Origin of the sequence: Deinococcus arboris, from assembly GCF_009755355.1 — a bacterium.
GTDB classification, from domain to species: domain Bacteria; phylum Deinococcota; class Deinococci; order Deinococcales; family Deinococcaceae; genus Deinococcus; species Deinococcus betulae.
This window is the reverse complement of the sequence record NZ_WQLB01000024.1, coordinates 1-57671: the sequence shown is the minus strand read 5'-3', so window position 1 is coordinate 57671 and position 57671 is coordinate 1. Positions and strand designations below refer to the sequence as shown.

52 protein-coding genes (1 of these 52 running past the window's edge) are annotated in these 57671 nt (G+C 64.3%); 29 read left to right on the top strand and 23 right to left on the bottom strand.

Annotated elements, in window-relative coordinates; translation table 11 throughout:
• The 10 genes from GO986_RS15790 to GO986_RS15745 form a co-directional block, all read left to right on the top strand.
• Positions 1–1232: the 3' portion of a CbiX/SirB N-terminal domain-containing protein gene (locus GO986_RS15790; protein ID WP_157460266.1), read on the top strand. The gene continues 178 nt to the left of window position 1, outside the view; 1232 of the gene's 1410 nt are visible here — the last part of the coding sequence; the start codon falls outside the window, past its left edge; the stop codon is at positions 1230–1232.
• Positions 1233–1548: 316 nt separating this feature from the next.
• Positions 1549–2271: a phosphoribosylaminoimidazolesuccinocarboxamide synthase gene (gene purC / locus GO986_RS15785; RefSeq protein WP_157460265.1), complete on the top strand. Its 723-nt coding sequence runs from the start codon at positions 1549–1551 to the stop codon at positions 2269–2271.
• Positions 2272–2274: 3 nt separating this feature from the next.
• Positions 2275–2991, top strand: a complete 717-nt coding sequence (locus GO986_RS15780) for a class I SAM-dependent methyltransferase (protein ID WP_157460264.1) — start codon at positions 2275–2277, stop codon at positions 2989–2991.
• 23 nt (positions 2992–3014) lie between these two features.
• Complete coding sequence (gene purS, locus GO986_RS15775; protein WP_157460263.1) at positions 3015–3266, top strand: phosphoribosylformylglycinamidine synthase subunit PurS; 252 nt, start codon at positions 3015–3017, stop codon at positions 3264–3266.
• Positions 3263–3934 (top strand): phosphoribosylformylglycinamidine synthase subunit PurQ, encoded by a 672-nt coding sequence (purQ, locus tag GO986_RS15770; RefSeq protein WP_369409417.1) that lies wholly within the window; start codon positions 3263–3265, stop codon positions 3932–3934. Before purS ends, purQ begins: the two co-directional genes overlap by 4 nt.
• A gap of 3 nt (positions 3935–3937) precedes the next feature.
• On the top strand, positions 3938–4294 hold the full coding sequence (locus tag GO986_RS15765; protein WP_157460261.1) for a hypothetical protein: 357 nt from the start codon (positions 3938–3940) through the stop codon (positions 4292–4294).
• A gap of 14 nt (positions 4295–4308) precedes the next feature.
• Positions 4309–5004: an MOSC domain-containing protein gene (locus tag GO986_RS15760; RefSeq protein WP_198170724.1), complete on the top strand. Its 696-nt coding sequence runs from the start codon at positions 4309–4311 to the stop codon at positions 5002–5004.
• A gap of 17 nt (positions 5005–5021) precedes the next feature.
• Complete coding sequence (purL, locus tag GO986_RS15755; protein ID WP_157460259.1) at positions 5022–7253, top strand: phosphoribosylformylglycinamidine synthase subunit PurL; 2232 nt, start codon at positions 5022–5024, stop codon at positions 7251–7253.
• Positions 7250–8668 (top strand): amidophosphoribosyltransferase, encoded by a 1419-nt coding sequence (purF, locus tag GO986_RS15750; RefSeq protein WP_157460258.1) that lies wholly within the window; start codon positions 7250–7252, stop codon positions 8666–8668. Before purL ends, purF begins: the two co-directional genes overlap by 4 nt.
• Before the next feature lie 365 nt (positions 8669–9033).
• A complete protein-coding gene (locus GO986_RS15745; protein ID WP_157460257.1) occupies positions 9034–10470 on the top strand; it encodes a reverse transcriptase domain-containing protein in 1437 nt (478 codons plus the stop codon).
• Between the two features lie 253 nt (positions 10471–10723).
• Here GO986_RS15745 and dnaE read toward each other — a convergent pair whose 3' ends face one another.
• Together dnaE and GO986_RS15735 are read right to left on the bottom strand one after the other, a co-directional pair.
• Positions 10724–16063: a DNA polymerase III subunit alpha gene (gene dnaE / locus GO986_RS15740; protein ID WP_198170722.1), complete on the bottom strand. Its 5340-nt coding sequence runs from the start codon at positions 16061–16063 to the stop codon at positions 10724–10726.
• 206 nt (positions 16064–16269) lie between these two features.
• Entirely contained in the window at positions 16270–16443 is a 174-nt protein-coding gene (locus GO986_RS15735) for a hypothetical protein (RefSeq protein WP_157460256.1), read from the bottom strand.
• 100 nt (positions 16444–16543) lie between these two features.
• On the opposite strand from GO986_RS15735, the gene GO986_RS15730 reads away from it, so the two are divergent.
• The 5 genes from GO986_RS15730 to GO986_RS15710 all read left to right on the top strand — a co-directional run bounded on the left by GO986_RS15730 (position 16544) and on the right by GO986_RS15710 (position 21648).
• Positions 16544–17113: a PAS domain S-box protein gene (locus GO986_RS15730; RefSeq protein WP_157460255.1), complete on the top strand. Its 570-nt coding sequence runs from the start codon at positions 16544–16546 to the stop codon at positions 17111–17113.
• A 174-nt stretch (positions 17114–17287) separates the two neighbouring features.
• Positions 17288–19180 (top strand): molecular chaperone DnaK, encoded by a 1893-nt coding sequence (gene dnaK / locus GO986_RS15725; RefSeq protein WP_157460254.1) that lies wholly within the window; start codon positions 17288–17290, stop codon positions 19178–19180.
• Between the two features lie 115 nt (positions 19181–19295).
• On the top strand, positions 19296–19919 hold the full coding sequence (locus GO986_RS15720; RefSeq protein ID WP_157460278.1) for a nucleotide exchange factor GrpE: 624 nt from the start codon (positions 19296–19298) through the stop codon (positions 19917–19919).
• 13 nt (positions 19920–19932) lie between these two features.
• The gene (locus GO986_RS15715; protein WP_157460253.1) at positions 19933–20706 is read left to right on the top strand and encodes a VF530 family DNA-binding protein; all 774 of its coding nucleotides are present in this window, start codon (positions 19933–19935) and stop codon (positions 20704–20706) included.
• A gap of 27 nt (positions 20707–20733) precedes the next feature.
• Positions 20734–21648, top strand: coding sequence for a DnaJ C-terminal domain-containing protein (locus GO986_RS15710; RefSeq protein ID WP_157460252.1), 915 nt, complete (start codon positions 20734–20736; stop codon positions 21646–21648).
• 160 nt (positions 21649–21808) lie between these two features.
• Here GO986_RS15710 and GO986_RS15705 read toward each other — a convergent pair whose 3' ends face one another.
• The 4 genes from GO986_RS15705 to fba form a co-directional block, all read right to left on the bottom strand.
• Positions 21809–22225 carry a CBS domain-containing protein gene (locus GO986_RS15705; protein ID WP_157460251.1) on the bottom strand — a complete coding sequence of 139 codons (417 nt, stop codon included), beginning with the start codon at positions 22223–22225 and terminating at the stop codon, positions 21809–21811.
• 217 nt (positions 22226–22442) lie between these two features.
• Positions 22443–24977, bottom strand: a complete 2535-nt coding sequence (locus GO986_RS15700; protein WP_157460277.1) for a S8 family peptidase — start codon at positions 24975–24977, stop codon at positions 22443–22445.
• 180 nt (positions 24978–25157) lie between these two features.
• Positions 25158–25877: a hypothetical protein gene (locus tag GO986_RS15695; RefSeq protein ID WP_157460250.1), complete on the bottom strand. Its 720-nt coding sequence runs from the start codon at positions 25875–25877 to the stop codon at positions 25158–25160.
• A 188-nt stretch (positions 25878–26065) separates the two neighbouring features.
• The gene (gene fba / locus GO986_RS15690; RefSeq protein WP_157460249.1) at positions 26066–26983 is read right to left on the bottom strand and encodes a class II fructose-1,6-bisphosphate aldolase; all 918 of its coding nucleotides are present in this window, start codon (positions 26981–26983) and stop codon (positions 26066–26068) included.
• 100 nt (positions 26984–27083) lie between these two features.
• Here fba and GO986_RS15685 point away from each other — a divergent pair, with 100 nt between their 5' ends.
• The 5 genes from GO986_RS15685 to GO986_RS15665 all read left to right on the top strand — a co-directional run bounded on the left by GO986_RS15685 (position 27084) and on the right by GO986_RS15665 (position 30585).
• Positions 27084–28295, top strand: coding sequence for an aminotransferase-like domain-containing protein (locus GO986_RS15685; RefSeq protein WP_157460248.1), 1212 nt, complete (start codon positions 27084–27086; stop codon positions 28293–28295).
• Complete coding sequence (locus GO986_RS15680) at positions 28292–28573, top strand: nucleoside triphosphate pyrophosphohydrolase family protein (RefSeq protein WP_369409416.1); 282 nt, start codon at positions 28292–28294, stop codon at positions 28571–28573. The genes GO986_RS15685 and GO986_RS15680 overlap by 4 nt, the downstream gene beginning before the upstream one ends.
• Positions 28570–29409: a glutamate racemase gene (gene murI / locus GO986_RS15675; RefSeq protein ID WP_157460247.1), complete on the top strand. Its 840-nt coding sequence runs from the start codon at positions 28570–28572 to the stop codon at positions 29407–29409. Before GO986_RS15680 ends, murI begins: the two co-directional genes overlap by 4 nt.
• Positions 29406–30155 (top strand): ribonuclease PH, encoded by a 750-nt coding sequence (rph, locus tag GO986_RS15670; RefSeq protein ID WP_157460246.1) that lies wholly within the window; start codon positions 29406–29408, stop codon positions 30153–30155. The genes murI and rph overlap by 4 nt, the downstream gene beginning before the upstream one ends.
• A gap of 70 nt (positions 30156–30225) precedes the next feature.
• The gene (locus GO986_RS15665; protein ID WP_157460245.1) at positions 30226–30585 is read left to right on the top strand and encodes a DoxX family protein; all 360 of its coding nucleotides are present in this window, start codon (positions 30226–30228) and stop codon (positions 30583–30585) included.
• A gap of 67 nt (positions 30586–30652) precedes the next feature.
• Here the strand turns inward: GO986_RS15665 and GO986_RS15660 are convergent, their stop codons facing one another.
• The 8 genes from GO986_RS15660 to GO986_RS15625 all read right to left on the bottom strand — a co-directional run bounded on the left by GO986_RS15660 (position 30653) and on the right by GO986_RS15625 (position 37005).
• Complete coding sequence (locus GO986_RS15660; RefSeq protein WP_157460244.1) at positions 30653–31102, bottom strand: DUF4262 domain-containing protein; 450 nt, start codon at positions 31100–31102, stop codon at positions 30653–30655.
• Positions 31102–32037 carry a magnesium transporter CorA family protein gene (locus GO986_RS15655; RefSeq protein WP_157460243.1) on the bottom strand — a complete coding sequence of 312 codons (936 nt, stop codon included), beginning with the start codon at positions 32035–32037 and terminating at the stop codon, positions 31102–31104. Before GO986_RS15655 ends, GO986_RS15660 begins: the two co-directional genes overlap by 1 nt.
• A 242-nt stretch (positions 32038–32279) precedes the next feature.
• The gene (locus GO986_RS15650) at positions 32280–32516 is read right to left on the bottom strand and encodes a ferredoxin (RefSeq protein WP_157460242.1); all 237 of its coding nucleotides are present in this window, start codon (positions 32514–32516) and stop codon (positions 32280–32282) included.
• 108 nt (positions 32517–32624) lie between these two features.
• The gene (locus tag GO986_RS15645; protein WP_157460241.1) at positions 32625–33416 is read right to left on the bottom strand and encodes a nucleotidyltransferase family protein; all 792 of its coding nucleotides are present in this window, start codon (positions 33414–33416) and stop codon (positions 32625–32627) included.
• Between the two features lie 164 nt (positions 33417–33580).
• On the bottom strand, positions 33581–35038 hold the full coding sequence (locus tag GO986_RS15640) for a sensor histidine kinase (RefSeq protein ID WP_369409415.1): 1458 nt from the start codon (positions 35036–35038) through the stop codon (positions 33581–33583).
• A 9-nt stretch (positions 35039–35047) separates the two neighbouring features.
• Positions 35048–35710, bottom strand: coding sequence for a response regulator transcription factor (locus GO986_RS15635; RefSeq protein WP_157460240.1), 663 nt, complete (start codon positions 35708–35710; stop codon positions 35048–35050).
• A 172-nt stretch (positions 35711–35882) separates the two neighbouring features.
• On the bottom strand, positions 35883–36572 hold the full coding sequence (locus GO986_RS15630; protein ID WP_198170720.1) for a hypothetical protein: 690 nt from the start codon (positions 36570–36572) through the stop codon (positions 35883–35885).
• A 70-nt stretch (positions 36573–36642) separates the two neighbouring features.
• On the bottom strand, positions 36643–37005 hold the full coding sequence (locus GO986_RS15625; RefSeq protein WP_369409414.1) for a DUF1232 domain-containing protein: 363 nt from the start codon (positions 37003–37005) through the stop codon (positions 36643–36645).
• A 390-nt stretch (positions 37006–37395) separates the two neighbouring features.
• Here GO986_RS15625 and rplU point away from each other — a divergent pair, with 390 nt between their 5' ends.
• The 3 genes from rplU (at position 37396) to obgE (ending at position 39442) form a co-directional block, all read left to right on the top strand.
• Positions 37396–37698 carry a 50S ribosomal protein L21 gene (rplU, locus tag GO986_RS15620; protein ID WP_157460237.1) on the top strand — a complete coding sequence of 101 codons (303 nt, stop codon included), beginning with the start codon at positions 37396–37398 and terminating at the stop codon, positions 37696–37698.
• Positions 37699–37710: 12 nt separating this feature from the next.
• Positions 37711–37983, top strand: a complete 273-nt coding sequence (gene rpmA / locus GO986_RS15615; protein WP_157460236.1) for a 50S ribosomal protein L27 — start codon at positions 37711–37713, stop codon at positions 37981–37983.
• Positions 37984–38104: 121 nt separating this feature from the next.
• On the top strand, positions 38105–39442 hold the full coding sequence (obgE, locus tag GO986_RS15610) for a GTPase ObgE (protein WP_157460235.1): 1338 nt from the start codon (positions 38105–38107) through the stop codon (positions 39440–39442).
• Positions 39443–39500: 58 nt separating this feature from the next.
• Here the strand turns inward: obgE and GO986_RS15605 are convergent, their stop codons facing one another.
• The 4 genes from GO986_RS15605 to GO986_RS15590 are packed head-to-tail and all read right to left on the bottom strand — an operon-like array spanning position 39501 to position 43778.
• Entirely contained in the window at positions 39501–41846 is a 2346-nt protein-coding gene (locus tag GO986_RS15605; RefSeq protein WP_157460234.1) for a hypothetical protein, read from the bottom strand.
• A gap of 31 nt (positions 41847–41877) precedes the next feature.
• The gene (locus GO986_RS15600; protein WP_157460233.1) at positions 41878–42924 is read right to left on the bottom strand and encodes a PilW family protein; all 1047 of its coding nucleotides are present in this window, start codon (positions 42922–42924) and stop codon (positions 41878–41880) included.
• Positions 42863–43282, bottom strand: coding sequence for a type II secretion system protein (locus GO986_RS15595; RefSeq protein WP_157460232.1), 420 nt, complete (start codon positions 43280–43282; stop codon positions 42863–42865). Before GO986_RS15595 ends, GO986_RS15600 begins: the two co-directional genes overlap by 62 nt.
• Positions 43272–43778 carry a prepilin-type N-terminal cleavage/methylation domain-containing protein gene (locus tag GO986_RS15590; protein WP_157460231.1) on the bottom strand — a complete coding sequence of 169 codons (507 nt, stop codon included), beginning with the start codon at positions 43776–43778 and terminating at the stop codon, positions 43272–43274. Before GO986_RS15590 ends, GO986_RS15595 begins: the two co-directional genes overlap by 11 nt.
• 208 nt (positions 43779–43986) lie before the next feature.
• On the opposite strand from GO986_RS15590, the gene GO986_RS15585 reads away from it, so the two are divergent.
• On the top strand, positions 43987–45681 hold the full coding sequence (locus GO986_RS15585; protein WP_157460230.1) for a dynamin family protein: 1695 nt from the start codon (positions 43987–43989) through the stop codon (positions 45679–45681).
• A gap of 427 nt (positions 45682–46108) precedes the next feature.
• On the opposite strand, the gene GO986_RS15580 is transcribed toward GO986_RS15585, so the two are convergent.
• The 4 genes from GO986_RS15580 to GO986_RS15565 form a co-directional block, all read right to left on the bottom strand.
• Positions 46109–46837 carry an IclR family transcriptional regulator gene (locus tag GO986_RS15580; RefSeq protein ID WP_224575631.1) on the bottom strand — a complete coding sequence of 243 codons (729 nt, stop codon included), beginning with the start codon at positions 46835–46837 and terminating at the stop codon, positions 46109–46111.
• A 71-nt stretch (positions 46838–46908) separates the two neighbouring features.
• Positions 46909–47949, bottom strand: a complete 1041-nt coding sequence (locus GO986_RS15575) for a M42 family metallopeptidase (RefSeq protein WP_157460229.1) — start codon at positions 47947–47949, stop codon at positions 46909–46911.
• Positions 47946–48362 carry an isochorismatase family protein gene (locus GO986_RS15570; protein WP_157460228.1) on the bottom strand — a complete coding sequence of 139 codons (417 nt, stop codon included), beginning with the start codon at positions 48360–48362 and terminating at the stop codon, positions 47946–47948. The genes GO986_RS15575 and GO986_RS15570 overlap by 4 nt, the downstream gene beginning before the upstream one ends.
• A gap of 548 nt (positions 48363–48910) precedes the next feature.
• The gene (locus GO986_RS15565; RefSeq protein ID WP_157460227.1) at positions 48911–49699 is read right to left on the bottom strand and encodes an enoyl-ACP reductase FabI; all 789 of its coding nucleotides are present in this window, start codon (positions 49697–49699) and stop codon (positions 48911–48913) included.
• A gap of 120 nt (positions 49700–49819) precedes the next feature.
• Between GO986_RS15565 and pgeF the strand changes: the two genes are divergently transcribed.
• From pgeF to GO986_RS15545, 4 genes are all read left to right on the top strand, one after another.
• Positions 49820–50578: a peptidoglycan editing factor PgeF gene (pgeF, locus tag GO986_RS15560; protein ID WP_157460226.1), complete on the top strand. Its 759-nt coding sequence runs from the start codon at positions 49820–49822 to the stop codon at positions 50576–50578.
• Positions 50575–51099, top strand: a complete 525-nt coding sequence (locus GO986_RS15555; RefSeq protein ID WP_224575638.1) for a YqeG family HAD IIIA-type phosphatase — start codon at positions 50575–50577, stop codon at positions 51097–51099. The genes pgeF and GO986_RS15555 overlap by 4 nt, the downstream gene beginning before the upstream one ends.
• A 129-nt stretch (positions 51100–51228) precedes the next feature.
• Positions 51229–53907 (top strand): type II/IV secretion system protein, encoded by a 2679-nt coding sequence (locus tag GO986_RS15550; RefSeq protein ID WP_157460225.1) that lies wholly within the window; start codon positions 51229–51231, stop codon positions 53905–53907.
• Positions 53908–53946: 39 nt separating this feature from the next.
• On the top strand, positions 53947–55197 hold the full coding sequence (locus GO986_RS15545; protein WP_157460224.1) for a type IV pilus twitching motility protein PilT: 1251 nt from the start codon (positions 53947–53949) through the stop codon (positions 55195–55197).
• Between the two features lie 140 nt (positions 55198–55337).
• On the opposite strand, the gene GO986_RS15540 is transcribed toward GO986_RS15545, so the two are convergent.
• Positions 55338–56246: a helix-turn-helix transcriptional regulator gene (locus tag GO986_RS15540; protein WP_157460223.1), complete on the bottom strand. Its 909-nt coding sequence runs from the start codon at positions 56244–56246 to the stop codon at positions 55338–55340.
• Positions 56247–56319: 73 nt separating this feature from the next.
• Here GO986_RS15540 and GO986_RS15535 point away from each other — a divergent pair, with 73 nt between their 5' ends.
• Positions 56320–57603: an MFS transporter gene (locus GO986_RS15535; protein ID WP_157460222.1), complete on the top strand. Its 1284-nt coding sequence runs from the start codon at positions 56320–56322 to the stop codon at positions 57601–57603.
• Positions 57604–57671 lie beyond the last annotated feature (68 nt).

The following is a 57671-nucleotide window of genomic DNA, read 5'->3' as shown; positions in this document are numbered from 1 at the left end:
TCACGGTGATTCCCATGTTTATCTCTGAGGGGTACTTTACCGAGACCGTGATTCCGCGCGAGATGGGCCTGGGCCACCAGGGGCCGGTGCCTGAAGGAGGCGTGGCGCGCGTAATCGGCGGGCGCACCGTGCGCTACACGCTGCCTTACGGCGTTCACCCGGCCATGACCGACGTGATTCTGGCCCGCGCCCACGAGGCCCTGCCCGACGCCAGTCCGCAGGACACCGCTCTGATTGTGCTGGGCCACGGCACCACCCGCAACGAGAACAGTAGCCGCGTGATCTACCAGAACGCCGACCGCCTGAGGGACAGCGGCCACTTTGCCGAGGTACACGCCCTGTTTCTGGACGAGGACCCGAAGGTGGGCACCTGGCCGGAGGTGGTGAAGGCCCCGCGCGTCGTGGTCGTGCCCTTTTTCGCCTCGGAAGGCTGGCACACCCTGGAAACCATTCCCGAGGATATGGGCCTGACCGGCACCGTCACGGCCTTTCCCGACCACCCGCACGGCCCGCAGCAGGTGTTTTACGCCAAGCCGGTGGGTACCCACGCGGCGGTGGCCGACGTGGTGCTGCACCTGGCCGAAGAGGCGCGCGGCGCAGGTGGCCAGGGCGACCCCGAACGCGGGCACGAGGCGGCGTGGCAGACCTTTCTGGAGCGGGCGCGGGCGGGCCTGCGTGTGGGCGAGGTGCTGCTGACCCCCGAACTGGGCGTCTTCGAGCTGCGGCACATGCTCGACGAGGGGCTGCCCGGCGGCGAGCTGGTGACCCTGGTGACCCCCGAGGGGGTGCGGGACCGGACGCGCGTGACGGACGGCGGCGACCACCGCCCGGTGCATACCCTGCGCACCCTGCCGCGCGGCTGGCGCGCCGTGCTGAACGAAGCCGACCTGCGCCGCGCCGTGCATTACCTGTATCCGGCGGTCGTGGAAGAGACGTACGCCCATTCCTGCCACGCGCTGCGGCATACGCCCTGGGCCACCACCGCGCGGCGCCAGACCGGCATTTACGCCAAAGTGCAAAAGGCCACCCCTGCCCAGGTCGAACATGTGGCGCAGGAGGTCTGTAGCGGCTGCCTGCGCACCCGCCTGTGGGCCGGCGAGCGCCTGACCTTTACCTTCCTGGACAGGGTGCCGGGCGGCCTGCCCTGCGCCGAGGCCTGCACCTTTCTGGTGGCCGAGGTGCGTGAAGAAGTCAGCGGCAAGCGCGGCGCCGGGCACGGGCACAGTCACTAGGCGCCCTGCCTGAGACCAGACCGCGTCACTGGACCCTGTCACCAGGCCCCAAACGCCCTTTTCGTCCCAGTCCTCTGAACACCCTGGCCGCCCCGCGCAGCCGGGGTGTTACGCTGGGGTACGGCAGACCTTCCGGGGCCACTGCACACCATGTCCACCCGCGTCCCGAGAGACGCCCCGCGCCCGGCGCGGTAAGCCCGTCCGAGAGACGGCGATGGAGACAGCCCATGTTCAGCACCGCGACATCCAGGCGTCGCCCCGACCAAGTTACGGGGGACGCCTGTCCTACTTGGCCCGCCCAGGGCACGGAGACCGCATGACCACCAGAGGCGCACTGAAGTACGAGGGCAAGGCCAAGCGCGTGTACGCCACCGACACTGCCGAGGAGTATGTGGTGGAGTACAAGGATGACGCCACCGCCTTTAACGGCGTGAAAAAGGCCCAGATTGGCGGCAAGGGCGCGGTGAACAACGCCATCACGGCCCACCTGTTTCCGCAGCTGGAAGCGGCCGGGATTCCGACGCACTTTCTGGCGCAGCTCTCTGAGACCGAGCAGCGCGTGCGGGCCGTGACCATCATTCCGGTGGAGGTCATTGTGCGGAATGTGGCGGCCGGGTCGTTCAGCAAGCGCCTGGGCATTGAGGAAGGGACGGCCCTGGCGCGTCCCGTGGTGGAGTTCTGCTACAAGAGTGACGCTCTGGGCGACCCCCTCATCAATACGGACACCGCCGTGGCCCTGGGCTGGGCCACTCCCGGAGAACTGGACCGGATCCGTGAACTGGCGCTGAAGGTGCAGGCCTTCCTGGTGCCGTATTTTGCGGCGCGCGGCGTAAAGCTGATTGATTTCAAGCTGGAATTTGGCCGGACCGCCGACGGCACCGTCATCCTGGCCGACGAAATCAGCCCGGACACCTGCCGCTTCTGGGACGCCCAGACGGGCGAGAAGCTCGACAAAGACCGCTTCCGCCGCGACCTGGGCGGCGTGGAAGACGCCTACAACGAGATGCTGCGCCGCGTGATGGCACCCGCCGGCACCTGACCTATGACGCCTGGCCCCTCCCCCCTTGCCCACGCCTGGGCGTTTGACGAACTGAGCACCGCTGGCCCCGAACATCTGGACGCCGGTCAGGTGGCGGCCTACGACGCGCGCGCCCAGTTCGACCCGGCGCCCGACATTGACGTGCTCAGGGCCCCGGGCCTCTCCCGGCAGGACACGGTGCTGGACATGGGGGCGGGAACAGGCACCTTTGCGGTGGCCGCGGCGCCCCTGTGCCGGCAGGTGCTGCTGGTCGAGCCTTCACGCGCCATGCTGGACGCCGCCGCCGAAAAGCTCAGGGCCGCCGCCCTGGACAACGTCAGGCTGATCGAAGGCAGCTTCCTGAGTCTTCAGGTGGCGCCGCCCGTGGAGTTCATCTTCTGCCGCAACGCCCTGCACCATCTGCCGGATTTCTGGAAGGTGCAGGCCCTGCGGCGGCTGCGCGCGGCCCTGAAGCCCGGCGGCGTGCTGCGCCTGAAAGACATCGCCTTTTCCTTTGCACCTGCCCAGACCGAGGCCAGTCTCTCGCAGTGGCTGGAAGCTGCCGCGCACTACCCGCCCGGCAGCTACACCGCCGACATGCTGGCCACCCACATCCGGGAAGAATTCAGCACCTTTACCTGGCTGCTCGAACCCATGCTGGAACGCAGCGGCTTTTGCATTGAGCAGGCCGAGTACAGTTCGTCCGGCGTCTTTGCCGCCTACATCTGCCGCGCCGCCTGAACGCGCGATTTCTGGAGCCTTTTATGTCCACCTACAAAGCCAAAGTGTTCGTGACCCTCAAACCCAGCATCCTTGACCCCCAGGGCCGCACCGTAGAGCGCGCCCTGTCACACCTGGACCACGGCAACGTGGCCGGGGTGCGCGTGGGCAAGTACATCGAATTGACCCTGACCGGCACCCGCGAGGCGGCCGAAGCGCAGCTGAAAGACATCACGCAGAACGTGCTGAGTAACCCCGTCATGGAAGACGCCCGCTGGGAGCTGGAGGAGGCGTGAACACCGCCGTTATCCAGTTTCCCGGCTCTAACTGCGACGGCGACGCCCTGCACGCCGCGCAGCTGCTGCTGGACGAACGCAGCCAGTTTGTCTGGCACACCGAGGCGCAGCTGCCCCAGGGCACTGACCTCGTGTTTCTGCCCGGCGGCTTTTCTTACGGCGACCACCTGCGAAGCGGCGCCATTGCCGCGCGTAGCCCGATTATGGAAGCGGTGAAAGCCCACGCCGAGCGCGGCGGCTTTGTGCTGGGCGTGTGCAACGGCTTTCAGGTGCTGACCGAATCGGGCCTGCTCCCCGGCGCCCTGAGCCGCAACCGCGAGCTGCACTTTATGTGCAGGCCCGTGCATCTGCGCGTGGAAAACACGGGCACGGCGTTTACCGGTGCCTATGCCCAGGGTCAGGTCATCGAAATTCCGATTGCCCACGGCGAAGGCAACTACTACGCGGACCCAGACACCATTGCCGAGCTGGAAGGCGAAGGCCGCGTGGTGTTCCGCTACGTGGACAACCCCAACGGGTCGCTGAATGACATTGCTGGCATCGTGAACGCGCGCGGCAACGTGCTGGGCATGATGCCGCACCCCGAACGCGCCATTGAAGCCTTGCTGGGCAGCGAAGATGGCCGGGGCCTGTTCGAGAGCCTGACGGCCGCGCTGGCTGCGCGCTAACGCATGAGCCGCCTGCCGTGGGACACCCTACTGCTGTGGGGCAGCGCTGCTTTACTGCTGGCGCTGGTCCTGCTGCCTGTCTTCACGGCCTGGCGTGTTCCGGCCCTGCTGCCCTGGCCCAGAGCGGGACTGGCCGTCGGGGCTGCGCTGCTGGCAGCTGTAGTGCTCACCGTGCTGCTGACCTTTGCCCTCGGCCTGCTCGGCACTGTCGCCCCCACCTGGAACCCCTACCGCAGCGCCGCTTTTGAACCTGTGGACGCCGGCCTCTTCGAACTGTTCCTGAGCGCTTTTTTGGCGCTGGTGCTGACGGCCGGCGGTCTACTCTGGTGGCTGCGACTGCTGGTGCGGGGGACAGGATGAGTCTGGTTGGTCACGTGACCCAGCTCTTTCGTTACCCCATCAAGTCGGTGGGCGGGGAAGCCCTGACGCAGGTTCAGGTGGACGCGCGGGGCCTGACGGGCGACCGCTGGTGGGCCGTTGAGGACGAGGACGGAAAGTTCGGCTCAGGCAAAAGCACCCGCCGCTTCCGGCGGATGGACGGGCTGCTTGAGTTCCGCGCGGCGCTGGCGGATGGAGAGGCAGAACCCGCCCTGACCCTGCCGAGTGGCGAGACGCACCCAGCCACCTCGCCGCAGGCCACCGCTGCCCTGCGGGAAAGCACAGGCCGAATCGTCAAGGTCACACCCGAACGCGAGATTTCTCATTTTGACGAAGGGGCCATCCATCTGCTGACCACCTCGGCCCTGGCCTGGCTGGGTGAGGCGCATAGGGCCCCTGTGCCCGCCGAGCACTTTCGGCCCAACATCCTGCTCGACACCGGCTCTGCTCCTGAACACCTGGAAGAGAGCTGGCTGGGCCAGCACTTGGCCATCGGCGATGACCTCATCATCACTGTCGTTGCCCCCATGCCCCGCTGCGTGATGGTGAATCTGGCCCAGCCAGGCATTCCCGCTGACGACAGTGTTCTTAAAAGCATCTCGACCCTTCATCCCGACGTGTGTTTTGGCGTGCTGGCCCATGTGGCGCGGCCCGGCCACCTGCGCCTGGGTGATTCCGCCCGCATCCTCTGACCCCCCAAGGAGTTTTCATGACCCAAGCCGCCCCCTCTCTCCGTGACCGCGCCGGCACCTTTGGCCTGACCACAGACGAATTCGACCTGCTGGTGTCGCGCATTGGCCGCGAGCCGAACGCCCTGGAAGCCGCCATCGTGGGGGCCATGTGGTCCGAGCACTGCGGGTACAAGAACAGCCGCCCGCTGTTCCGCCACTTTCCCACGACAGGGCCGCAGGTTCTCCAGGGGCCCGGCGAGAACGCGGGCGTGGTGGACATTGGCGACGGCTGGGGCGTGGCCTTCAAGATGGAAAGCCACAACCACCCGTCGGCCGTGGAGCCGGTGCAGGGTGCGGCCACCGGCGTGGGCGGCATCCTGCGCGACATCTTTGCTATGGGCGCGCGGCCTTTTGCCGTGCTGGACAGCCTGCGTTTCGGCAACCCCGACAGCGCCCGCACCAGGTTTCTGGTCAATGGCGTAGTGGAAGGCATTGCCCACTACGGCAACGCCATTGGCGTGCCCACCGTGGGCGGCGAGGTGACCTTTCACCCCAGCTATCAGGAAAACCCACTGGTGAACGTGATGGCCCTGGGGCTGCTGCGCCACGAGGACCTAGCCAAGGGCACGATGGGCGAGGTTGGGAACACCATTGTCTACGTCGGCAGCAAAACCGGGCGTGACGGCCTGGGCGGCGCCGTATTTGCCTCGGCCGACCTGAGCAACGCCAGTCAGGCCGACCGCCCTGCCGTGCAGGTGGGCGACCCCTTCATGGAAAAGCTGCTGCTGGAAGCCACGCTGGAAGCCATTCAGGCCGGCGTGGTGGCGGGCGTGCAGGACATGGGCGCCGCCGGGCTGGTCTCTAGCACCTGCGAGATGGCCTACCGCGCGGAACTGGGCATCACTATGGACCTGGACCTCGTGCCCACCCGCGAAGAAGGCATGGTCCCTATGGAGCTGTGCCTGAGCGAAAGCCAGGAGCGCATGATTCTGGTGCCCGTCCCCGGCAAGGAACAGGCGCTGCTGGACCTGCTGGCCAAGTGGGAACTGGACGTGGTGACGATTGGACAGGTGGAGGCCCACAACAACTACCGCCTGACCTGGCGCGGCGAAGTGGTCTGCGACCTGCCCGTGGCCCTGCTGAACGAGGCCCCCAAGTACACCCGCGAGGGCGTGGAGTCCGAGGAGATCAAGGCCAAGCGCGAGCGCGACCTGAGCGGTGTGCCGGTGCCAGGCGACCTGGGCGCGGTGCTGGTGGACCTTCTGTCTCATCCCACCATTGCCAGCAAGCGGCCCATCTTTGAACGCTTTGACCATCAGGTGATGACCAACACTGTGGTTGTGCCGGGCGCCGCCGACGCCGCCGTCATGCGCGTGAAGGGCAGCGGCATGGGCGTGGCCGCCACCAGCGACTGCAACCCGCGTTTCGTGTACCTGGACCCCTATGCGGGCGCCGCCGCCGCCGTGGCCGAAGCCGCCCGCAACCTGGCCTGCGTGGGCGCCACGCCGCTGGCGATTACCGACAACCTCAACTTCGGCAACCCGCACCGCCCCGAGGTCTACTACCAGCTGGAACGCGCGGTCCACGGGATTGCCGACGCTTGCCGCGCCCTGAACACCCCCGTGACGGGCGGCAACGTGAGCCTGTACAACCAGTACACCGAGGGCGATGAGCGCGTGGCGATTCACCCCACCCCGACCATCGGCATGGTGGGTGTGCTGCCGGACGTGACCAAGCGCGCCACACTGAACTTGAAGGGTAAAGGTCAGACCCTGTACCTGATTGGCGACCACGCCGACAGCATCGGCGCCAGCCAGTACCTCGAAACCCTGCATGGGCTGGAGGCTGGGCAGGTGCCTGCCCTGGACCTGAACCGTGAACAGGCCGTGATTGACGCCGCCCTGCACCTCATCCGTGCGGGCCTGACCGACACGGCCCACGACTGCGCCGAGGGCGGCCTGGCCGTGGCCCTGGCCGAGATGGCGATTGCTGGCGGCGTGGGCCTGAAGGTGGACCTGGACGCCCCCACCCACACCCGCCCGGACGCCGTGCTGTACGGCGAGGCCCACAGCCGCATCCTGGTTGCCACGCGCGATGAAGCTGGGGTCGAGGCGGCGCTGGCGGAACGCGGCGTGCCCTTCAGCCGTCTGGGGACGACGGGTGGAACGAGCGTCACCATTGCCCTGCCGGCCCACCACATACACTTGAGCGTGAACCTTGACACGCTGCACCAGGCGTTCGATGCGCCGCTGAAAGGGATTCTGGGATGATTTTTGACCCCGTCACCGACAAACCCCAGGACGAATGCGGCGTGTTTGGCCTGTACTCGCCCGAACCCAACGACCTGGCCTGGCTGACCTACCTGGGGCTGTTCGCCCTGCAACACCGGGGCCAGGAGGCGGCGGGGATGTGCGTCTCAGACGGCGAGCGCTTTCATGTGGAAAAGGACCTGGGACTGGTTACTCAGGTGTTCGATGAGCGCCGCCTGGACAGTGTGCGCCTGGCCAACGCCCGCGTGAGCATTGGGCACGTGCGCTACAGCACCACCGGCAGCAACCTGCGCTTTAACGCCCAGCCGCTGACGACCCGCACCAACAAGGGCATTCTGGGCCTGGCCCACAACGGCAACTTCGTGAACGCCCGCGAAGTCCGCAACGCGATGCTGATGCAGGGCGCGCTGTTTCAGACCACCAACGACAGTGAAGTGATGCTGAACCTGATTGCGCGCGAGGCCGACTTGGATCTCATTGAGGCCACCGCCGCCGCCATGAAGGAACTGAAAGGCGGCTTTGCCTGCGTGCTGATGAGCCGCACGCAACTGCTGGGCTTCCGCGACCCCAATGGCGTGCGGCCCCTGGTCATCGGTCAGCGGGATGACGGCGCCTACGCGATAGCCAGCGAACCCTGCGCCCTGTACGCCGTGGGCGCCCGCCTGCTGCGCGACGTGCTGCCCGGCGAACTGGTCTGGGTGGATCGCAGCGGCCTGCATTCCCTGATGGTGCAGCCCCGCCAGCCCACCCCCTGCGCCTTCGAGTGGATTTACTTTGCCCGCAGCGACAGCCAGCTGGACGGCGTGGACAGCCACGAGAGCCGCATTCGCATGGGTCACCAGCTGGCCAAGGAGCACCCGGTGGACGCCGACATTGTGGTGCCGGTGCCCGACAGCGGGATTGGCGCGGCCATTGGCTACGCACGCGAAAGCGGGATTCCCTTTGACTACGGCCTGTACAAGAACCCGTATGCGGGCCGCACCTTTATTGCCCCCACCCAGGAGGCGCGCGAGCTGAAGGTGAAAATGAAGCTCTCGCCCACCAGCGCCGTGCGGGGCAAACGGGTGGTGTTGGTGGACGACTCCATCGTGCGCGGCACGACCAGCCGCCAAATCGTGAACCTGCTGCGGGAAGCGGGCGCAACAGAAGTGCATTTCCGGGTGAGCAGCCCGCCCATCAAACACCCGTGCTTTTACGGCATCGACACCGCTGCCCGCAAAGAACTGGTGGCGAGCACCCACAGCATTGAGGAAATCCGCGAGTTGATTGGGGCCGACACCCTGACCTTTATCAGCGAGCAGGGCATTCGGGAAGCGGTGAGTGGGCCGGGGTTGTGCCTAGCGTGCTTTAACGGGGAATATCCGGCGGGGACGCCTTTGCTGAATGATGTGGATAAGCTGGCTTTAGAAGTGTAATATTGTTAAAGTGCGATTACATAGTGGGTCGCCGCCGACAGGTCCCAGTAAGGGTAATAGTTCCAGCTCGATGGTATAATCGAAGCTGGGACGAGGAGGAGAGACCACAATGCCCGCGCACCGCCGCTTGCACAGGTTCTCCCACGCTCCGTAAGGAGCGCATGGTTTACTGTGATCTGTGAAGATCATAGGGAACGGCAACAATTTTGCACCCCTCTGGCATTTGCCGTTGTGCGTACGCAGAGGGGTGTTACATTTTGCTTAGACGCGAGTTTTATTTTTCAAAGTCAGAGGTCAAAAAGTCATATTTTCAATATAAGTTGAGTAGAAGAGATGGCTTCGACTCTACAATATTTACCATCCCCATGGGTGTAGATGGTATTGAATTTAGGGACTTCGAAAAACAGCTGGAAAAAAACTTGGATAACATCTCTCTAAGATTGCTTTCAGGTAGATATTTCTTTTCTCCTCTTCGGGAGATAGAGATTCCCAAAATTCCAAAGGGATACCGCACGCTATCCATCTCTACAATTAGAGATGCCATAGCTCAGAGGCAGATTTACAGTTCAGTTTACGAATTATTTGACAAGCAGCTTATGAATCAGAGTGGGGATGAAATCTGCTTCGCATACAGGAAAGGTTTTTCGGCACCTAGAGCCGCAATGCAAGTCAGGAAATATCTAAATTCTGGCTATGTTTGGGCAGTTGATGCAGATATCTCTAAATTTTTTGATGAAGTCGATCATGAAATATTAATTGATAAGCTAAGCGATATCATTGAACACGATGAATTGATTATCAATCTCTTTAAAAGATTTATAAAAAGCGACAAAACCCCGAGTAGCACATATTTAAGAAAAATATACAAAGGAATGAGGTCAAAATTTATATTTAAGATTACTAAGCCCAAGCGGGTACATAGGAGTATAGGTATTCCACAAGGCGGCATGCTTTCTGGACTTCTGGCTAATATTTATCTTGCCGATTTTGACAAATGGATTATTGGCACTTTAAGATTAGCTCACGACCTCGTATATATCAGGTATGCAGATGATTTCATAATTCTTGCCAAGTCCAAAGACTCGGCTGAGGCAATTAAGGCTGAGTGCGCAGAAGCGCTCCATCGGCTACGGCTTACTCTTAATGAGAAAAAAACATTCATTTTAGATTGCAATTCACAGGATATTGAATTTTTGGGGTATAAAATCTCATCTCGTCAGCTTTCGCCTAAATCAGACAATATAATTAAGTACATTAAGTCTCTTTCCAAGACTTTAGACGAAGTCAATTACGACTACTTAATTGGTAAAACTAAGTCGCGTTGTATAAGAAGGTTGGCCAATAGAGTCAACCATAAGATACTTGGCCTTCCTGAGAAGCGATGTGAGTTATGCAACGGCACTACTAATGGTAATCCCAAAAGTTGGGTGTCGTTTTTCTCGGCCACTACTAATCCCAGAGTTTTTCGCGTGATCGATAAGGAGATTCGCAGAATTATTTATCTAAAACTCAATAATAAGCTAGGAATCACTTGTTCAAGACGTGAATTGTATACGGCTGGCCTATTAAGCCTGGAAAGGGAATATTATAGAATCAAACATCTAAAGAAATGTGAATGTAGATTAAACATTTTCAAACCACTGGATTATAATACGCTAAGCCCTAAAAATATCTACAAGGACTGTCATATAAACTCTAAAATCAATCAAAGTGTCATGATTATTAATCATTATCTGATCCAGAAAAGCGCCACATACAACAAAGTTTTAATATTTCAATCATTTAACTTGAAATTAGCCTAGCTATTTTCTATATAATATATCGTTGTTTGCAATTTTTAATACCTGTCTAATATTTCCAAGACCTCAAAAATGGTTTGGGGTCTTTTTAGATCATATAATATATACATTATAAATTACAAAGCGGCCTCCGCCTATAGGAATAGCAGTGACGCCAATAAATAAGATGCCCGTCACAGCTTACGGCACATTTGTTTTCGTGCCATAATGTTAGCGAAGCAAATGAGTTTCGTGCGATACTGCAGAGCTGTCCGCTCTACGCCCGCATCCCCCCACCCTGCTGCCTGTTCATCCATGCTGGCGGCTTCGGCGCAAAGCGGCCCAGAATCGTCTGTTGGTCGTAGGCCAGGTACGCCTCGGCCCAGGGGAAGGTCTGGTTCAGCACGCGAATGGCCTCGCTGCTGCCCATGCCGTGGTCCAGCTGGTACAGCACAAACTGTTCCGGCGTTTCCAGCCGCAGGTAGGTGGGCATACTCCCCGCATACTCGTCCAGCACGCTCTGAAACTCGCCCACGGCATCGGGTGTAGCGCTTTCCAGGTCAATGGTCACGTACATAACTTTGGGCACGTCAGACAGCTGCTCCACACTGACGACTTCCTCGGCAATGGCGCGCAGGCCGCCGTCCTCGGATTCCAGTTCCACAATGATCAGGGCGGGCGTGTCATTCACCAGTTTGTCCTGAATCCGGTCATAGGCGCGGCTAAAGGCCACCAGTTCAGTCTGCCCGCTCTCGTCGGCCAGGATAAAGCGAGCCATCATGCCGCCTGACTTTGTGGGCTTCTTGACCACGCTCTCGATCATGCCCGCCAGCACCGCCTTAATGCGCTTGCCGGGGGCCACGCTCTGCGTCTGAAACCAGGTGTCCAGGTCCGAGACCCGGCAACTGGCGGCCTCGCGCAGGCCCTCGTGCTGCTCCAGCGGATGCCCGGAGATATACAGGCCCAGCGCTTCTTTCTCGATAGACAGGCGTTCAAGGTCGGTGAAGGTGGGAATGCCGGTGCGCAGAGCGCGCTCCTGCTTGACCTCGTCCATGCCAAACATCATGGACATGCCGCTCTGGGCGCGGGCATTGACCTCGGCGGCCCCGGCGGCGTCTTCGAGTGCGTCCTCGACACTTTGCAGGAGCTGGTTGCGCTCGCCAAACTGGTCAAAGGCGCCGCTTTTAATCAGGCTTTCCAGCGCCTTGCGGTTGCAGACTTTGTTGCCCAGGCGCGAGCAGAAGTCCGCCAGCGACTTATACCGCCCGACACGCTCGCGCTCCTCCAGAATCTTCAGCACGGCGGCCTCGCCCAGGCCCTTAATCGCGTACAGCCCGAACAGAATCTCCTCGCCCTGTACCGCAAAGTCGGCGGCCGAGCGGTTGATGTCCGGCGGCAGCACCTTTACGTCCATCTTGCGAGCGTCACTGACGTATTCCGCGACCTTATCGGAATCACGGCGTTCGACCGTTAAGAGGGCCGCCATGAATTGAACAGGGTAGTTTGCTTTGAGCCAGGCGGTTTGATAGGTGATGACGCCGTAGGCCGCCGAGTGGCTGTTGTGCACCACGAGATCGTTCGCCACAAAGTTGTGGGTGCCCGGCACTTCCAGATCGTAAGTCTGGGCCTCACCCGCTGGCTCAATACTGGTGATGGTGTCCCAGTGCAGATCATCCGAGCAGGCATCCAGCAGCGCCGCGTCCTCGAAAAACTCGCCCAGGGTCTGAATCGTCGTGCGGCGGAAGCCTTTTTTGTGGGCTTTGGGCGCGCCGTAGAATTCTTTGGTGCAGACACCGGAACGGGTTTCAATCTCGCGCCAGCCCAGGCCGCTGGCCTGCTTGGCGGTCTGTACGCGCGCCTTGATACTGGCCGGCACCGTGTCGATTGTTTCGCGGCCTTGGGGCACGCTGGCGTAATAAGACCGCAGTGCGGCCAATTGCTCATCGCGGTCCACCAGATGCGGCGCAATCACGTTCAGGAACTGGTCTATGCTGCGCCGCCCCACCAGATGCACGGTGTAGCCGGTGCGGCCTGCTGCATCCTCGCCACGAACATATGCGAAGTGCTTCTCGGTCACTTTGGCAACCATCCCCAGACGCAGCAGGACATGGGCCAGGTCATCGGCCAGCCGACGAGACGAAGTCGCAGCGTAAGGCGTGGTGTTCCCCGCTCCATACAGGAAGCCGTCGCCCGACCAATAGCGCCCCACCAACACGGCCAGCGAAGCGTTATTGAGGCGGAAAGCGGCCGCAGGCAGCGCTTTTTCGGTGGCCTTTATCCCTGTCAGCCTCAGCCCTTCCAGCCACAGGCGTACGCCGGACTTGCCACCTGCGCTGCCGCGTACGCCACTCCCCAGATACACGTCATGCACGTTTTGCCGCTCCGGGCGCACCTTCACGCTGGGCCGGGTGTTAGGGAATTCTCCGGCCAGAACCACCATGTCGGCCACCTGCGCCTCACTCTGCGAATACAGATAGGCGCCGCAGGGGTGGCAGGTGTTACCTTCAGCCAGCACCCAGCCCAGCAAGGCCGCTTCGTGATCCGGCCAAGCCTCGGTGCCCAGTTCGGGCAGGCGGGCAGGCACGGCAATGCGGTCGCCCGGCCCCAGGTCTTCCACGTTGCGCCAGCCGTCCAGCGTCAACAATGGGTGGTTGCCCGTGGCGGTCAGTTCACGGCCCAGGGCCGTCCTGACTTTGAACACCGGCTTCACGCCGTTGTCAAAGAATTGCCCGGTTGGGCGCAGTTCCATGCGGTACTCAGCGTTCACGCTGGGCAGTTCAACTCGCTGACCTTCGCGGTACAGATCCTCAATCCGGCGGAGCTCGCCGCCCGCCACCGGCACACGCGTATCGCCCGTCAAACATTTATTGAAGCCGTAATTTGCAAAGGCATCCAGCAAATCGAAGAGTTTATTGCCCTCTTCCTTTGGCACACTGTTCTTCTCGGCGCCGTCTACAAAGATTTGCCGCTGCCGTTTCATTTCCTCGGCGTCTTTCTTGCCCATCGCCCGGCGCAGCAAGTCGGCGCCGCCCAAGGAAAAGCCCGCAACCTCCGAAGCGATCTGCATGATCTGCTCCTGATACACGGGAATGCCGTAGGTTTCGGCCAGAATCTTTTCCAGATGTTGCGCACTGGCCGGAAAGCCGTCGCGCACGTAGTCCACGTCTTCGATACCGTGGTGGCGGCGGACATAGGTGGGAATGTTTTCCATCGGGCCGGGGCGGTACAGCGCGGACAGCGCGATGATGTCGGCCAGGCGGCGCGGCTTCAGGCGGCGGGAAGCGTCGGCAATCCCTGCCCCTTCCAGCTGAAACACGCCCTTGGTGTCGCCCCGGCTCATCAGTTCATAGGTCTTGGTGTCGTCGAAGGGAATGTCGTCGAAGGTGCCGTAGGTGGCCTCGAAGTCGGTGCCGGATTCCTTGAGGATGCGCTTGGCTTCATCCAAAAAGGACAGGGTGCGCAGGCCCAAGAAGTCCATCTTGATGAGGCCGATGTCTTCCACGGCCTTCATGTCGTACTGGCACACCATGCCCTCGCCGGAGGTGTCGCGCATGACCGGCACGAGGTCGGTGAGCTGCGTTTTGCCAATCACCACGCCCGCCGCGTGGACCGAGGCGTGGCGGGTCAGGCCTTCGAGTTTCAGCGCGAATTCGTAGGCTTCCAGCAGCTGCGCGTCTTCTGCCAGCAGCTGCTGAATGTCCGGCACGGCGTCGCGCGCCTGTTCCAGACTGTAGCTCTTGCCGAACTTGATCGGAATGAGCTTGCTGACCTTGTCCACCTTGGCGTATTCCAGGCCCATCACGCGCGCCACGTCTTTCAGACACGCCTTACTCGCCATCGTCCCGAAGGTGGCAATCTGCGCCACCTTGTCCTCACCGTATTTGTCCTGTACATAGGCAATCACTTCGTTGCGGCGGGCGTCGTTGAAGTCAATGTCGAAGTCGGGCATCGAGATGCGGTCAGGGTTCAGGAAGCGCTCGAACAGCAGCTCGAATTCGAGGGGATCGAGGTTGGTGATTCGCATGGCATAGGCCACGAGGCTGCCGGCCCCCGACCCACGACCCGGCCCCACAGAGATGTCCTGATCCTTGGCCCAGTTGATGTAATCCGCGACGATCAGGAAGTAGTCGGGGAACCCCATGTTGTTGATGACGCTCAGTTCGTATTCCGCGCGGCGCAGGATGACCAGGGCGTGCAGGTGATGGGCGCGGGTGGTTTCCTCGTCGGGCTCGGACGGGTCCAGTTCAATGCTGGTGTCGCTGTCTTTCTGACTAGCCTTGCGGCAATCCTCATGGGCGTAGGCGGGGAGTTGGCACGCTTCGGCCTGCGCCTCCATCCCCTCTAATGACGGGTATTTCGTATATTTCTCGCCCGCCGCCTGACCGCGCGTTTCCCAGAGACTGCCCATAAAAGCCAGCAGGGTGAACAGGGTTTCGAGGTCACAGGTCTGGGCGTCGCAGCCGTTCACCCGCTTCAGGACTGCTGGAGCATCCTCACCCAGCGCCTCCAGCGACCTCAGCGCGTAGTCGCGCAGTAGATTCTCTGTCGCGTGGCCGGGATAGCGCTTGACGGTCCCCCGGTAAGTCTGCACGCGCAGTTCCTCTTTCATGGTGCGGCCCTCGGGAATGGGCAGCTCGGGCATCTGGTACACACGCTTTTTACCCACTGGCAGGTCCACATTACACAGCTCGGCAATCATGGCGGTGTTGTCGAAGGGCTCCTCGCCCCAGTCGGCCACCGGCAGGGCGCGCTGCATTTCCTCTAGGTCCTTCACATAGAACTCGTCGCAGGGGAACTTGAAGCGGTTCTCGTCGGCCAGCGTGGCTTTCGTCTGAATCGCCAGCAGCGTTTCGTGGGCAGTGGCGTCCGTCTTTTTCACGTAGTGGCCGTCGTTGGTGGCGACCATGCCAATCCCCAGTTCCTGCGCCCAGGCCCTCAGAATCGGGTTGTTCTTCTTCTGCTCGGGCAACCCGTGGTCCTGAACTTCGATGAAGTAGTTCTCGCCGAACAACTCGCGGTACCACAGCAGGCGTTTTTTCGCGTCCTCTTCGCGGCCCTGCAGCAGCAGTTGCTGCACCTCGCTGCCCAGGCAGCCGGAAAAGGCGATGACGCCTTTGTAGTGCTCCTGTAGCAGTTCGTGGTCAATGCGCGGCTTGTAGTAATAGCCCTCGGTGTAGCCCCGGCTGCTCAGGCGGCAGAGGTTCTGGTAGCCCTCAAAGTCACGCGCCAGCAGGGTCAGGTGAAAGATGCCCTTCTCGCCGTCCTGGCCGCGCGTGCGGTCGCGGCGGGTGCCCTGCCCCGGCACCACGTAGGCCTCGTAGCCAATGATGGGCTTCACACCCATGCCGGTGGCGTAATTGTAGAAATGCACCGCGCCGTGCATGTTGCCGTGGTCGGTCATGGCCAGGGCGGGTGTGCAGCCGTCCGGCGTGACTTCCTTGGCCCATTTCAGTAGGTCCTTCAGTTTCGCTGCGCCGTCGAGCAGGCTGTACTGCGTGTGCTGGTGCAGGTGGGCAAAGCGTCTGGGCGCGCTTCCGCCGGGCGCCGTTGTGGGTTTACAGCACGAGCCGTCGGGCAGGTGGATATGGGGGGCAGCGGCGGCGTCGGGCGAGGTCACACGGTCAGGATAGGGCGGGGGGCCAAAGCGCACCGCGACGCGGCTCTCTTGACGGCCCTCGCTGGCCCATGTCTGTCCTGTTGAGCCACACCCTGATGAACTTGGCTGCTGGGGCGCGCCCCTTCACGTCCACTTCAGCGCGCCTGCTGATCTACCTTTGGCCTTTCGCGGAACAAAAACCCGCAAGGGGTCAGGAGGCCAGTGACCTAGAGCACCGCGCGCAGCCAAGCGGCGATACGTTCCAACTGGGCAGCAATCAGAGGGTCGCCGTTGTCGTTAAATCCGGCTACGAAAGAGAGGGCGCCGTAACTCAGCACCACACCGCCGAACGCCAGTGCCGAGAGCGCACTCAGGAGGCATCCAGCGGGTTTGACCTTCATGCCTATGACCCTAGCCAACCCCAGGTCGCGGAGCCGCCGCATCTGCCCAGCGTCAGGTTTTTGTAAGACCCCTGTAACCCCCGCCCCCGCACGCTAAGGCATGAGACCAGGCCAGCAGGAGCTGCGCTGGGCGTATCTGCTGTTCGCCCTGCTGGCCCTGGACAGTTTTCTGGTGGCGTGGCAGGTGCCGCGCCCCCTGGCCTTCTGGGTGCTGCTTCCTCTACTGGCGGTGCAGCTGATTGCCGCGTGGCTGGCGCCGCGCGTGGTCCGGATGGTGCGGGGCCACCGCCAGCTCCAGGAGTCTTACGCCGAGGAACTAGCGTTCGCCCGCCAACTGATGGAAAGCGTGGAGCACGGGCTCACTGTGACCGATGAGGACGGCCGCTTTGTGTATGTCAACCGCGCCTACGCCCGGCTGCTGGGCACTGTGCCGGACAAGGTGCTGGGCCGCACCCCGTTCGACTTCACTCTGCCCGAAGACCACGCCCAGCTGCTCGCGGCGCAGGCCGAGCGCCTGGGCGGCCAGAGCTCGTCGTACCGCACGCGGCTGCGCCACCACAGCGGCGCGGCGGTTGAGGTCGTGGTGACGGGGACGCCGCGCTGGCACGCCGGCCGCATCGTGGGCAACGTCGCGGCGGTGGTGCCCCTTCACGAGCTGGATCAGAACTAGTTAACGCCGTCAGGACGGGCTCTGCTTCCAGCAAGCCCCTTTATCTTCACCGCTTCTAAACTTGAGCCGACTACACTCAACTCTATTGACAGTCTTCAACTGTGGGCCTATGATGGATGGCAGTCAGAACTGCTGCCCACACGGCGGCAAATCCCTACCCTTACAGGAGTCAACATGCCCAAAGCCGTTGGAATTGACCTTGGTACCACCAACTCCGTTATCTCTGTCATGGAGGGCGGCCGCCCCGAAGTGATCGTGAATGCCGAAGGCGCCCGCACCACCCCCAGTGTCGTGGCCTACAAGGGCGACGAGCGCCTGGTAGGCCAGATTGCGCGCCGTCAGGCCGCGCTGAACCCCGCCGCGACCCTCTTTGAAGTCAAACGCTTTATCGGCCGCCGCTGGGACGAAGTGAAGGAAGAAGCCGCGCGCAGCCCCTTTACCGTGAAAGAAGGCCCCGGCGGGTCCGTGCGCATTGAAGTGAACGGTAAGGACCTCGCCCCCGAGCAGGTCAGCGCCGAGGTGCTAAACAAGCTGGTGCAGGACGCCAGCGCCAAGCTGGGCGAGAAGATCAAGGACGTGGTCGTCACCGTGCCCGCGTATTTCGACAACTCCCAGCGTGAAGCCACCAAGCAGGCCGGCGAGATTGCGGGACTCAACGTGCTGCGCGTCATCAACGAGCCCACCGCCGCCGCACTGGCCTACGGCCTGGAGCGCAAGGGCAACGAGACCGTGCTGGTCTTCGACCTGGGGGGCGGCACCTTCGACGTGACCATCCTTGAACTGGGCGACGGCGTCTTTGAAGTGAAGTCCACCTCCGGCGACACCCACCTGGGCGGCGCGGACTTTGACCAGCGCATCGTGGACTGGCTGGCGAGCGAGTTCCAGAAGGACAACTCCTTCGACCTGCGCAAGGACAAGCAGGCCCTGCAGCGCCTGATCGAAGCGTCCGAGAAAGCCAAGATTGACCTGTCAAGCGCCTCGGAAACGACCATCAGCCTGCCCTTTATCACCTTCGACCCCGAAACCCGCACCCCCATGCACCTGGAGCGCACCCTCAGCCGCGCCAAGTTCGAGGAACTGACCGCCGACCTGCTGCGCCGCGTGCGCAAGCCGGTGGAACAGGCCCTGGCCGACGCCAAGCTGGATGCGAGCAAGATTGACGAAGTGATTCTGGTGGGCGGCTCGACCCGTATTCCGGCTGTCAAGCGCATCGTGCAGGACATCATCGGCAAGACGCCCAACGAGAGCGTCAACCCCGACGAAGCCGTGGCGCTCGGTGCTGCGGTGCAGGCCGGCATCATTCAGGGCGACTCGGCGCTGGGCGACATCGTGCTGGTGGACGTGACGCCGCTGACGCTGGGCGTGGAAGTCAAGGGCGGCATGATTGCGCCGATGATTACCCGCAACACCACGGTGCCCGCCAAGAAGACGGAGATCTACACCACCGCCGAGAACAACCAGCCGGGCGTGGAGATCGTGGTGCTGCAGGGCGAGCGCCCCATGGCGAACGACAACAAGTCGCTGGGCCGCTTCAAGCTTGAGGGCATCCCGCCCATGCGCGCCGGCCAGCCGCAGATCGAAGTCACCTTCGACATTGATGCCAACGGCATTCTGCACGTGACCGCCAAGGAAAAGACCAGCGGCAAGGAAGCCAGCATCCGCATTGAGAACACCACGACGCTGGACAAGGGCGATGTCGAGCGCATGGTCAAGGAAGCCGAGCAGAACGCCGCCGCCGACAAGCAGCGCCGCGAGAAGGTCGAGAAGCGCAACAACCTCGACTCTATGCGCGTGCAGGCGCTGGGCCAGATTGAGGAAAACGAAGGTGCCTCGCAGGACGCCAAGGACAAACTCAAGGCCGCCGCCGACGAGGCCGAAGAAGCGGTGCGCGCCGACGACGACGCCAAGATTGACTCGGCCCAGAAGCGCCTGGAAGAAGAACTCCGTTCCTTCATGACGGCGGCGCAGGCCGGAGCACCGGGCCAGGACGCGGGTGCCCAGGGTCAGCCCCAGGCGAACAAGGCCGACGACGACGTGATTGACGCGGATTTCAAGCCCGCCGAATAAGCGCACCTCCTCCGCAAGACCACGACCACCCAGGGGAGAGGACGGCCAGCGCGCCGCCTCTCCCCTCCTGTTCTCCACTACTCTGGAACCAATGTTCCGCAAGCGAGGCCCCAAGATGACCGACGATCAGCGTAAACCGGACGACACCGAGACCAAGACGATAGACGCCGAAACCGAACTGGATGTGCCTGACACCGACACCGACAATCTGGACGAAGACCAGGACGCCGCCTTCCCAGGTCTAGACGGCCTGGACGAAGGCATGCTGGGCCAGGTGCAGGAAATGATGGCCAAGCTGGGCCGCGCCGATGAACTGGAAAAGGAAAACGCCGACCTGAAGGGCCGCCTGGCCCGCCTGGCCGCCGACTTCGAGAACTACCGCCGCCGCACCCAGGAAGACGTGCAGGCCGCGCAGGGTCAGGGCGTCAGTAAGGCCGCCGAAGCCCTGATGCCCGTGTATGACGACATGGACCGCGCCGTGACGATGGGGGCTGCCGATCCGGCCAAGCTGGTGCCCGGCATGCAGGCCGTGCAGGGCAAGATTCTGAACGTCTTCTCTAGCCTGGGCCTGGAAGTCACCGGCAAGGAAGGCGAGGCCTTTGACCCGCAGTGGCACGAAGCGCTGCAGGTGGTGCCCGGCGACGAGGACGACGTGATTGTGCAGGTCTACCAACTGGGCTTCCGCATGGGGGACCGCTTGGTGCGGCCAGCCCGCGTGGTTGTGAGTAAAAAGGGTTGAGGGGGACGCGTTGATGGGTGATGGAGCACAGCAGAGGCGTCAGCCATCAACAGCACGCGACCCGCTGCATGGGGTGACGCTGGAACGGCTGGTGACGCACCTGCACGACGAATACGGCTGGGAGGAACTGGCACGGCGCATTCCCGTTAAATGCTTTCAGACCAACCCCAGTGTCAGCAGCAGCCTCAAATTTCTGCGCAAGACACCCTGGGCGCGCGAGCAGGTGGAGCGGGAGTATCTCCGACTTGGGCAGAAGGAGAAAGTCAATCCATTTATTCGGATGCTCAAGCACCAGGAAGCCCAAGAGCTTGCAGCGTTTATCGCGTCCGGCGACCCCTACGGTACGCAGACAAAGGCTCACAAGGCCTTGGCGTGGTCGTTACGTCATCTCCAGCCGACACCAGAAAATTTACAGCTCTTCCTCTTGCCGCTTCTCCAATTCCTGCAGGATGCGAACTTCTGGCCGGACAGTGAGAGCATGCCCCTGCTGAACCTCGCCATTGACCGGGACGCGCCGCCCAGTTTCATCCGCGAGCTGCTGCGGCGCGGCGCTGACGCCAATGACAGCCGGTACTGGCTGCCGCTGCTGCATACAGTAGACACCGAGGGTCTGGCTTACCGCTCTGGCCGCCGGGCACCGCGTACCGATGTGCTAGACCTCTTACTGACCCACGGCGCCGACCCCCAGCAGACCGACCCACGGGGCCACACCGCCCTGGAGATGGCCCACGCTTACGGCCTGAAGGCGGTCGTCAACAAGCTGGCCCCCTCTCCTTCGTCCTCTTGACCTTTGTTCCTGCCGTAAGGAGGCGCCATGGCCTATAGGGATTATTACGATGTGCTGGGCGTGTCGCGCGGCGCATCCGACGCTGACATCAAGAGTGCGTACCGCAAGCTGGCCAAGCAGTACCACCCCGATAAAAACGCGGGCGACGAAAAAGCCGCCGAGAAATTTAAGGAAATCGGCGAGGCCTACGCGGTACTGTCGGACCCCGAGAAGCGCAAGGTGTTTGATCAGTTTGGGCATACTGGCCAGGTGCCGCCTGGATACGCAGGGCCCGGCGCTGGCGGCTTTCAGGGCGGCGACTTCGCCGGCTTTGACCCAGGCCAGTTCAGTGATTTTTTCCAAGGGCTATTTGGCCGGGCCGGGGCGCGCGGCGGTGCCCCCGGCGGTTTCCCAGGGGGCGCGCAGGTCAATCTGGAAGACCTGATGGGTGGTTTGGGCGGCGCAGGCCAGGGCCGGCGCTTTGTGCAGAACGTGGAAGGTGAATTGCAGGTCACGCTTGAAGAAGCCTTTAACGGCTCGGATGAAGTGATCAATGTGGACGGCAAGCGCCTCTCGCTGCGCGTTCCTGCGGGCACCCGCGACGGCGCGCGGCTCCGCCTGGCCGGTCAGGGTCCGGGCGGCGGCGACGTGCTGCTGACCATCCGCGTACTTGAAGACGCCCGCTTCGACCTGGACGGCGACCACCTGAGCACCAGCGTGGATGTGCCGGCCCCAGTCGCGGCGCTGGGCGGCGACGTGACGGTCCAAACTCTCTCGGGCAAGGGCAACCTGAGCGTGCCGCCGGGCAGCAGCGGCGGGCGGCGCATGCGCCTGCGCGGCCAGGGGTGGCCCCGGCGCGACGGCACCCGAGGCGACCTGTACGTGAAACTCAATGTCACGGTGCCAGCCGCACTCACGGACGACCAGAAAGAGCTGTACCGCCAGCTGCGTGAGCTGGGATAAGGCTTAGGCGAAAGAAGACCCACCCGCGCATTGGGGTGGGCTTCTTTTCGGTGGATTACCGAGATGTAGGCCTTCAGCAAGCGCCAAGCTGATGCTTCTCAGCACGCCGCCCGCTATCAATGTCGGGCGAGAGAGTCCATCAACCCGCAGCAGATGGCCTTTAAATCGTCGGCTGGCTGATGCCTTGCAGGGCCTTTTCATCGGCGCCGCCGCCCGTGCGGGTGGCCAGGTCGGCCAGGCTCACAATGCCGACCACCCTGCCTTCTTCGGTGACCGGCAGGCGGCGCACCTGGCGCTGGGCCATCTGCTCCGCTGCGGCCTGCACATCGGTCTGGCTGTCCAGGGTCAGAACGTTGCCGCTGGCGTAATCGCTGGCAGCGCTGCCCAGGTCGTGCCCATAGGCCACCGCGCGAATCACGATGTCACGGTCAGTCAGGATGCCGCGCAGCTGGTCGCCGTCCATAATCAGGACGTTGCCAATGTCCTGCTCCCGCATCAGCGAGGCCACCTCTTTTAAGGTGGCGCCAGCATCGGTGGTCGTCAGGTCGCTCGTCATAATGTCTTTGAGGGTGGTCATGCCCTGACGGTAGGGCGCAGTCACCAGCGCCCGCGTGGGAAGAGGCCTAAGAGCTGCCCTGGAAATCTACAGCCAGTCTTGAGTTAGGAGCTTCGCGCCAGGCTGCCGATGAGCCTTCACAGCTTCTTCTTGTGCCCAGATCCGCGCCTCTTTCCTGCCCTACAGCAAAAAGCACCTGGAACTGCGTGGCTCCAGGTGCCCTGAACACATCTAGGTCTTACTTCATCAGCCACTCGAAGGCGGTCTTGACGAGGATGTTCCGGCTGTTGGGGGTCAGCCCTTCCAGACCGAAGCCCATCGTAACAGTGCGGTAGTTGCCGCCGTCGTTGGCTACAATCGCGCCAGCATTCTCACCAGCATTCTGGGCGGTCACGCGCGGACGGTTCTGGGTCTGCGCCTGGGTGTTGCCACCCAGAATCTGCCCCAGTACGTTGTTGATGATGTTCACGGCAATCTGCTCGACCAGGCCACGCGGTTCCTGCACCTTCTGGGCGGCGCGGGTCTTGTTGGGGTCCACCCGGATGCTCTGGGCCGTGATGGTGCCGGCTGTGGCGTTGGCGGTGCCCCACGAGGCCACCACGCTGCTGCCGCCCTGGTCGGCGATCACGTCGGGGTAGTACTGGTTGCCCGCGCTGCCCTGAGCGTTGAGGGTAAAGGCCGTATTGCCAAAGGCGCCGCGCGTCACGAACTTCGCCTGGCCACTGCTGTCGGCCACAAAGCGGGTTTTCAGGGTGCCGGTGTAAAAGGCGCTGGTGCCAATGTCATAGCCGATGTCCTGGCCGGTGACGAGCAGGTTGCCGCCGCCCGCCACATACTGCCGCAGGGTGTTCTGGTCAGCCGCCGTGATGGTGTTCTGGTACTGCTCGCCCGTGGCCCACACCACGATATCGGCGCGCTGCATCTCGCTCAGGGGCACCGCGCCCTGGCTCTGGGTATTCCACACGAAGGCTCCGCCGCTGACCGCATTGGCCTTGACGGCGTCACGCAGCGCAGCCGTCACATCGGCGCCCTGGCCCATGTCGTCGTCAACCAGCAGCACGCGAGGCTTTTTGCCGGTGCTGGGGGCCGGCGTAGGGGCCGGCGCTGGGGTAGGCGCAGGCGCCGTACCGGGACGGTCCTTGATAAAGCAGCCCTTGCGTTGGTTGGGGGCAGGGTCGCGGCCCCAGTCGGCCACGGTGCAGTTAAAGCCGTCGGTGCCAACACCCGTCAGATACTTGCCGTCGGTGCCGAACGCCGCGTCTTTCTGGCCGCTGAAGTTGCACTTGCTGCCTTCAAGGGCACAGAGGCTGTAGCCGGCCGGGCCGGTGGGCTGGGCCGCTGGAGGAGTAGGAGTGGGTGTTGGGGTCGGGGTTGGCGTAGGGGCAGGTGGGGTCGGCGTGGGTGTGGGCGCCGGGGGCGTTGGCGTGGGTGCTGGGGCTGGGGTCCCGCCCGCCGTCACACCCAACTTGCCCAGGGCGCCGGGCACACTGATCTGACCGTAACCCACGTTGTTGTTCTTGCTGCCGGCATTGCTGGCACTGGTGTACAGCGCGTTCTTAATGGCGTCCACGCTACTCGTTGGCTTGGCCGAGAGCAGCAGGGCCACGGCCCCAGCGGCAATCGGACTGGCCTGCGACGATCCGCTCAGGGCGCCGTACTTGCCATCTGGGAAGGCACTGGTGATCTCCACACCGGGGGCCGCGATGTCCGGCTTCACGAACACGCCCTTGATGGTGCTGTTCCAGTTCACTGGGCCACGGCTGCTGAAGCTGGCCACGTTGCCGCTCTGGTCCACCGCACCCACGCCGATGGCGTCCGGGAGGTTGCCGGGGCTCCCGGTGCTGCCAGCAGTGGGGCCAAAGTTACCTATAGCAAACACCGGCACCACACCCGCCTGAATCATGTTCTGCACCGGCACAATAAATTCGTCGTAGGTACCGGGAATCCCCAGGCTCATGTTCACCACGTCGGCGCCGTCGTCGGTGTCGGCGTTATTGTCGGGGTCCAGCACATACTGCATCCCGGCAATCACCTGGGCAAAGGTGCCCTCGTTGTTGGGCAGAACCAGGGCGCTGATGACCGTGGCGCCCGGCGCCACGCCCACCGTGTCGCCCACCAGCAAGCCAGCGGTATGGGTGCCGTGGTTGGTGGTGTCGCGCGTGGCGGCACCCTGCACGCGGTCGCCCGCCGCGTTGAACTCGGCAAAGGCCCTGACCTTGCCGTTCAGCTGCGGGTGAGACGCGTCAATCCCGCTGTCCAGATGCCCAATCTTGATGCCCTGGCCCTTAAAGCCGGCGGCCCAGGCCTGCGGCGCCCCAATTTTGGCCAGGTGCCAGGCCTCGCCTGGGGCAGCAGCGGCGGCGCTCAGGGCCACGGCGCGCTGGGGCTTGGGAATTTCCACCTTGAAGTTCTCGAACACGTCCGAGACAAAGGGCAGCAGCGCCAGCGCACGCGCCTGCACCGGGGTCATGGGCAGGTAGATACTCTGGTCCAGCCACAGCTGCGTGGCCTTGCCCGAGTTCAGGGCCTGCCCCACGAAGCCCGCCACCGGCCCCAGCTGGGCCAGCTTGGTGTTCAGCTGCTGGCGCAGGTTCTTGAACTGGGCGCGGCCCCGCTCGTCGTTGGCAAACTGAAAGCGCACAATGACGCCCACCTGAGTCTGGTCACCCTTCTGGGCGCGTTGCAGCAGGGTCGGGGACAACCGGCCAGCGCTGGCCTCGGACAGGCCGCCCAGGGTCAGGGCCGCGCCGAGCAGGAACACATTCCGCTTCATCATGCCGCTCAGGGTAGGGGCCGGGGCGTGACGCGCCCTGAAGAGAACGTGAGGAGACCTTGACCTCCCGTCAGGCGGGCATCAGGGGCAGGGGACCCTGCGAAGCGCCAGAACAATGCTAAGGCGGAGGGCCGCCTCATCTGCGGCCCCGTCTCTAGAAAGTCCACTGCGCTCCCCAGCTCAGCGGGAGTAATCCACAATCAGTTCGCCCGTGTCCACCTTGTGGTTGATCATGCTGGTGCGCTCGTAACTCAGCAGAATGCGGCCACTGGCCAGCTGCAACAGGCTCAAGGTCCCTTTGACGGCCCGGCCCTGAATTCCGCTGCCGCCAAACACTTTCCACTGAAAGCCAGAGCGCACTTCCAGCCCCCGGCTGGCGTCGTTGTTCGGCGCCACATTGACCGGCTGGGCGCTGAAGCCCTCGGGGCAGCGCATCTCACCGGTTTTCAGGTCAATGGTTACGCCACGCAGCACGCCGTTCATGGCCGGGCCGTCCCCAAAGGTAACACGGTTGGCGTCTCTGGTCACGGCCAGGCGGAAGCTCTTGCCCGTGGACACCAGGGTTTCCTGAAACACCACATACCGCTGGAAGTCACTCAGGGAGACGTTCAGGCGGGCGTCGTACGTCGGCTTGACGCCGCGCGCCGCGCTGACCACAATCTGGCGCAGGACACTGGAATCACCGCCCACGCTGGCCACTTTCAGTTCCAGGTCAACGGTCGAGATACTGGGCCGGCGCGCCAGCAGGGTGACACTCTGCGCCGTCTGGGGCAGCAGGGTCAGCAGCCGGGCCTGCCAGCCGCTGGGCAGCGCCGGGGTCACGGGTGCCCCAGAGGTCTGTCCGGCGCACAGCAGGCCGAACAACAGGGCAGAAAGAACAGAGGGCCGGGCCAGCATCATGCATCCGCGAGCATAGAGCCGCCGCGTGAGAATCTCCCGCTGACAGACAGCCCGAAGATGAACCGTCCGTCAGGGAAGGATCAGGTATCGGGGGAGTGCCGGGGGTACAGGCGACGGCCCTACGCAGGACAGCAGCCCACCTTCGACGTGAAAGTGGGCCGCTCTGGATTGAGATGAAGCGGGTGGGCTTACGCCTGCCCGACGCTGCCCAGGACGCGCAGCTTGTGCTCGATGACCTGGCTCATCACGTCGCGGGCCGGGCCAAAGATCTTGCGGGGGTCAAACTCCTTGGGGTTGGCCAGGAGGGCTTCGCGGATGCCCACGGTGCTGGCCAGGCGCAGGTCGGTGTCCACATTCACCTTGGCAATGCCGTGCTGGGTTGCGCGCTGCAGGTCCTCGTCGGCAATCCCAGCCGCCTCGCCAATCTGGCCGCCGCCTGTGCGAAAGCGCTCCACGATTTCCGTCGGCACACCGCTGGAACCGTGCGCCACCAGCGGAATCCCGGTCAGCTCGGCAATCTTTTCGATGCGGGCGTGGTCAATGTAGGGCCGGCCCTTGCCCTTGTAGGCGCCGTGGCTGGTGCCGATGGCAATCGCCAGGTAGTCGGTGCCGGTCTGCTCGATAAACTGCACAGCCTCTTCGGGGTCCGTCAGGAAGGCGTCTTTCTCGTCCACGACGATGTGCTCTTCGATGCCGCCCAGGCGCCCCAGCTCGCTTTCTACGCTGATGCCCATGGCGTGCGCGGCTTCCACGACGCGGCGGGTTTCTTTGACATTCTCGTCAAAGGGGTGGTGCGAGGCGTCAATCATGACGCTGGTAAAGCCCATCTTGATGGCTTTCAGGGCCGACTCGTAGGACGAGCCGTGGTCCAGGTGCAGGGCCACAGGGACAGTCGCGCGCGTGGCCAGGTCAATGACGATGTTGGCCAGGTCCTGCCCGCCGTATTTGATGGCGCCCTCGCTCATCTGCACCATCACGGGGCTGCGCAGCCGCTCTGCGGTATGGATAATCGCCTGGGTGATTTCCATGTTGTTCGTGTTAAACGAGCCGACGCCGTACTTGCCAGCGCGGGCGGGAACCAGAATGTCATTGCCGGTCACGAGCATGTGAGTGCCTCCTTGTAAGCGACCTCACTTTACCTGCCCGGCGCGCCAGTGCGTCCACACGGTCAGGTCAACCCCTCAGGCGCGGCGTAGCATGGCAGCCATGAGCCTCTCCCCTGCTCCGGCGGTTGACCTCGGCGCGGCCCTGTCGCGCCGGGCACAGAGCATGAACGCCAGCGCCATCCGCGAAATCCTGAAGGTCACCCAGCGCCCCGAAGTCATCAGCTTTGCTGGTGGCCTGCCCGCCCCAGAACTGTTTCCAATCGAGGAGGTGCGGGCGGCGGCCAACACGGTGCTGGACCGCTATGGCCCGGCGGCGCTGCAATATTCCACCACCGAGGGGCACCCGCCGCTGCGCGAGTGGCTGGCGGCCCAGGCCGGGATTCCGGCGGCCAACGTGCAGATCATGACGGGCAGCCAGCAGGGGCTGGACCTGCTGGGCAAGGTGCTGATTGACGAGGGAGACACGGTGCTGGTAGAGGCCCCGACCTATCTGGGCGCCCTGCAATCGTTTCAGCCGTACCTGCCGCGGTACGTGCAGCTGCCCACCGACGACGGCGGCATTGACGTGGAGGCGCTGGAAGAGGTCCTCAAAACCACCCCGGCCAAGCTGCTGTACGCCGTGCCCAACTTTCAGAACCCCACCGGGCGCACCCTGAGCGCCGAGCGGCGGCGCCGACTGGTCGAATTGACCGCGCAGTACGGCGTGCTGGTGATTGAGGACGACCCTTACGGCCAGCTGCGCTTTACTGGCGAACCCGCTCCCAGCCTCTACAGCCTGGGCCTGGAATTCCACGGCGACCCGGACCGCAATCACGTGATCTATTCCAGCTCGTTTTCCAAAACGCTGGTGCCGGGGCTGCGCGACGCCTGGGTGCAGGCGGCCGCGCCCATCATGACCAAGCTGATTCAGGCCAAGCAGGGGGCAGACCTGCACACGCCGACCTTCAACCAGATGATCGTGGCCGAGCTGGTGCAGGAGGTCCTCCCCCGGCAAATCGAGCGGGTGCGGCAGGCTTACGGCGAGCGGGCGCGCTTCATGCTGGAGCGCGTTCAGGCTGACTTCCCACCCGAGGTCGCCTACACCATCCCGCAGGGCGGCATGTTCCTGTGGCTGACGCTGCCGCAGGGGGTGGACACGGCCGCCCTGTTGCCTGCCGCCGTCGAGCGGCGGGTGGCCTACGTCCCCGGCAGCCCCTTCTACGCCCTGGGCGGCGGCGAGAACACCCTGCGCCTGAGTTACACGAGCGCCACCCCCGCCCAGATAGAGACCGGGATTCACGCGCTGGGCGACTTGCTGCGCGGGGCCCTGTGACGCAGGCCACGCCGGGGGTGCTGGCCGAGGTCCGGCGCGAGCGTGAGCGCCAGGACGCCAAATGGGGCGAGCAGAACCTGGACCCCGCCGTGTGGCTGATGATTCTGGGCGAGGAGGTCGGGGAAGCCAACAACGCCGCGCTGGAACACCTGATGGGCAACGCGCGTGACCTGAGCCACTACCGCACCGAACTGCTTCAGGTGGCGGCCGTGGCTGTGTCGGCGGTCGAGAGTCTGGACCGGCAGCAGGCCCGGCTGGCGGCCTCTACCAACCAATGACTGCCTCTGCGCCCCTGGGCGTCTTCGACTCTGGCGTGGGCGGCCTGAGCATCCTGGCCGAACTGCGCCGCGCGCTGCCCGGCGAGGACCTTCTCTATCTGGCCGACACCGCCCACGTGCCTTACGGCGCCCGGCCCGACGACGAGATTCGCACGCTGACCGACCGCGCTGTGACCGCTCTGCACGCCCAGGGGGTCAAGGGCGTCGTGGTGGCGTGCAACACGGCGTCTGCTTTTAGCCTGGGGCACCTGCGCGCCCGCTTTGACCTGCCGGTGATCGGGCTGGTTCCCGCTGTAAAACCGGCTGTACAGGCCACGCACAGCGGCGTGGTGGGCGTGCTGGCCACCCCCGGCACGCTGCGCGGCACCCTGCTGGCCGAGGTCATCCGGGAGTGGGCCAAGCCCGCAGGGGTGCAGGTCATCAAGGCCGTCAGCACCGAACTCGTGCCGCTGGTCGAGGCGGGGCAGGCCGACAGCGAGCGCACGCGGGCCGTCCTGCGCGACATCCTGACCCCGCTGGCGCAGGCCGGAGCCGACCAGTTGGTGCTGGGCTGCACCCATTACCCTTTTCTGGCGGGCAGCATCCGCGCCGAGTTCGGGAACACCTTCACGCTGCTGGACAGCGGCCCGGCGGTGGCGCGCCACACCCGCCGCGTGCTAGAAGGCCGGGGCCTCCTGTCGGGCCAGACTGCGGGCGGCACCGAGCGCTACCTCGTGACCGGCGACCCCAGGACGGCGGCGCCGGTGCTGACCACCCTGCTGGCCCGCAGCATGCACAATGGGACCCAAGACCACCGGGCGGCCCTGACGCCCAGAATCGAGACCATTCAGACATGAGCGCCCCACACCCCCCCAAACTGCCCCCCCGCGAAGGCCGCGACCTTCTGACGCCCCGCCCTGTTACGGTCAAGCGCGGCGTGAACCCCCACGCCCCCGGCAGCGCCCACCTGAGCATGGGCCGCACCGAGATTCTGGCCACTGTGACCCTGGAAGACAAACCCGCGCCGCACATGCGGGGCAAGAAAGAGGGCTGGCTGACGGCCGAATATTCCATGCTGCCGCGCGCCACCACCGACCGCCAGGCCAGGGAGCGCAACTTGCAAAATGGCCGGCGACACGAGATTCAGCGCCTGCTGGGCCGCGCCCTGCGCGCCGGGATGGACCTGCGCTTTTTTCGCAACCAGACCATCTATGTGGACTGCGACGTGCTGGTCGCCGACGGCGGCACCCGCGTGGCCAGCATCCTGGCCGGCCACGCGGCGCTGCACGACTTCTGTGACCGCCTGATTCAAAAAGGCCAGCTGACCGACTGGCCCATTGTTCATAATGTGGGCGCCATCAGCGTGGGCCTGCTGGGCCAGGAGGTGCGCGTGGACCTCGACTACGCCGAGGACAAGGTGGCGCGCGCCGACCTGAACGTGGTCGCCACCGACACCGGCCTGATTATTGAGGTGCAGGGCGGTGCCGAGGAGGGTGCCCTCACCCACGAGGAATACGTGGGGCTGCTCCAGGCCGGCACCGACGCCGTGGGCGGCGTGCTGCGCGAGCTGAGCCGGCAACTCTCAGTGATTCAGGGCCTCTGAAGGTGGCCTGGGCCGGGGCTGCGCTACACTCCGGGGCAGTTCAAAGGCGGGGCCGTTTCAAGGAGGGCACATGAGCGTGACGAGATTCATCGGGCGGGCGCTGCTCGCAAGCATCTTTATCAAGAACGGCCTGGACCACCTGCAGAACCCCGAACCTATCGTGCGCGCCGCGCGCGGCGCCGAGGTCCCCGAACCCGAATTGGCCGTCAAGGCCAACAGCGGCGTCATGGTGGGCGCCGGCGCCCTGCTGGCCCTGGGCCTGGTTCCGCGCCTCAGCAGCACGGCCCTGGCCGCCAGCCTGATTCCCACCACCGTGATCGGCCACCCCTTCTGGGACAAAGAGGGCAAGGAGCGCGCGCAGCAGCAAACGCAGTTCCTGAAAAATCTGGCCCTGCTAGGAGCGCTGCTGATGGTGACCGCGCAGGACTGAAGAGCTGGATCGGCGTCGCCCAACTCAAGTGCTTAATGTCAGCAGGAGGCCACCCGGGCCTCCTGTTTTACCGGTCCAGCAGCGGCTGAATGTCAGGGTCAACCGGGGTTTCCAGGCCCGGAAACTGCCCAGCGCGGTTGGGCCAGATGAGCTGAAGGGCGGCCACACGCCTCTGCCCAGAGAACCGTTGGGCCTGGCCCAGATACTCGTCCTGATACAGGTCTCTGATGGTCCCGAACAGCACCTCAGCGCCTTCCAGAATGGCGTCAGAACGTGTGCCGACCTGAAACCTCTGCCCATCACGCACCAGTTTGCCGGCGACATTCAGGACAGCGTGCATCGTAGGCAGCGGGAGACCGAAGATCAGCAGTTCAGGATGACCATAGGTCGCCGTCAGACCGATGGTGTACGCGAACCCTGGGCCCTCGGCATCTGCAGGCACCATCACGACATGCCAACCAAACTGCTCTACGTTGGCCAGCACCTTCTGGAGGGAGGGATGAAGAGGCGGGGCCATCACAGCACCCGGAGGCGGTGGAAAATCCCAGCCAGGGTGCCCGCCAGCAGCAGCGCCAGCGCCAGCACGATCCAGATGCCGTTGGGGTTCTGGGCAAAGGGCACCGGCACATTCATGCCAAAGATGCTGGTCACCAGCGTCGGAATGGCCACCAGAATGGTCGTCACGGTCAGCACCTTGACCACCTGATTGACGTTGTTGGAAATCACACTGGCAAAGGCGCCCGCCATGCTGGTCAGAATGTTGCTGGCAATACTGGCCATTTCGATGGCCTGCAGGTTCTCAATCAGCACGTCGTCTAACAGGTCGCGGTCTTCCTCGTACAGCTCGAAGATGCGGTCACGCTTGACCCGTTCCATCATGGCCTCATTGGCCTTCAGACCGGTCAGAAAGTACACCAGGCTCTTTTCCAGCTTCAGGAGGTTCAGCAGTTCGCGGTTCTGCTGACTATTTTCCAACTTGTCTTCAATGGCGTCCACGCGCTTGTTGATCTGCCGCACGTCAATCAGAAAGCGCTGGGCGTTGCGCAAAAACAGTTGCAGGGTCAGGCGGTTTTTCTTGACAGTGCTGACCCGGCGCACCAGCCCGCTGATCACGTCACCTATCACCGGGTTTTCGGGCAGGGCACACACGGTCACCAGGCAGTGGTCGGTGTGCAGAATGCCCAGCGGCACCGTGTCATAGGGAATGTCGCTGTCTTCGGCCAGGCGGTAACTCGTCTGCATGATGATGAGCAGCTGGCCGTCTTCCCGCTCAAAGCGGCTGCGCTCGTCAGGGTCGAGCGGATAACTCAGGTAGTCGAGGTCCAGGCCGGTCTCGCGGCTGATGCGGGCCAATTCTTCCGGAGTGGGGGCTGCGGCGTTAATCCAGCCGCCGTCAACGTAGCCGTCCGTGGTGGTCAGTTTGCCGCCGATGCTGCGGTAATACGTCAGCATGGGGGCCTCGGGGGGGTATGGCGCATGACGCGACCTCCAGAAACAGGGGAAAAGAGGAAGGCCAGCACAAACTGGGCGGTTCGCCGTCGGGGGCAAACAGGTCTGGGGTCACGTCATCACCTCCTCAGGGCCGCGCGCAGGGCGCCGCGCTGCCATGCTAGCCCTGCGGGCCAGGAACGGGCAAGAGCCATAAAAATCCCTCCCCGCCGGGTGGCGCAGGAGGGTGAGCAGAGGAGCGGCGCTTACAGCCCGAAATGGGCGCGGTTCTTGACGATAAAGTCTTCCTCGCCGCCGGGAACGTCCTCTTCGGGAAAGATGGCGCTGACCGGGCAGGCCGGCACGCACGCGCCGCAGTCAATGCACTCGTCGGGGTGAATGAGGTACTGGTCACCGCCGTCGTAGATGCATTCCACCGGGCACACCTCGGTGCAGGCCTGGTCCTTGACGCCGACGCAGGGGCTTACGATTACGTGAGGCATGGGGGACAGTATGCACACCCCGCCTGCGCGCCGCAAGGGCGCAGGCCACCCTCTTTTTGACGTTCAGGCGCGCAAAACCGAGCCGTCAGCTCAGGATTGGGACGCGGTTCAGGAACCGGGTGGGCGGGCCAGGTGGGCCTCGGCCAGGGCCAGGTCGCTGCCTTTGTCCACATCGGTGCCCACGGCGGCGTGGGGGGTCACCAGGGCGCGCGCCTTGACCCCCAGCAGCGCCGAGACCCGCCCCTCCAGGGCGGCCACACTCAGGCGGCCCGTGACCAGACGCAGCAGCACGCCGGGGCCAATCAGGGCGGCCAGTTTCAGAGGCGCCTTGCGGGCGGCCAGCACCTCGCGCAGCCGGGGCAGGAACGCGCCGATCAGGGCCGGGTCCAGCACAAAGAGGTTGCCGCCCGTAAAGGTGCCGTCTTTCAGGCGGGCATAGGTGCGCTTGACGCCGGGAAAGGCGGCCTCGCAGGTCTGGCGGGTGACCACCGGGTACACCAGGCCGGCGTCTCTGGGGGCCGCGCGCAGCACGTCGCGCACCTGCTCGGCCGTCAGCAGCGGAATATCGGCCGTGACCACCAGCACACGCTCCCCCGCCGCCAGGCCCACGCCGCCGCGCAGCGCCTCGACGCCCGCTTCCAGATTGCTCAGCAGGGTGCCGTGATCCGTGACGCGCAGGTCAATCTGGGCGTCCAGCGCGGGCGTGGTCGGACCCACGTAGGCCACCCGGCCAATCAGCCCACTGCCCCGCAGAGCCGCCAGCACCCGCTCGGCCATCGGCACGCCGGCCACCGGAATCAGCGGCTTGACGCTGACGCCGTGCGCCGCCGCAAACGGGTCGCCGGGGTCGCCGCCGCCCAGGACCACGGCGCTGTAGCGCGCTCCGTCTTCGGTGTTCATTGGCCGTCAGGGTAGCAAAAAGGCGCCGCCCTGCCGGAGAGCGGAGTGGGGTCGGTCTGGGTCCTGCCCTGAACCTCCTGAGAGGAGCGAAGTGGGCTCAGCTTCGCCTCAGTAGGAATGACCAGCATGGCAAGAGAAGCTGAAGCGCCTGGAGAGGACCGCTGTTAGGCCTCAGGGCCAGCGGTGGCCCCAGCCCCCTGACCCGGCAGGTGCAGCTGGGCCGCAAAGCCCTGACCCGGCGCACTCACCAGGGTCAACTGGCCGCCGTGAAGCGCCGCCACATGCCGCGCCAGCGCCAGCCCCAGGCCATGCCCGCCGGTGTCCAGGTTGCGGCTGGCGTCGGGGCGGTAAAAGGCCTCGCCCAGCCTCGCCAGGGTGTCGGCGTCCACACCGGGACCGTCGTCCCGGACGGTGACCAGGGCGCCGCCCCCCTGGGCTTCCACGCACACCGTGACCGCCGCGCCTGGCGCGTGCCGCACTGCGTTGGTGGTGAGGTTCCAGATGGCCTGACCCAGCAGCACCCGGTCACCCGCCACGGTGACCGCCTGGGAGGCCTCCAGGTCCACGTCGGCCAGGGGGTCCAGCTCGCGGGCGCGGTCCACGGCGTCGGCGGCCAGGTCACGCAGCGGCACCGGCGCGCGCTGCACGGCCGCCGGGTCGCGGGCCAGCAACAGCAGGTGGTTGGCCAGAGTGGCCAGCCGGGCGATATCCGTGCCGATTTCTTGCAGGTCATGGCGGTAACGCGCGGCGTCCCGGTCACGGGCCAGGCTGCCTTCCACGCGGGCCGTCAGGGCAGCCAGGGGCGAGCGCAGGTCATGGGCGGCGGCGCGCAGAAAGCTCTGCTCGCGGTCGCGGGCATCGGCCAGGCGGGCAAACGAGCCTTGCAGGGTCAGGGCCAGCCGGGCCAGCTCATCGCCCTGACCCGCCCCTGGTAAGGGCCGGCGCAGATCGCCGCCTTCGCCCACGGCGCGCGCCGCTGTTTCCAGGCTGCGCACCGGGCGCAGCAGCCGCCCGGCGACCACCCAGCCCACCAGCAGCGACAGCGCCAGGGCCAGCGGCAGCAGCAGGGTCAGGGCGCGGCCAAAAGCCCGCTGGGCGTCGCCCAGGGCGCGCGCGTCCAGCGAGATATGCAGCCGCGCCGCGCCGCGCAGGTCCCGCACCAGCACCAGAAAGGCGCCGTCGCCACTCTGGTGCAGGCCGGGCGACAGGGTCAGTGGCACCCCCGCCGGAAAGGCCTGGGTGCCCACCGCCTGCACCTGTCCCCCCTGCGTGCTGACCACCCGCAGATTCAGCCCCTGGCCGTTCAGGTCGCGGGCAATGCGTTCCAGGTCGCTCTGCGAGATGGTGGTCACCCCCAGCAGAGAGGGCAAGAGGTCCTCCATCCCGCCGGCCTCGGGGGGACGGGGGCGGAACAGGCCCTCCACTCGCCCCTGCACCGCTTCCAGGGCACTACTGAGGCGCTGCTCCTGGGCCTGCCGCAAAAAGCCATTCACCGACAGGTACAGGCCACCAGCCACCAAGGCCACCGCCAGACCGGTGGCCAGCGCGGCCCACAGCGCCAGCCGGGCGCGCAGGGTCAGGCCTGGCCGGCGCCCAGCCGTCAAGGGCGCAGTTACTGGCACAGCGGCGCCTCAGCGCTCGGCACGGTAGCCGCGTCCCCGCTCGGAACTGATGGCCTCGGGGGCCAGTTTGCGCCGCACGTAGCGCACGTACACATCCACAATGCGCGCCTCGCCCTCAAAGGTCGGTCCCCACACCCGGTCAATCAGGTCTTCGCGGGTAAACCAGCGGTCGGGGGCCAGCGCCAGCGTTTCAAGCAGGGCGTATTCGCGCCCGGTCACGGCGACCTCCTGGCCGTCCCAGGCCACCGTGCGGGCCACCGTGTTCAGCAGCCCGCGCCCACCGGCAAACGAGACGCGCGGCGCGCCGTCCCCCCGCTCCCGGCGCGACAGGGCGCGCAGGGTGGCCAGCAGTTCGGGCATGGCAAAGGGTTTGACCAGATAGGCGTCCCCGCCCAGGTCCAGGCCCTCGACCCGGTCCCCCAGTTCGCCCCGCGCGGTCAGAAACAGAATGGCCGAGTCCACACCCTGCTCCCGCAATTCACGCGCCACGGCAAAGCCGTCCATACCGGGCAGCATCACGTCCAGCACCACCAGCGGAAACTCGCCCAGTGCAGCCTGCTCCAAGCCTTCGGGACCGGTCTGCGCCCAGGTGACGGCGTAGCCCGCTTCCCGCAGCGCCTCGGCGGTGGGCTGCGCGATGCGGGCGTCGTCCTCCACAAGCAGCAGTCTCATGAGGGTCAGTGTAGGCCTGACGGTTAAAGCGGCCTTAAAAGACCTCCTACGGCCTCCGCTTAAAGCGAACTGCGACGTACACGGTGCCCACCTGGCTACTATCAGGCAGTGCAAACCGAATCAACAGAAAAGGCCCCCGCCATAGAGGCCGGGAGCCTGGGAGGAGCGGGGCTTAGAAGAGGCTGTGGGCCTTGAGGCTGGCGGTGGTGGCAGCGGTCATAAAGACCCACTGGGCACCTGCCGGAGTGCCGTTGCGCATCGTTGCGGAGGCCGCCACCGTGCTGGTGCTCGGGGTCAGGCTCACATACGTCCAGTTCCAGCCCTTGACCAGGCGCACGTCCACATCAGCCGTCGAAGTCACTTTGCCAGCGGTGTCCTTGCATTCCACCTTGCCCTTCTGGGTCACGTTGCGGTCAACGTAGGTCAGAATCGCCAGGTTGGTCGTTTTGCCACTCACGCTCATCAGTTCAATTGCCTTGTCATTGGCGGCGTCCACCCGGAAGGATGCGGCATTGCCCTGAACGTCCTTATCGCTCACAACGACGCTATCCGTGCAACCTGTAGTCGTGACGGAGGAGAGCTTCTTGAGAGGAGGGACCGGCAGGGTGCCCAGGACAAAAGCACCCTGCGCGCTCAGGGCCGTTTCCGTCAGCAGTTTGTTGGTGTTGCCGTCGGCAACGTCCACCATGACCTTACCCGCGCCGCCGCTCCAGGCCTTGGTGGTCAGGGTCACATCGCCCGTGGTGCTGTTAATGGTCTGCGTGCCTTCCACCACCGTACCGCTCACGCCGGTGACGGGCTTGGGGGTGTTGAACAGGTTGCAGGAGGCCAGGGCCAGGGGGGCCAGCAGAACCAACATCATGTGCTTTTTCATCAACTGGAGAAGATACACACATTTTTTAGGAATCGCGAGCAACTTTGCCCTGCTTGGCCTATGATCCCAACGCCCGCCAAAGCGCCCACCCCAGCAAGACCATCCCAATTAAGAGCACCAGCACTAACGCGGGCACCAACCAGGGCAGGCGGCGCTGCACCCGCAGGCTGCGTCCTCTAGCACTGTTCAGCACGTCGCCTGGCAAAGTCCGTGCCGCCAGCGCCAGCAGGCCCGGCACCACCAGCGCGTCATCGGCCAGCCCCAGCACTGGGGTCAGGTCAGGCAGCAGGTCCAGCGGCAGCAGGGCGTACCCCAGCGCCAGGGCGGCCAGCAGTTTGGCGCCAGCAGGGGTGCGGCGGTCGCCCAAGGCAAACAGCAGGGCCAGGGCGTCACGCCAGACGGCTCGGACTCGGGTAAACACCCTCTTCCTTACGGGCTCAGCTGGCCCAGGGTTCCGTGCTAGGCTGTCAGGGTCAGCTGCCCCGTCCAAGGGGTCAGCGCCGGAGGTCAGAAACGCCCCGCTCGCCCCCCGCGAGCCGACGTGTACCGCGAGGACACGTAAAAAGACACGGGAACAGCCGCGCAACCCAGACCGTACTCGCCCTTTGCCGGCGTGGTCCTCTGTTGCCTGCTCTGCCTGTGTCCTGGCGCGTTCTGCCCCCCGGACATGGGTGGCGTTCCCGACTACCGTGCACCGCCCCCATGTGGTACAGTTCGAGCTTGGTGACCCGCCCACGCGGCGGGGGCGCGACAAGTGGTCAGAGCTGGCTGGGGCAGCGTTTCCCGGACGCCTGGCAGAAGGAGAAAGACCATGTTTGCAATCATTCAGACCGGCGGCAAGCAGTACCGCGTGCAGGAAGGCGACGTGCTGCGCGTGGAAAGCCTGAAAGGCGAAGCGGGCGACAAGCTTGACCTGACCCCCATTTTTGTGGGTGGCGACAGCACCGTCTTTGGCGAGGCAGCCAGCCAGTTCACCGTGAACGCCGAAGTGGTGGAGCACGGCCGCGGCGACAAGATTTACATCCGCAAGTACAAGAGCGGCATTCAGTACCGCCGCCGCACCGGCCACCGCCAGGACTACACCGCCATCAAGATTCTGGGCATCAAGGGCTAAGGGAGGACAGACATGGCACACAAGAAAGGCGTAGGTTCGTCCAAGAACGGCCGTGACAGCCAGCCCAAGTACCTGGGCGTGAAGAAGTTCGGCGGCGAGCAGGTGCTGGCCGGCAACATCCTCGTGCGTCAGCGCGGCACCAAGTTCAAGGCCGGCCCCAATGTGGGCATGGGCCGTGACCACACCCTGTTTGCGCTGGAAGGCGGCAAGGTCGTGTTCACCAACCGTGGCACCAAGGGCCGCTTCATCTCCATCGAAGTGCCCACTGCCGCCGCCGCTGACTGAACCGTCCGTTGGTGGTTTCCCCCGCCCGTCCACTGGGCGGGGGACTTTTTTGCACCTGCTGTCCGGCGCGGTACGCTCCACAGCAGCAGGCGGGGCCCCAGGTCCCAGGGAGGACAGCGCGATGGCATTTCGTGACGTTCTGAATATTGAGGTGGCGGCGGGCAACGGCGGAGACGGCAGCATGTCATTTCACCGGGCCAAGTACATGGAAAAAGGCGGCCCAGACGGCGGGCACGGCGGCAAGGGCGGCAGTATCGTTCTGCGGGCCACCCAGGGCGTCGAGAGCCTGGAACGGCTGGTGGGCCGCCGCAAGTTCAAGGCGCCCAACGGCGCGTACGGCGAGGGCCGCCTACGTCAGGGATCTGACGGCGAGGACATCTTTATTGATGTGCCCGTGGGCACCACCGCCTTTGACGAGGACAGCGGCCGCGTGATTGCCGACCTGGTGCGGGTGGGCGAGGAACGGGTGATTGCACGCGGCGGCTCCGGCGGACGTGGCAACAGCACCTTTACCAGCAGCACCCGGCAGGCACCCCGCTTTGCTGAACTGGGCACGGCAGGCCAGAAGCGCCGCGTGCGCCTGGAACTGCGCCTGATTGCCGATGTCGGCCTGGTGGGCTACCCCAATGCAGGCAAGAGCAGCCTTTTGGCAGCGCTGTCACGGGCCAACCCAGCGATTGCCGATTATCCCTTTACCACCCTCTCCCCCATCCTGGGCGTGGTGGACCGGCTGGATGAGGCGGGCACGCCGCTGGACGAACGCTTCACCCTGGCGGATATTCCCGGCATCATTGAGGGCGCCAGTGAGGGCAAGGGCCTGGGGCTGGAATTCCTGCGGCACATCAGCCGCACGCGCCTGCTGGTCTACGTCCTGGACGTGACGCGCAACCCCGTCGAAGAGCTGCGCCAGTTACAGGCCGAGCTGTATGCCTACGACCCCAGCTTGCTGGAGCAGGTGGCGCTGGTGGCGCTGAACAAGGTTGAACTGACCGATGAGGACCTGGCCGTCATGGTCGAAGATGAGCTGGTCCAGTTTGGTCTGCCGGTCGTCCACGTCAGCGCCAAGGAAGGTCAAGGGCAGGCCCAGCTGCGCGAGGCCATTTTTCAGATGCTCCCTGACCGCGAGTTGTGGGCACAGACGCATGCCCTGGAGATTGAGCCCGATACCGTGCGCGAGGAAGCACTGCGAATCGAGTTCCGCATTGATCCAGCGGCGCGTGGAGTAGGCATTGTGTCCACCGGGCAGCCTGAACGGGTTTGGACCATTCATGGCGGCGGCTTTGAAGAACGGATTGTGCGTTTCTCGCGGTATCTGGAGGAAGCGTCCGAGTATCTGGGCAGTGTGTTTAAGCGCCAGGGCCTGTACAACGCCCTGAAGCGTGCGGGCGCCCGCGAAGGCGACACGGTGGAGATCGGGACCCACCGCTTTGAGTATTTCGACGAGGACGAGGGAAAGTAACCGAGACGAGAAAAGCGCGCGGCTGCCCAGGGCAGCCGCGCGCTTTTCTATGAAGACTTTACTGCGCGAAGTCGCGGGTGAAGTTTTCCTGCTTGATATAGACGAAGCGGGGGGTCAGAGGGGGCAGCTTGGAACTCTGCCGGAAATTCTCTTCAAACTTCCACTGGCGCAGAGGCGGGTTGTACGTAGTCGTGTTCACCTGGAATGAGCCCTTGGCATGCTGCGGCTGATCCAGGCTGACCAGCGAACCGCGGTAGTTGTACTTCTGAATGCCTTTGGCGTTGCCGCCGTTGGCACCCCATTCTTCGTGAAAGCGCATCATGTTGTGAACACCACCGCTTTGAAGGTCCGAAGAAAGGTTGTCGTAAATCTTACGCTCGGCAACGGTGGTGGCCGTCCCCGCCAGAATAGCGGTGTTGACGGTGGTTTCAGACGCCTGGCGGTAGGTAAGGGGCATTTTTGAGAGCAGGTCACCCTCGACCCGGATGTTGTTTCCCGTATTTGCCAGTGGCATGCTCGGAATCAGCGTGGACGTAAGGCCCGTATTATTATTCAGGAGACCGGCTCCAGCCTTACGGTCAGCAACCCCCTGGGTCGAATAAACATAATAGGTCAGGCCATCAATGTTCACAGCGTCGGAGTAGAGCGTGCGACTCACAGCTGTCGTCACGGCTGCCGCTGCAGCACTCGTTGCAGGGCAGGTCGTGGGTGCAGTCACGACAGGAGGCACAATGGCGGTGGCTCTAGTTAAGGTAACGCAAGTAGTACTCAACCAGAAAGTAGCTGGCTCCTCCCACGCTTCAGACACGATATTAAAACTGTCCGCCAGAACCGCGGACGGCACCCAGTCGACGCTACTAGGCAGAGCTTTGTTAAAGTCGCCCTGGACATAAGCGGCCTGGTCGGTCACGAACGTAACCCCCTTGGGCCTAGCGCCGCTCTCGGCCTTCAGGACATCAGCATTCCACAGCCGAACACCGTAATTGTTGGCAACCGGGGCGTCAGACTGGGCAATCGCGCCGTTACTGCCATTGGTCAATGGCACGGCCAGCAGGCTGCTGGTCACTGTGGAGTTGGCGGCGCCGCGGTCATCTACTGTCATGTAGATCACTAGACCGCCTTCAGTGGCATTTTGCAGACCGCCCGAAACACCCAGCACACTTGAATTGGTACTGTTCTCAATGCACGAGAGTAGTTTGCGGACATTCACATCCAACATAATCTTGGTGGAGCGGGCCGGGTTGTTGCCCTGCGCCGAGTTGTCCCAGTAACGTGCTTCGCGGGTATCCCGGAAGGTCGCACTGTAACTGACAGCCACTTGCGGCGGCGTCAACAACTTAGCCACTGGGTTGGGCGCAGTGTCAACGCAGTTGACATTCAATCTCTGACCAGTCGAGCTCACGAAATAAGGCTCGAAGTCGTCGTAGTTGGCACTGGTAAAGGTTGACGACACCGCCGTCTTGCGCTTTAGCACAATGCGGACGTCAGCCTTTTGCCAGTACTCCGCCGAAGGAGTGGGCTGCAAGGCCGCAATAGACGGCACGTCTAGTTCACCAATGTTCGACTCAACGGTGCCGCCATAGCGAGTCTTGTAATAGTCGTTGGTGTAAGGCGTGTCCACCGCCGAACTACACGGCAGGGCAACCATACTGGTGTCCTGGGCAGCAATCAAAACTGACCCCTGACAGATGTTGTCCTTTTTCTGCCGGCGGTAAATGTCGTAGGCCGACGTTACCTGTCCTTCAAGGGTCAGAGAGGTGTCTGTTCCTGTTCCGGAATCCAGAAAAATGTTGCCGTTGGAGTGAATGGGGCCAGTGAACGACAGCTTCGCCGTGTTATCAAATTCCATGTCTTTATCGAAGAACACGGCGAACTGAAACAGCGGCACCACGCGGCTGCGAAAGGTCATGTTGGCCAGGGCTTCGGGGTTCCCGGCGGCGTTAAGTGCCTGACTGCGGACGGTGTAGGGTGTCTCCTCACCTGTCAATCCAGCGAAGCGCTCGCCTGAAGCCACCACGATGGAATAGGGGTCTTCGCTCTGCTGCACATAACTCTGAACCTTACGGCCAGCGATTGTGGTTTCTTCGCACTTCATGTCCTCAGAGCCCTGATTGGCGCCGACACAGGCGCCCGCTGGCAGCGGCGACTCACCTCCAGGCGTCCGGAAACTCTTGAAGAGGGTACGAATGTTATCGGCACGGGCGTTCAGTGCCGCTTCGGCAGCGTAGAAGCCGGCACTTCCGCGCGACGTCGCGCTGGAGGTTCTCGCGTTGTTGACTGTCAGCAGCGAGTAGGTAATCAGCATAATGCTCAGAAGGGCCACTAGGCTGAGAGCCAGCACCAGTGAGAACCCTTGCTGCCGGTCAGGGGCGGCGACGGAGCGAACAGGAGAATCAGGGATCACAGGGAGAACTCCTTTGCGGCGCGCAGTTTCATTAACGCGACTCGCTGGCGACATTGCGGGGATAAATCGTCGACTGGAAGGTACGGGTGTTGGCTTTACCTTGGCTGGGATTGCGCGCCTTCAGGGCAGCCACGATGGTCTTGACGCGGTTCCAGGGGCCGTCTATGGCCAGCGCGTTAACTGCGGTACTTGAATTTGTCACCGTGGCGCTTAAAGTCAGGCTGTCTATATCGAAGGCCACCGTCTGCGCGTCAGCGTCTTTCTCACCTGCCACTGCCAACTTCAACTGATTGTCGGCCACCCAGTACCGGCGCTGATCAATCAGAATAATCTGGCTCCCATTAGTGCTAGAAAACCCAGCAGGCACATTTCCTGCCAATACCAGTTCTACGACCCGCTTGGTCGCATCTGTGTTGTTCGACACACCACTAATTGTCTGAACCACCACAGGCGCGAAGGCAGCCAGCAATCCATTCCCGGCGGGACGGTACAGCAGGGCCGCCTGGTAGGCATTTCCCTGCGAGGCAAAGAAGACCCGCCAGGGCCGAACCTGCACATCATCCCCAGAGGTACCCGCGCCGGACACGCCTCTGTAAAGGCAGCGCGACGGGGTATCGCCGGCCGGCGTGGGGCCAATCACCTGCACGCGATTGTCGATGGCCTTGCATACGCTCAGGGCCTGTGGCCGCTGACTGATCAGATCGGTGGCTGTGCCCACCTGGCCCGCACTCATGGGAGCGATGCCCCGGCGCACAATTAATTTCTGGTTAGCATTGTTAAATTCGACGCCAGAGACTGGCAGCCGAATAGACGCCAGGTTTTCGCCCGCCTGACGAAGGTCATTGGTCATGATGTCCAGGGCCGTCTGTGCGTTCTGGGCCGCCATGATGCGGCTGGTATCTGACTCCACCAGCTGGTTGCTGCTCTGGAACATCGAGAAGGCAATCGTCATCACAGCAGCCAACAGGCTCATGCCCACCAGCAGTTCGGTCAACGTGAAGCCCGTTTGACGCTGCTCAGGACTCATTGCCGAACTGGGTAAAGTACGTTTCGGCGCGGTGCAGAATGGTCGTGCCATATTTCACCTCCACACGGATATAAACCGAAGTGTTGTTGCAGGGCAGCGCCGTTTTGGTGGCCGTCGTCAGATCATTTGGGCAGAAGTCAGTGACCACCGTATAGCTCTGGCCATTCATTGTGACCGTGTCTGACAAGTCATTTTTTTGCAGCGCCGCGTAATCGGTTCGTTGCCGGTAAGCCTCTAAGGTTTGCTCGCTGATACGAACCGCGTTGGCCTGCCGCTCCATCTTGGTGTTGAGGCTGGTGTTGGCCAGCAGGGCGCTCATGACCGTCGTCATGGCGATGCCCAGAATCGCCAGGGCAATCAGCAGTTCGATGATCGTGAAGCCGGCCTGAGTGGACTGGTTACTGCGCACTGGTTTTTACTCCTCCGCTGAGCGCCACCTGCACGGCGTACCTGGCCTTGGTATCGGTGATATTCAGCTGACCGGCAACGGTGGCCAGGCCGCGTGGGCTGTAACAGACAATGACGTTAGGCGTCGTGTTTCCACCTTGCCGACTGAGGGTCACAGGACGGCTTGGCGTACCACCAGGCAATTCCACTTTGAGCGTGTACGTATTCCACTTCGTCTGATTGGTCTCAGCGCAGGTCAGGGCGCTCTGCAGCTGCAAGTCACCGTTGGCGGCCAGCACCATGCGCCGGGCCTGGGTGTTGGCCGCCGCGTCAGCACGGAGCTGATAAAGCACCGAGTGCACCGTGCGAGCAGTGTCGCGCGCTGGATTGCGCAGCTTCGAGAAGCTGGTGAAGCCCAGGCCAAAGAGAATGCCCAGGATAGCCATAATCACCAGCAGTTCCAGCAGCGTAAAGCCCTGCTGACGCGCTTTAGAAGTGAGGGGGTGGGGTGTCATCATAGGTGACCTCTCTACTAGTTAAGGTGCCACCCAGCCTCTGACAGTTACTGCACAAATTTCCACAGTGACGCGCTTTTCCGCCCATCCAGGGGCCCCCAAACGGGGGACTTCTCCCCCATTCGGGGAGGGCCAAGCCCAGGACGGTTATCTTCCAAGGCGCAACACTTGGTCAAGATGAAACAGGAGCGCGGCAGGTACGCTGGGCGGCATGTTGGTCTCTAGTTCGGTGCAGGCGCTGCTGTCGCGTGAGCGCCAGTTGCTGAGCAGTGTTCAGGCTTTCCTGGCCCTGCAAGGGGCCCCTGAAGAGGTCACTGAGCATGCCCGCCAGGCTCTTCAGAACCTCGACGAGGCCTTCTTGCTGGTGGTCGTCGGGGAATTCAATGCGGGCAAAAGTTCATTTGTGAACGCGCTGCTGGGCGCGTCTGTGTTGCCCGAAGGCGTTACCCCCACCACAGACCGCATCTATGTGCTGGTCAACGGCGAGCGGCCCGGCCGAGTTGAGCCTACCCGCGACCCCTTTGTCAGCCGCCTGACTTATCCTCTGCCCAGCCTCGAAGGCGTGGCGCTGGTCGATACCCCTGGCACCAACGCCATCATTCGCCAGCACCAAGCGCTGACCGAGGGCTTCTTGCCCCGCGCCGACCTCGTCCTGTTCCTGACCAGCGCTGACCGGCCCTTTACTGAATCCGAGCGGCAGTTTCTGAGCCTGGCGGCGCGCTGGGGTCGGCAGGTCATCATGGTGGTCAATAAGGCCGACCTGCTGGAAACGCCAGAGCAGCAAACCCAGGTCCGTGAGTTTGTCGAAACCGGCGCGCGGGGTGTACTGGGCCTAACCCCGCCTGTCCTGCTGATCAGTGCACGGGGCGAGCAGCGTGGGGGCGACGCAGGCTTTGCGGCGCTGCGACAGGTCTTGAGCGAGCGGTTATCCGATACCGAGCGCACTCGCCTAAAGCTGCAAAGCCCACTGGGGACAGTGGCGGCCCTGCTAGACGGTGAGGAAGCCCGCGCTGAGGCCGCGCGCCGCACCCTGGCGGGCGACCTAGCGGTACTGCGCGACCTGGAAACGCAGCAGGCCACCCACCGCGAGGGCATGCTGGGCGAACTGGACGGCCAGCTCAACCGGGTCGCGCGTCTGCTCAGCGAATTCGAGGTGCGGGCCGACCGCTTCATCGACGAGCGGCTGAGATTTTCCAATCTGCGCGGGCTGCTCAACAGCCGCGAACTGGAAGAGGACTTCCGGCGCGAATCGGTGGCCGAACTGCCCGACGCCATTGACCGGCAGTTCGGCACCATGATTGACCGCTTCGTGGAGGCCAACCTGCATTTCTGGGAGGACGTGCAGGCCTTCCTGATTCGCCGTCAACCCAGCAGCGAGGTGGCCCGCACCCGCTTTTCCTATGACAGAGGCGCACTGCTGCAAGGGATTGCCGGCAGCGCCCGTGAGCATCTGGAAGCCGCCACCGAGCAGGAATTGGCCCGTGACCTCTCGCGAGACGCCGAGGACGCCATGAAGGGCGTGATTGGCGGCCTGGCCGGCGGGGTGGGCATCGGAGCGGGTGTGGGCGCCCTGATTGGGGCCACGGCTCTGGACTTTACTGGAGGCATTCTGGCCGGGTTGACGCTGGGCAGCTTGGGGCTGTTCGTGCTGCCCAATAAACGACTTCAGGCCCACCGGCAGCTAAGGGCGCGGGTGGCCGAGTTGCGTGAGGCGCTTGAACGCATCGTGCGGCGCGAGTACGAACGCGAGCAGGAGCGTGCCGACACCCGCCTGCAAGACGCTGTGAGTCCCTACACCCGCTTTACCACCCAGGAACAGGCCCGGCTGGACGCTGCCCGCGATCAGACGGCTGCTCTCCGTGCCGAACTGGACAGCCTTCAGGCGGAGGTCGGGAAACTGAGCTGAGAAAGGAAGGGGCAAACGCGGCGAGCTGACGCGGGGTGCCATTCCGCTGCTTGCATCAGAGGCCATGTGTTCATGCACGGCTGTTGCCCTCATGGGTGCTGCTTGGGCAGAGGCAGTGGAGTACGTCTCTTCACTGCCTCTCCCTTCCCCCGACAGCAGTTCTGCGTCAACTGGCCAGTGAAAGAGCGTCACCAACCATCTCAACCGGCATGACTTCACAACTTTGTAAGAATGCTTTGACGCAGCTTCCGTCTATACCGTGAGCAGGCCGGCACGCAGCCTTATTCCTGCTCGCTCCAGTCACACCACCGTTCTTTCAAACGACTCAATCAGAGTCTGGCTAATGAGAGCTACAACGCTGAGTGATGGGTTCTCATATTCAGTTGTTCTGCCAAACCCAGCCAAGCAAATGCGCTCCCTAGCCCTTTCAGGCCAGATGCTCGGCTTCACGCACGATCTGCAGGACGCGCTCGCGGATGTGGCGCTCCTCGCGCAGATACCGCTGGGCGCTCATCTGCACGCCGATAGCGGCCACCACGCTGTCGCCGGGCAGGGCATCGGGATGGGTCAGGGCGTGGTACGGCACGCCCAGGGTGCACTGGCCCGGCACCCATTCCTCGATGGAATAGGCGTAGCCCAGGCGGCGCACCTTGGCCACTTCGGTGCGCCACTCATCCATCGAGGTAATCGAACTGGGTGTGCAGGCCGAAAAGGCGCGCGGCGTGAGATCGGCGTGGGCGTACAGAATCTTGCCGCTGGCTGTCGCTGTGGCAGGCAGATAGACGTCCAGAGGCAGGTCGATATCGGCGTCGGGGTGACGCTCACGGATGGCGGCCACCACTTCCTCACCTTCCAGAATGCACAGAAAGGCCACCGAGCGCACCTCCAGCGCCAGGCGGGTAATCAGGGCGCGGGCCTCGGGAAACCAGGGCAGGGCGGCCGTCAACTGCGCGCCCATCTCGGCCAGGTGCCAGGACAGGCGGTACTTGCCAGCCGGGGTGCGGCGCAGGAAGCCCGCCTCGGTGAGGCCAGCCAGGTAGGCGTGTGCGGTGGCGCGGGGGACGTTCAGGTGAGCCGCCAGGGCGCGCACGCCCCACTCTGGCTGCTCGGCACTGAAGGCCCCCAGGATGTTCGCCGCTTTCTGTAACGACAGCACTCGTCCAGCCTACAGGGACAAAGCCGCCTTGTATACCACCCCTGGGAAAGAGCGGGGACTGGCAAACGTTTTCAGGCCAGGCGAGTCGCGTGCAGGTGGGCCAACATCAGTGCGCCAGTGGCCTGAAGCGCGTCCGTGTGGGTCCGTTCGTAGGCGTGGCTGGCGTCCACGCCTGGGCCGATCAGGGCCACTGGGTAGTCGCCACCCGCGCGCCAAGCCGCCGTGCCGTCCGAGGCGTAGTAGGGGTAAATGTCTACGCGCAGCTCCAGGCCGGCCCCAGTGGCTGCCGCCCGCAGACGGTTGCCCAGCGCGTGGTCGTAAGGGCCGCCGCCGTCCGCCACACACAGGGTGACGTGGTGTTCACTGCTGGTCTGGCCGTCGCCCACCGCCGCCATATCCACCGCAATCAGCTCATCGGTGTGAGGCGGGATGCCGGTGGCCGCGCCGTGCCCCACCTCCTCATAGGTGGTGATATGAAAGGCCGCTGTGATCGGCGCTGGCCGGGCCAGCAGGTCGCGGGTGACCGCCAGAAACACCGCCACTGCCGCCTTGTTGTCCAGGTGCCGCGCCTTGACGTAGCCGGCGGGGGTCACGCGGGGCCGGGCATCGAAGCTCACGAAGTCGCCGACGGCAGCGCCCAGGGCGAGCACATCGGCGGCACTGAAGACCTGCTCGTCCAGCCGCACTTCCATGACCGCCGCTTCCCGTTTGAGGTCGCGCAGGGCCGCGCCGTGCACATGGGTGCTCTGGCGCACATTGACCACCGTGCCGGTCAGTTCGCGGCCCGCCTGGGTATGCACGCGCACGTCCTCGCCTTCCACGGTGGCCCAGTCGTAGCCACCCAGACCCCACAGCCGCAGGCGGCCCGAGGGCTTGATCTCCTTGATCATCGCACCCAGGGTGTCCACATGGCCGCTGAAGGTGACGTGCCCGCCAGCCGTGCCCGGCACCTCCCAGGTCAGGGCGCCCTTACGGGTGCGCGTGGGCGTGACGCCCAGGGCGCGCAGCTCGGTGTCCAGCAGCGCCACGGCGCGCTCGGTAAAGCCGGTGGGGCTGGGGGTGTCCAGCAGCCGCACCAGCACGTCCAGGGTGTAGTCCATGTTCATTGTCATGCGCTTAACTCCAAGGTCAGGACGGTAAAGCCCTGCTCGGCAGCACTGGCCGCTGTGGCCGTCTGCTCGAGGGTGCCGGGCAGGGCCAGCAGATGCAGCGTCTGCACTGCGCGGGCGTGCAGCTGCGCCCCGAGGTCAGAGCCGGTAAAGGCGTCGGGCAAAGAGGCGCGCACCAGCACGTCACCCTGCTCGGCGCGGAAGTCCGGGTGCAGGGTCCAGGCTTTCGAGAAGGTGGCCCAGGTGCCTTCCTCTTCTGGCCCGTCCCACTGCACATAGGCAATCAGCCAGCCCTGGGCGCGGGCCTCATCCACCAGGTGGGCCCAGTCGCGGGCCAGCTGACGTTCGTCGGGTCGGTCATCCAGGTCGTGCCGCTGCGCGTTCAGCAGCAGCAGGGCGTTGGGCGTGAGGCTCATGCCCGGCAGCATAGGGGTTTCTGTGGGGGTCGCACCGCATTCCTGCCCAGAAACGAGCAAAAACAAGCGGTCAGAAGCGAACACTGCTCAGCTCACTGAGGACCACATCGGTGCCGGTGCCATTGAGCCGGCAAAACCCAGACGTGACCGTCCTGCCCTGAAGAAATGCAACGCTGAAGCCAGCGAAGTCTGCCCGTTCAGGCGTTTGACCGCCCCTGGCGTTGTAGGTCAAGGTAACCGCCCGGACCGTCTGGCCCTTCACGACCTCAGGTGAGCTGCGGATGCTGCGCTCGCAGAGGGCTTCAAATACCTCGCGCGGTGGCCGCTGGTCAGGGGTGCTGAGCAGCAGAATTGTTATCAGGAGCGCTAGGCCAACAAGAGGGACGGCGGTCCATAAAGCGCGGTGAAGAGCACGGCTGGACATCCTCGTTCAAGGATATGCAGACGCTCTACTCGAAGGGGCCGCAGTTGAGGGGAGGGCGCAGACCCTGCCTCATCAACACCGCCGGCTCATGAAATCCCGGACGAACGCGGAGCAAAAACTGCCCTCAGGACTCCACCTTCATGCTCATGATGCTGGCGCCAGCGTCCACGTACACCGTCTGCCCCGTCACGCCACTGCCCAGGTCGGACAGCAGAAACAGGGCTAACTTGCCCACCTCTTCTGGGGTGGCGTTGCGGCCCAGGGGCGCGCTGGCGGCGGCCTTTTCATACATGGTGCCGAAGCCCGGAATGGAACGCGCCGCGATGGTCCGCATGGGGCCCGCGCTGATGGTGTTTACGCGTACGCCGGCTGCCCCCAGTTCGCTGGCCAGGTAGCGGGTGGCGGCTTCCAGCGCTGCCTTGGCCACACCCATGACGTTGTACTTGGGCACGACCTGCTGAGAGGCATGGTAGGTCAGGCTGACGATACTGCCGCCGGGGCGCAGCAGCGGCTCGGCGTGGCGGGTGGCCGAGACCAGGGTGTAGGCGCTGACATTCAGGGCGGTGTTCCAGTCGTCTGGCGTGGTCTCGACGAACCGGCCGTCCATCGCGCTACGCGGCGCAAAGGCGATGGAATGCACCAGATAATCCAGGTGCCCGAATTCATCTTTGACGCGGGCGAACAGGGCGCTCAGGTCGTCGTCCACAGTGGCGTCGGCCTGCTGGCTCCAGACGCCTTCGCGGCCGGCCAGCAGTTTGTCCAGTTCGCTTTTCAGGCGCTCGCCCTGGTAGGAAAAGCCCACCCGGCACCCGGCCGAGAGCAGCTCCTGCGCGATGGCCCACCCCAGGCTGCGGGCGTTGGCCACCCCCATCACCAGGGCCGTTTTGTTTGTCAGGTCAATCTGCACCGTCATGCGGGGGACTGTACCAGGGCCGGCGACGGGCACGCTGAAGCCGGTGCAAGAAGGCCCCGCAGCTGCCGGCGCCGGAACATGAACACCCCCCCTACCCCCCCCGTCAGAATCTGGTGAGACATGACCAGGAATACTGATGACCTGATGCTTCTTCACGCGCCGCACCTCACTGCGCCGCACGCTTTCAGTTCGCGTGCTGGGGGCGTGTCACGCGGTCCCTACGCGGGCCTGAACCTGGATGACCGGGAGGACGACCCGGCCCACGTGGCCGAAAACCGCGCCCGCCTGTGCGCGGCGCTGGGCTTTGACGCCGCGCAGGTGGCCCGCCTGACCCAGGTACACGGCACCGACGTGGTGTATGCGCCGCAGGGAGGTCACTGGACTGGCGACGCCCTGACCACCGACCGCCCCGGTGTCCTGCTGGCCATCGGCACCGCCGACTGCTACCCGCTGCTGCTCGAAGACCCGGAGGCCGGGGTGCTGGGCGCCGCCCACGCCGGCTGGAAAGGCACGCTGGGGCGCGTGGCGGCCCAGACCGTGCAGGCCATGACCCGGCTGGGCGCCCGGCCCGAACGCATCCGCGCGGCGGTGGGCCCCGGCATCTGCGCCGCAGCCTACCCGGTGGGCGAGGGCGTGGCGCAGCAGTTTGACGCGGCGGGACTGAGTGCGGCGTTGGTGCGGCACGGCGAACACCCTCACCTGAATCTGGCGGCGGCCAACCAGGCCGTGCTGCTGGAGGCAGGCCTGCACCCAGAGCACCTGTGGCTCAGTGGCCGCTGCTCGACCGAACCTGACTTCTATTCCTACCGGCGGGACGCCGGGCGCACCGGGCGGATGTGGGCCGTGATCGGCCACCCGGCCGAGGCGGTGAGCGCGTGACCCGCCTGCGCTCCAAGAGCCTGCTGAGGCCCAGGGACGTGATTGGGCACGTTACGCACATCACGCCTGAATTTCTGGCCGAGCGTCAGCTGCACGGCCTGCTGCTGGACCTCGACAACACCCTGGTTCCCTACGGCAGCTACGCCAGCGGCGAGGCCGCCGAGGTGCTGGCGTGGGCCCGCGACCTGAAGCTGAGTGGCATTGGGCTCTATCTGCTCAGCAACGCCACGGGCCGGCGGGCCGCGTTCTGGCTGGACCACCTGGGGTTTCAGGGCGTGGGGCTGGCGGGCAAGCCCAACCCCCGCGCCTACCGCCACGCCCTGCGCGGCCTGGGGCTGCCCCCGACGCAGGTGGGCATGGTGGGCGACCAGCTGTTTACCGACGTGCTGGGCGGCAACCTGTGCGGCATGCACACCATCCTGGTACAGCCGCTGGCGGTCAATGCCCTGCCCCACACCCGCGTGGCCCGCAAATTAGAACGCGCGGTGCTCAAGCGCTACGGCCACGACTGGCGGCCCTGACCATGGGCGCCCTTCCTGATCTTTCCTCTCGCCCGCCGCTGGGTCTTTCCGGCTACGCGCTGGCTCTTTTAAACCTTCCCCGCCTTTTCCCCGCCCTCACGGCAGTTGTGACGCAAGGAGACATGAACTATGGCACTTTCTATCGGTGACCGGCGCCTCGGGGCCATCCTGCTTGAGCAGGGCTACGTCAACGACTCTGACCTGCAAAAGGCCCTCGTGCGCCACGCCGAAGTGGGCGGGCGCCTGGCCGAAATCCTGATTGACTCTGGGCTGGTGGGCGAAAAACGCATTGCCCGCGCCATTGAAGAAGCCCTGGGGATTCCGCTGGTGAACCTGCTGGTGGTCACGCCCGACCCGGCCGCCCTGAATGCCGTGCGCGCCCAGACCGCCCTGAACGTGCAGGCGTTTCCCTTTGCCATGGACAACGGCACCCTGCGCGTAGCGATTGTGGACCCCCTGTCGAGCTACGCCATCGAGGCACTGGAAGACGACAGCGGCCTGAACATCGAGCCGTACCAGGCGCTGCGCGACCAGATCATGTGGGCCATCGCCAGCAACTACCCCGAACTGGATATGAGCGTGGACCTGCCCGCCGACGCCGAGCCCAGCCAGGGCGGCGGCATGATGGGCCAGCGCCTGATCGCGCGCGGCATGATCTCGGACGCGCAGCTGCAAGTCGCCCTGGACGCCCAGCAGCAGACCGGCGAGCCGCTGGGCGCGACCCTGGTGGCCCAGAAGGCCATCACCGAAGACCAGCTGTACGAGGTGCTGGCCGAACAGTCCGGCACGGTGTACCTGCGCAATCCGCGCGACTTCCAGCCCAGCGAGGATGTGCTGGGCTCCATGCTGCGCGCCGACGCCCTGCGCCTCTCTGCAGTGCCGGTGGACGAAACCGACGCGGGCGTGACCATGGTGACGAGTGACCCGCGCAAACGCGACGACCTTGAGGCCCTGGTGGGCCGCCCGGTGCAGCTGATTCTGGCCAAGACGCGCGACGTGGAACTGCTGATTGAGCGCTTCTACCCGCAGCGCGGCCGCCTGGGCGAACAGATGGTGCAGCAGGGCACCCTGTCGCGCGCGCAGCTGCGCGAGGCCCTGCAGGTGCAGGCCCGCGAAGGCCGCGTCAAGCCGCTGGGCGAGGTGATCGTCGAGCTGGGCTTCGCGGGCGCCGACGAAATCGACAACGCCTTGCAGAAGCAGAACGCGGGCGGCGGTCGCCTGGAAGACACCCTGGTGCAGTCGGGCAAGCTGTCCCCCGAGATGCTGGCGCGCTCGCTGGCCGCACAGCTGGGCTACGAGTTCCTGGACCCGGTTCAGAACCCACCCGACGCCAAGGTCGCCCTGATGATCCCGGAAGCCACCGCGCGGCGTTACGGCGTGGTGCCCATCCGGCTGCAGGGCGAGGGCCTGGTCATCGCCATGAAAGACCCGCGCAACGTGTTTGCGCTGGACGACCTGAAGCTGATTACCGGGCGCGACATCGTGCCGGCCGTCATGGCAGAAAAAGACATCATCCGCCTGATTGAGCGGTACTTCGGCAATCAGGACATGGCCAACCTGAACCAGCAACTGGTGCAGGAAAGCAACAAGCGCGAGAAAGAGTCCAAGCGCGGCGACGACGTAGACATCTCGGCGGGGCTGGACGACAACGCCGTGGTGCGCGTGGTGGACAACATCATCCGCGAAGCGGCGCTGCAGGAAGCCTCGGACATTCACATCGAGCCGACGGAAACCGCCCTGCGCGTGCGTTACCGCGTGGACGGCATCCTGCGCGAGCAGAACTCGCTGCCCAAGGGCAGTTCGCAGAGCATCCTGGCGCGCATCAAGATTCTGGGCAGCCTGGATATCTCCGAGCGCCGCATTCCGCAAGACGGCCGCGTGCGTTTCAAAAAGGGCTCGATTGACCTGGACCTGCGCCTGTCGACCCTGCCCACGGTGTACGGCGAGAAAGCCGTGATGCGCCTCCTGCAAAAGGCGAGCAACATCCCCGAAGTCGAGCAGCTGGGCTTTTCCGAACACAACTACCAGCGCTACCTGGACACCATCCATAAGCCCAACGGCATCTTTCTGGTGACGGGGCCGACCGGTTCGGGCAAATCGTTTACCTCCTTTTCGACCCTCAAGCGCATCGCGGTGCCCGAGAAGAACACCACGACCATTGAAGACCCGGTGGAATACGAGATTCCGGGCATCATTCAGTCGCAGGTGAACAACGTCGCGGGCATGACCTTCGCCCGCGCACTGCGCGCCTTCTTGCGACAAGACCCGGACATCATCTTCGTGGGCGAGATTCGAGACACCGAAACTGCCAAGATCGCCGTAGAAGCTGCGCTGACGGGCCACCTCGTGCTGGCCACGCTGCACACGAACGACGCGCCGGGCGCCATCGTGCGTCTGGAGGAAATGGGCGTGGAGCACTTCAACATCGGCGCCGCCGTGGTGGGTGTGGTCGCTCAGCGTCTGGTGCGCAAGGTCTGCAATGACTGCAAGGCCCCCACCAACGCCGACCCCGACGTGCTGCGCCGCCTTGGGATTACCGAGCGCGACCTCAAGGGCGCCCAGCTGATGCGCGGCGCCGGCTGCAACCGCTGCGGCGGCACCGGCTACAAGGGCCGCATGGGCATTCACGAACTGATGGTCATTGACGAGCCGCTGCGCGTCGCCATCGGCTCGGGCAAGAACGCCACCGAAATCGCCGAGGTCGCCATGACCAAAAGCGGCATGAAGACCCTGCGCCAGGACGGCATTGAAAAGGCCCTGGACGGCGTCACCACCCTGGAAGAAGTGCTGGCCGTCACCAGCAAGTAACCCCCGCCCTCCTCTCCCCTGCTCCGAGGTACCCCCCCCATGACCCAGCCTGCCCCCGATATCACCGACATCCTGCGCTTTGCCGCCGACAAGGGCGCGTCCGACGTGATTATTACCGTCGGGCTGGCGCCGCAGTTCAAGTTGCAAGGCGTCTATGACGCCCAAGGCTTTAACGAGTTGGGGCCAACCGACACCCGCAAGCTGATGTACTCCATGATGAATGAAAAGCAGCAGCGCACCTTTGAAGAGCGGCGCGAACTGGACTTTTCGTTCGCCCTGGGCGAGAAGGCCCGCTTTCGCGTGAACGCCTTTATGCAGCGCGGCCATGTGGGCGGGGTGCTGCGTCTGATTCCGACCAAGATCAAGAGTGCGCAGGACATGGGCCTGCCGCAGAACGTGGTGGATATCTCCAACGCCCCGCGCGGCCTGGTGCTCGTCACGGGCCCGACTGGCTCGGGCAAGTCCACGACGCTGGCGGCCATGATTGACCACATCAACACCACCAAGCGGCTGCACATCATGACCATCGAAGACCCCATCGAGTTCATGCACACGCACAAGCAGTCCATCATCAACCAGCGCGAGGTCGGCGCCGACACCATGAGCTTTAACGACGCCCTGCGCGCCGTCCTGCGTCAGGCCCCCGACGTGATTCTGGTGGGCGAAATGCGCGACTACGAGACTATCAAGGCCGCCGTGACGGCCGCCGAAACCGGGCACCTGGTCATGGGCACCCTGCACACCAACAGCGCGCCGGAATCCATTGACCGTATCGTGGACGTATTCCCCGAGGAGCAGCAGGAGCAGATTCGCGTGCAGCTGGCGAACAACCTGGTCGCCGTGATGACCCAGCAGCTGCTGCCGCGCCTGGACGGGCAGGGCCGGATTCTGGCCTACGAGCTGCTGATCGCCAATCCAGCCGTGCGCTCGCTGATCCGCGAAGGCAAAACCTACCAGATCACCAGCGTCATGCAGACCGGCGCCCGCGAAGGCATGGTCACCATGGACGCCTTTCTGGCCAACCTGTACCGCCGCCGCGTGATCTCCTTTGACGTGGGCGTGGAACGCGCCGTGGACGCCAAGGAGTTTGCCCGCCTGGCCAACGACCCCAGCATTGGCAACGCGGGGGGCGCAGCGGCGGCCCCCGCTGGCTACGGCAGCGCGCCGGTGCAGGGCTTCGGCACGGCGGCGCCCACCCAGTCCACAGGACGCGGCGACGTGGGCCGTGGGGACGCCCGCAGCACCAGCACGCCCGAGATGGGGGGCGGCGGCTCCTACGGGCGCCGGTAAGGCGCCAAAAAGCAGAGGCAGGCGGCGCGGGTCATTCCATCAGGAAGCCCGCGCCCCTTCCTTGTCGAGACTCTCGGGGCAGGTTAGAGACGGGCCGCCCACTTCATCCTTCGCACGGTTAGGGCGTCTTCGCCTGCTGCCTATGGGTTGCGCGGTGGCAGCCTAGCCTCTGACCACCAGTGTTCCCCTGCACCGGGCGCCCCTTTCACGAACTGGCCGGGTGTCACGCCCACATGCCGCTTGAACTGGTTTGAAAATGCACTCTGGTCACTGAAGCCCGTCGCCAGCGCGACTTCGGCCAGACTCCAGCCCGCGTTCAGCCAGGCCCTGGCCTGCCGGATGCGCACCTGCACCTGATAGGCGTGAGGCGGCAGGCCGACCTCCTGCCGAAAGACCCGCGAGAGGTGAAAGGGGCTGAGGCCCGACACGCGCGCCACATCTTCCAGAGATACCTCCTCGCTGGCGTGCGCCTCCAGATAGGCCTGCACGTCCCGCACAGCGGCCCGCTCCTGGCCCACGCGCCCCGGCGACAGCCGCGCCTCTCCCAGGTCCGTGACCAGCTGCGCCAGGGCGTCCTGCAGCGCCGTTTCACGGGCCAGCTGCGACGCCGCCGGATGGATCAGCACCTGATGCGCCCTGGTCAGTCGCGCCGCCACGGCTGGCGCGGCCGCCACACTCTGCGGAAAGAATGGCGTGTTTACCGACCGCCCAGTGACCTGTTCGGCCACCCAGCGCAGTTGCTCAGCGCTGGGATAGAGCACCAGATGCAGGTACCCGCCTTCTGCCCAGGAATGCCCAGTGGTGACCTCGTCGGCATTAATCAGCATGACACTGCCTGGTGGCGCCACGCGCTCGGCGCCGCGATTCCAGAACTCCGCCGCGCCCTCATGCACGACCCCGACGGTGAATTCCTCGTGCGTGTGCCGCGCAAAGGCCTGTTTGACGAACCGGGCCTGTAACACGTCCAGGCCGCCCAGTGCGGGCACGCGCCACAGCTGCGCTTCATCCCGCTTCAGGGGCGCCCGGCGTGGCGTCAGGTCTGCGCTCACCGCGTCAGCATAGGCAGCCAGACCAGCAATTTTTTGCAAGACAGGCCTCAAAGAGAGCCGCTACCGTAGCGTCATGTCGCCGCTGGATCTCCCGCCGTCAGAGCAGAGGCCCTCCACGTCCCGTCCTGGGCTGTTTTACGGCTGGATTGTCGTTGCCGTGGCGGCCCTGGTGCTGCTGCTCTCGGCCGGGGCGCGCTCGGCGCCGGGAGTCTTTTTGCTGCCCATGCAGAGCGACCTGGGCCTGAACCGCACGGTGCTGTCTTTCGCCGCGTCTCTGGGCCTCATTATGTTTGGCCTGGGTGGGCCCCTGAGTGGCGCCCTGATGGACCGGTTTGGTCCCCGCCGCGTAACAGCAGCGGGCCTTCTGCTGATCGCCGCCAGCTTCGGCGCCAGCGCCCTGATTCACACCGCCTGGCAGCTTCATCTGGTCTGGGGCGTCCTGAGCGGGCTGGGCACCGGCATCGTGGGCAGCGTGCTGGGGGCCACCATCGCCAACCGCTGGTTCGTGACCGGGCGCGGCCTGGTGATGGGGCTGTTCGGCGCCGCAGGGTCGGCGGGCCAGCTCCTGTTTCTGCCGCTCCTGACCGCCATAGCCGGGGCCCTGGGATGGCGCCAGAGTGCCGTCATCATCGGAGGCCTGGCGCTGGCGACCCTGATTCCAGCCGCCGCGCTGCTGCGTGACCAGCCCACCGAAGTCGGCGAGCAGCCTCTGGGGCTGAAACCCGGCGAGCAGGCGCCCAGCGTCCGGCCCGACCCTAGGGTAATGCGGCGGGCCGTGCGTTCGGGACAGTTCTGGCTGCTGGCGCTCACCTTTTTTGTCTGTGGGGCCACCTCAAACGGCCTGATTGGCATGCACTTTATTGCGTACTGCACAGAAGCGGGCCTGACCGCTGGGTACGCAGCCGGGATGCTGGCGCTGATGGGCGCCTTTAACTTTGCAGGCACGATTGCCAGTGGCTGGCTGACCGACCGCTACGACCCCCGCCTGCTGCTGGGCGCCTACTACGCCTTCCGTGGCGTCAGCCTGGCCCTGCTGCTGTTCATTCCGCCGGGCGCAGGGCTGGTGGCCTTCGCCGTGCTGTTCGGCCTGGATTACATCGCCACCGTGCCGCCGACCACCGCGCTAGTAGCCGACAAGTTTGGGCGGGGGAATGTCGGCACGGTGTACGGGTGGGTCTTCTGCGCCCACATGGTCGGCGCGGCGCTGGCCGCGTGGCTCGGCGGTGTGGCGCGCGACGCCCTGGGGTCTTATGGCGTGGCGTTCATCGTGGCGGCTCTGCTGTCCCTGGCCGCAGCGGCGCTGACGCAGGGCATTGGGCGGCCGGAGCGGCCTGCTCTGGCCAGGGCCGGAGACTGACGGGTGGCTTGACTGAGAGGAGGACCGATCAACTTCATCAGGCCGCAGCTCGCCTTCTGATCGCAGAT

Coding starts and splice junctions, on each gene's coding strand:
- purC (WP_157460265.1), top strand. CDS start 1,549: ATGACCACCAGAGGCGCACTGAAGTACGAGGGCAAGGCCAAGCGCGTG.
- GO986_RS15780 (WP_157460264.1), top strand. CDS start 2,275: ATGACGCCTGGCCCCTCCCCCCTTGCCCACGCCTGGGCGTTTGACGAA.
- purS (WP_157460263.1), top strand. CDS start 3,015: ATGTCCACCTACAAAGCCAAAGTGTTCGTGACCCTCAAACCCAGCATC.
- GO986_RS15765 (WP_157460261.1), top strand. CDS start 3,938: ATGAGCCGCCTGCCGTGGGACACCCTACTGCTGTGGGGCAGCGCTGCT.
- purL (WP_157460259.1), top strand. CDS start 5,022: ATGACCCAAGCCGCCCCCTCTCTCCGTGACCGCGCCGGCACCTTTGGC.
- purF (WP_157460258.1), top strand. CDS start 7,250: ATGATTTTTGACCCCGTCACCGACAAACCCCAGGACGAATGCGGCGTG.
- GO986_RS15745 (WP_157460257.1), top strand. CDS start 9,034: ATGGGTGTAGATGGTATTGAATTTAGGGACTTCGAAAAACAGCTGGAA.
- GO986_RS15735 (WP_157460256.1), bottom strand. CDS start 16,443: ATGAAGGTCAAACCCGCTGGATGCCTCCTGAGTGCGCTCTCGGCACTG.
- GO986_RS15730 (WP_157460255.1), top strand. CDS start 16,544: ATGAGACCAGGCCAGCAGGAGCTGCGCTGGGCGTATCTGCTGTTCGCC.
- dnaK (WP_157460254.1), top strand. CDS start 17,288: ATGCCCAAAGCCGTTGGAATTGACCTTGGTACCACCAACTCCGTTATC.
- GO986_RS15720 (WP_157460278.1), top strand. CDS start 19,296: ATGACCGACGATCAGCGTAAACCGGACGACACCGAGACCAAGACGATA.
- GO986_RS15715 (WP_157460253.1), top strand. CDS start 19,933: ATGGGTGATGGAGCACAGCAGAGGCGTCAGCCATCAACAGCACGCGAC.
- GO986_RS15710 (WP_157460252.1), top strand. CDS start 20,734: ATGGCCTATAGGGATTATTACGATGTGCTGGGCGTGTCGCGCGGCGCA.
- GO986_RS15705 (WP_157460251.1), bottom strand. CDS start 22,225: ATGACCACCCTCAAAGACATTATGACGAGCGACCTGACGACCACCGAT.
- GO986_RS15700 (WP_157460277.1), bottom strand. CDS start 24,977: ATGAAGCGGAATGTGTTCCTGCTCGGCGCGGCCCTGACCCTGGGCGGC.
- GO986_RS15695 (WP_157460250.1), bottom strand. CDS start 25,877: ATGATGCTGGCCCGGCCCTCTGTTCTTTCTGCCCTGTTGTTCGGCCTG.
- fba (WP_157460249.1), bottom strand. CDS start 26,983: ATGCTCGTGACCGGCAATGACATTCTGGTTCCCGCCCGCGCTGGCAAG.
- GO986_RS15685 (WP_157460248.1), top strand. CDS start 27,084: ATGAGCCTCTCCCCTGCTCCGGCGGTTGACCTCGGCGCGGCCCTGTCG.
- murI (WP_157460247.1), top strand. CDS start 28,570: ATGACTGCCTCTGCGCCCCTGGGCGTCTTCGACTCTGGCGTGGGCGGC.
- rph (WP_157460246.1), top strand. CDS start 29,406: ATGAGCGCCCCACACCCCCCCAAACTGCCCCCCCGCGAAGGCCGCGAC.
- GO986_RS15665 (WP_157460245.1), top strand. CDS start 30,226: ATGAGCGTGACGAGATTCATCGGGCGGGCGCTGCTCGCAAGCATCTTT.
- GO986_RS15660 (WP_157460244.1), bottom strand. CDS start 31,102: ATGGCCCCGCCTCTTCATCCCTCCCTCCAGAAGGTGCTGGCCAACGTA.
- GO986_RS15655 (WP_157460243.1), bottom strand. CDS start 32,037: ATGCTGACGTATTACCGCAGCATCGGCGGCAAACTGACCACCACGGAC.
- GO986_RS15650 (WP_157460242.1), bottom strand. CDS start 32,516: ATGCCTCACGTAATCGTAAGCCCCTGCGTCGGCGTCAAGGACCAGGCC.
- GO986_RS15645 (WP_157460241.1), bottom strand. CDS start 33,416: ATGAACACCGAAGACGGAGCGCGCTACAGCGCCGTGGTCCTGGGCGGC.
- GO986_RS15635 (WP_157460240.1), bottom strand. CDS start 35,710: ATGAGACTGCTGCTTGTGGAGGACGACGCCCGCATCGCGCAGCCCACC.
- GO986_RS15630 (WP_198170720.1), bottom strand. CDS start 36,572: ATGATGTTGGTTCTGCTGGCCCCCCTGGCCCTGGCCTCCTGCAACCTG.
- rplU (WP_157460237.1), top strand. CDS start 37,396: ATGTTTGCAATCATTCAGACCGGCGGCAAGCAGTACCGCGTGCAGGAA.
- rpmA (WP_157460236.1), top strand. CDS start 37,711: ATGGCACACAAGAAAGGCGTAGGTTCGTCCAAGAACGGCCGTGACAGC.
- obgE (WP_157460235.1), top strand. CDS start 38,105: ATGGCATTTCGTGACGTTCTGAATATTGAGGTGGCGGCGGGCAACGGC.
- GO986_RS15600 (WP_157460233.1), bottom strand. CDS start 42,924: ATGGCACGACCATTCTGCACCGCGCCGAAACGTACTTTACCCAGTTCG.
- GO986_RS15590 (WP_157460231.1), bottom strand. CDS start 43,778: ATGATGACACCCCACCCCCTCACTTCTAAAGCGCGTCAGCAGGGCTTT.
- GO986_RS15585 (WP_157460230.1), top strand. CDS start 43,987: ATGTTGGTCTCTAGTTCGGTGCAGGCGCTGCTGTCGCGTGAGCGCCAG.
- GO986_RS15575 (WP_157460229.1), bottom strand. CDS start 47,949: ATGACAATGAACATGGACTACACCCTGGACGTGCTGGTGCGGCTGCTG.
- GO986_RS15570 (WP_157460228.1), bottom strand. CDS start 48,362: ATGAGCCTCACGCCCAACGCCCTGCTGCTGCTGAACGCGCAGCGGCAC.
- GO986_RS15565 (WP_157460227.1), bottom strand. CDS start 49,699: ATGACGGTGCAGATTGACCTGACAAACAAAACGGCCCTGGTGATGGGG.
- pgeF (WP_157460226.1), top strand. CDS start 49,820: ATGACCAGGAATACTGATGACCTGATGCTTCTTCACGCGCCGCACCTC.
- GO986_RS15550 (WP_157460225.1), top strand. CDS start 51,229: ATGGCACTTTCTATCGGTGACCGGCGCCTCGGGGCCATCCTGCTTGAG.
- GO986_RS15545 (WP_157460224.1), top strand. CDS start 53,947: ATGACCCAGCCTGCCCCCGATATCACCGACATCCTGCGCTTTGCCGCC.
- GO986_RS15535 (WP_157460222.1), top strand. CDS start 56,320: ATGTCGCCGCTGGATCTCCCGCCGTCAGAGCAGAGGCCCTCCACGTCC.